This is a genomic window from Burkholderia sp. IMCC1007, from assembly GCF_027257875.1.
Classification (GTDB): Bacteria; Pseudomonadota; Gammaproteobacteria; order Burkholderiales; family Burkholderiaceae; genus Burkholderia.
The window spans coordinates 1-46,108 of the sequence record NZ_JAPVQY010000009.1; the positions used below are offsets into that span (position 1 = coordinate 1).

The window sequence follows — 46,108 nt, forward strand, 5'->3', positions numbered from 1 at the left end:
GGTGCTGGCGCACCGGCGCGAGCGGCCGGTCGCGCACGCGGCATCAGGCCGCCGCCGGGTAGCGGCGCGACCGGCGGAAGCCCGCGGCCACCCGCCCGCGCAACCGTTTCCGCTTGATGCCGGTCAATCGTCAGACGACGCGCGTTGATGCATGAATGCAACACGCCACCATAGGGCATACCCGCGGCAGCGTCAGCGGCCCGATGCGAGCGCCGTCGGCGCGTTCGCACGGCCGCGGCCGGCCGGGGCGTGGTCGTGATCGCCGTACGCGGCGACGAGCGCGTCGACACGCGCGAGATGATGGCGGTTGTCATGGTCCCACGGGTGGAAAGCCGGCCGCAGGAAGCTCAGCCATTCGCCCGCGATGCGCGGAAAGAGCCCGCGCCGCGGCCCGTACAGGAATGCGAGCATGCGCAGCATCCCGCGCACGTGATGCCCGGCGCGACGGTCGCGCCACAACAGCGTCACGTGCATCAGGAATACGGTCGGCCAGAACGTCAGCGTCGTCAGCAGATACACGCCGACGCGGATCAGATAGCGGCCCGCGCCCGGCTTCATCACGGCATTCCACACGTCGTACGACACGGCCTTGTGCTCGGTTTCCTCGAGCGCGTGCCATATCCACATCTGCCGATAGCCGTCGACCGAGCCGTCGAGACGCGTCGGGTCGCGCAGGAGCCAGTCCGCGAGCATCGCCGTGTAGTGTTCGGCCGCGACCGTATGCGCGAGTTGCACCGACCGCGGCAGCACGCGCTTCATGACGCCGAGCACCGCCCACACGCGCTTGTCGAGCTTGCGCGCCGGCAGCCGGTTGGCCTGCATCAGTTCGTTGTATTCGACGTGCTCGCGCGTGTGCATCGCTTCCTGGCCGATGAAGCCGAGCACCTGCCGCTTCAGCACGGGATCGTCGATCCGGTCGCGATAGTTGCGCACCGAATCCATGAAAAAACGTTCGCCGGCCGGAAACAGCAGCGACAGCGCGTTGAAGAAGTGGGTCACGTGCGGGCCGAGCCCATGCCAGTCCTTCGCGCGTTCGACCGGCAGGTCGAAGCGCAGGTCGCGGCGCACCGGCATCACCTCGGCTGCGGTGGCGGAAGCGGCTGACTTCATGTTGGTCGTTCTCCTTGTTTTCGGCGGCCCGGCATCCGTTGCGGCCGTGCCGGCGCGGGCCTCGGCGCCGCATCGCGCGGCGCCGGAATCGTGACATCGATAGATGTAACGATAGGCCGCGGCCGCCAGCGCGCGCAAGCCGCGCGATAGACGCGCGCTTCCAAACAGAACGCTGTCGAACGCGCCCGGAAAACGGCGTTCCGATCTCGGCCGGCGCTGCGGAAATTCGAACGCGTGCGGCGGCTCGCGGGCTGCCGATGAGCGTCGTCACTACGGCTCGCGACGGCTTGGCGAGCCCCGGCCAACGGGCGTTTCACCGGTTTTCACGGCGGTAGGCGGGGCGCCGCCGACCGGGCCGGTTAGCACCGATTCATACGCTCGAGCAGCGCGGGCGATGCAACCGCATTCATTCGGCTCGTGAAAAATTCAAACGCGCGTTCCATTCGCGTTTCGGGCACCGCGCTCCGCCGCGGTCACGACGGGCGTGCAGCCGGGCCTGAGCCACGTGCGGCGGCCCCCTGCGCGCTCGCCTACAATAGCGGTTTTACCCAACCCCTTTTCAGGAGAAGTCATGACTGTCACCACGACCGCATCGGGCCTCAAAATCGAAGACCTGACCGAAGGCACCGGCGCGGAAGCGCAAGCCGGCAAGACCGTCAGCGTTCACTACACGGGCTGGCTGACCGACGGTCAGAAATTCGACTCGAGCAAGGACCGCAACGACCCGTTCGCGTTCGTGCTCGGCGGCGGCATGGTCATCAAGGGCTGGGACGAAGGCGTGCAGGGGATGAAGGTCGGCGGCGTGCGTCGCCTGACGATCCCGCCGCAACTCGGCTACGGCCCGCGCGGCGCAGGCGGCGTGATTCCGCCGAACGCGACGCTCGTGTTCGAAGTCGAACTGCTCGACGTCTGACGACGCCGCCGGCCGACGTCCCGCCGATGCAACGCATCCCGTCTCCCGCCATCGCGCTGCGCCGTTACGACACGTGCGAAGCGTCCGACGTGCACGACTTTCATCAGGTCGTGCTCGGCGTCGACGGCGCGATGGTGATGGCGGTGGACGGCGTCGGCCAGCGCATCGACCGGCACGCGGCCTGGCTGATTCCGGCCGGCTCGCGCCACGATTACGCGGGCCTCGGCGACAATCGCCAGCTCGTGCTGGATCTCCCCGCCGCGTCGCTCGCGGTGCCGCAGCGGTTGTTCGACAGCGCGCGCGCCGTGGCGATCGACCCGGCGCTGACCTCGCTCGTCGCGCAGGTCGCGGCAGTCGCTGCCCAGCTCGACGAGCCGGGCGGCGACGCGCCGCACACGCATCGTTTCCAGTGGCAGGCGGCCGCGCGGCTGTGCGACGCGCTGCTCGGCGAGGCCGGCGTGGCCGCGCCCGCCGCAGGCCTCGATTTCGCGCGAATCGACCGCTGGCTGCGCGCGCGGCTCGCGGAGCCGCTGCGCATTGCCGATCTCGCCGCGCACTGCGGCTACGGGATGCGCCGCTTTCACCAATTGTTCGTCGACGCGTTTGGCGAAACGCCGCATCGCTACCTGCAGCGGCTGCGGCTCGACACGGCCGTGGTGCTGCTCGCCGACGGCCGTCATCCGCTCGTCGACGTCGCCGGCATGGTCGGCTTCGCCGATCAGAGCGCCTTCACGCACGCATTCACGAAGCGCTTCGGCGTCGCGCCCGGGCGCTGGCGCGGCGAACGGCACTGAGCGGATCCCGCGGGCCGGACAGCCTTCTCCACCGTCACGCTTTCAGATCGCGAGACAGACAGTTCGGAGGCCTGCTCATCAAGCGATCGGATTGCGTCGGCACCACGCAGCATCGACGCTTCACGCCTGCCTGAAACATCGCAGCCCATCGCGCCCTACGATGGGTTCATGGACAAGACCACCGTTTCCCCCGCCTTCTCGCCCGCGCTCACGCGCATCGTCGCGACCGTCAGCGTCGGCTTCGTCGTCACGCAGCTCGACGTGACGATCGTCAACATCGCGCTCGCGCACCTGGCCGGCGACCTGCATCTGCCGGTCGCCGGGCTGCAGTGGGTCGTCGATGCGTACACGCTCGCGTTCGCGGTGCTGATGCTGTCGGCCGGTGCGCTCGGCGACCGCTTCGGCGCGCGCCGGCTGTACGTCGGAGGCCTCGTGCTGTTCGCGCTCGCGTCGCTTGCGTGCGGCGCCGCCGTCGCGCCCGCGATGCTGATCGCGGCCCGCGCGCTGCAGGGCGTCGGCGCGGCGGCGATGCTGCCGAATTCGCTCGCGCTGCTCAACGACGCATGCCGGCACGATCCGCGCGTGCGTGCACGCGCCGTCGGCTGGTGGACGGCGGCCGGCTCGATCTCGATCGCGGCCGGCCCGGTCGTCGGCGGCCTGCTGATCGCGGCGTGGGGCTGGCGCGGCATCTTTTTCGTGAACCTGCCGCTGTGCGCGGCCGGGCTCGCGGCCACGTTCGCATGGGTGCCCGAGCGGCGCGCCGCGGCGGCACCGGCGATTCCGGCAATGCCCGCACGCGCCGCAAGCGCGCTCGATCTGCGCGGCCAACTCGTCGCGATCGCGATGCTCACCGCGCTCACCGCCGCCGTGATCGAATGGCGGCCGCTCGGCTTCACGCATCCGGTCGTCGCCGGCGGTTTCGCGGTCGCGGTGCTGACCGCGCTCGCCTTCGTCGCGATCGAGTCGCGTACCGCGACGCCGATGCTGCCGCTGTCGCTGTTCCGCCGCCGCACGTTCAGCGCGGCCGTGCTGTTCGGGATCTGCGTGAACCTCACGTATTACGGCACCGTGTTCGTGCTGGCGCTGTATCTGCAGCGCGTGCGCGGCGAATCGGCGTTGCAGGCCGGCGTCGCGTTCCTGCCGTTGACGGGCGGCTTCCTGCTGTCGAATCTCGCGAGCGGCCGCGCGGTCGCGCGACACGGCCCGCGCGTGCCGATGCTCGTCGGGGCGCTCGTCGCCGCGCTCGGCTACGGCTCGCTGCATTTCGTCGATGGGTCGACGCCGCTGCCGCTGCTGCTCGTGCCGTTCCTGCTGATTCCGGCCGGCATGGGCTTCGCCGTGCCGTCGATGACGACGGCCGTGCTCGCGTCGGTCGAGCAGGAACGTGCCGGTATCGCGTCGGCCGTGCTGAACACCGCACGGCAGGCCGGCGGCGCGATGGGCGTGGCCGCATTCGGCGCGCTCGCGGGCGGCGGCGGCGCGTGGCAGACCGTCGAGGGCCTGCATGCCGAAACCGCCGTGTCGGCCGGACTGCTGGTTGCGGCGGCGTTACTCGCGATGTTGGTCAGGGCCGATGCGCATCGCGACACATCGGGCGCACGCCGGGCGGCATCCGCAGCCGATTGAGCGAAACGATCGATCGCCATCGGCGCGCGTGTTGCCCGACGACACCGTGCGACGGCCCCAGCGCGGCGCTTGCACCGCCCGATGAACGGGCGCTCATCCGCGCGCCGCGCCCTCGTCGTCCCCCACCTTCCGCACCATCGTCTCCGCCGCCTTCACCGGCCGCCCATCGCCGTGCCGCAGCGCGAGCTTGCGGATCGCGCGGCCCGTCTTGCGGTCGACCAGCACCGAATGCGGCTCGCCGCGCGCAAACAAGTTCGCCTCGCCCCACTGGCGCAGCATCACGATGATCGGGAACAGCCCCTCGCCCTTCTTCGTCAGCACGTATTCCTGATACGCGCTGCCATCCGACGCGGGCACCACGTCGAATACGCCGGCATCCACCAGCATCCGCAGCCGGTCCGACAGGATGTTGCTCGCGACGCCGAGGCTCGTGCGGAAATCGCCGAACCGGCGCACGCCGTCGAACGCATCGCGCACGATCAGCAACGCCCACCGATCGCCGACGATATCGGTCGCCCGCGCCACCGGGCACGGCGAATCCGCAAGACTTTTCTGCCTGGCCATGGTTCCTCTCCGCTGTCGCACCCGGTCGCCTTCTCAGGCACCGGCCGGCCATGCGACGGGCCCGTCGCCCGTCGCTTCACAAGTTGCATTTTAAAACTACTTTTCCTACACTCCATTCTAGTTTCAAATTGCAACTACATAGCGCAAGGGAAAAGCCATGGAATCGTCCTGCCATTCAGGCTCCGTCGCGGTGAACGCGGCATCGGGCGCGGATCGTCCGGCCGACGGCGCACGCGCGTCCACCGCGTCGAGCGTGTCCACGGCGCTGGTCGCGCTGCTCGCCGTCTGCTGCGCGGCGAGCGTCGCGAACGTGTACTACGCGCAACCGCTGCTCGATTCGATCGCGCGCGACTTCGGCGTGTCGCAGGCGGCAGTCGGCGGCGTCATCACCGCGACGCAGCTCGGCTGCGCGCTCGCGCTGCTGTTCGTCGTGCCGCTCGGCGATCTGCTGAACCGCAAGCGCCTGATCGCCGTTCAGCTATTGCTGTTGACGGCGGCGTGCATCGGCGTGGCCGCATCGTCGACACGCATCGCACTGCTCGCGGGAATGGTGGCGGTCGGGCTGCTCGGCACCGCGATGACGCAGGGGCTGATCGCCTGCTCGGCCGCACTGGCCGGCGCGGGCGAGCGCGGGCGCGTGGTGGGCGCCGCGCAGGGCGGCGTCGTGATCGGCTTGCTGGCCGCGCGTTCATTGGCGGGTGTCGTCACGGACATCGCCGGATGGCGCGCGGTCTATCTCGTGTCGGGCGCGCTCGCGGTCGCGATGCTCGTCGCGCTGTCGCGGCTGTTGCCCGATACCGATGCGCCGCGCGGACGCATCGGCTACGCGGCGCTGCTCGGTTCGATGATGATGCTGTTGCGCACCGAGCGCGTGCTGCGCGGGCGCGGTTCGATCGCGCTACTGATGTTCGCCGCGTTCAGCATCTTCTGGAGCGCGCTCGTGCTGCCGCTGAGCGCCCCGCCGCATTCGATGTCGCATACGCAAATCGGCGCATTCGGGCTCGTCGGCGCGCTGGGCGCGGCAGCGGCGGCACGCGCGGGCCGGCTCGCCGATCGCGGGCGCGGCGAAGCGACGACCGGCGCCGCGCTCGCGCTGCTCGCGCTCTCGTGGCTGCCGCTGGCGTTCGGCGACACGTCGATCGCGCTGCTGGTGGCCGGCATCGTGCTGCTCGACGTCGGCGGACAGGCCGTCCACGTCGTGAACCAGAGCATGATTCTCGGCGCGCGGCCCGATGCGCATGCGCGGCTGGTCGGCTGCTACATGCTGTTCTATTCGGTCGGCAGCGGGCTCGGCGCGATCGCGTCGACGATGATGTATGCGCGCGCCGGATGGATCGGCGTCTGCGGGCTTGGCGCGGCGGTCAGCGTGATCTCGCTCGTCGTCTGGGCGGCGACGCGAACGCGTGCATGATGCGCGTGCGCACACCCGCGCCGCGTGCGCTCACCCCGCCATCTGGATCGCCTCGTCGTACACGCCGGCGACGCGGCGTGCGATCACCGCATTGTCGAAGTGATCGCGTGCATAACGCTTGCATGCGGCTTCGTCCGGCAGCTTGATCGCGCCCGACAGCGCGGCGCCGAGCCCTTCGGCGATCGCATCGGCGCCGGTGGACGGCAGCACGAGATCGTCGGACAACCCGGCGACCGCCTCGGGCAGCCCGCCGACCGGCGTGACCAGCACGGGCGTGCCGGATGCGAGCGATTCGACCGTGATCAGCCCGAAGCCCTCGAGCGCGACGGTCGGCACGACGCTGACGGTGGCCGCGCGGTACAGCGCGGCGAGATGCTGGTCGGGCACGAAGCCGAGCAGCTTCACGTTGTCCTGCAGCCCGGCCGCATCGATGCGTTGCTGCAGCTCCTCGGCGAGCTTGCCCTTGCCGGCGATCAGCAGCAGCACGTCGGGATGGCGGCGCTTGACCATGCCGATCGCGTCGACCAGATCCTCCAGCCCCATGCGCCGCACGAGCCGGCGCACGGCCAGCACGATCGGCCGGTCCTGCGGCAATTGCAGCTTGTGGCGCGCCTCGACCGGCGTGAGCGGCGTGTCGAACTGCGCGGTATCGACGCAGCCGGGAATCACGCGCACGCGCGACGGATCGATCCCGTAGCGGTTCGTCAGGATCTGGCCGAATGCCTGCGACAGCACGATCAGCCGCGACGAGCGCGTGTAGACGGCCTGTTCGAGATAGCGCTTCGCGCGCTGCCCGAGCGATGCGGCGCCCTCGACCTGGCTTTCGTCCGCCCACGGCCCCTGGAAGTGCGACACCTGCGGAATCCCGCGCGTCACGTCGAGGCCGGGGAACGTGTACAGCGCGAAGTGCGACGAGATCACGTCGGGCCGCGCGCTGCGGATTTCGTCGCGCAGCGCGCGGCGCGCGGCGAGCATCCGGCGCGCGAGCGGCTGCGATGCGGGGCCGAAGCCCTGGATCGCGCCGCCCGTGTCGTCGGCGACCTTCGGCGAGCCGGCGACGAGCCCGCGTACCTCGACGCCCGCACCCGGCAGCGCGCCGACGAGCGAGTAGTACATCCGGTCGAGGCCGCCCGCGCGTTCGGGGAACCAGTGCATGCCGATTTGCAACGATTTGATCGGCCGGGAAGAAAGAGACATTACGACTGCTCCTGCGTGACCGCATGCTCGACCCGCTCGAACGCGGACGGCTGCGAGGGTTGGCCGATGCGCCGGTAAAGCGCGACGTACTGGGCGCCCATGTGGGCCCAGCCGAAACGGGTCATCAATTCGCGGGCGGCGTCGCCCATTGCGCGGCAGGTGTCGCGCGACGCGGCGAGCGAGCCGATCGCCTGCGCGAGCGCGTCGGGATCGTCCGGATCCTCCAGCACGATTCCGCAGTCGCGCGTGATGATTTCCGCGCCGCCCGCGGTGCGCGCGGTGACGACCGGCAGCCCGGCCGCCATCGCCTCCAGCAACGACAGGCTCATCGCTTCGTAGCGCGAAGGAAACACGTACGCGTCGACCGAGCGCATCAGCGTCGGCATGTTTTTCACGAGCCCGAGGAAATGCACGCGCGACGCGATGCCGAGCGCGCGCGCCTCTTCCGGATACGGGCTGCCGGGCAGATAGCCGGCCACTGCCAGATGCACGTTCGCGGGCAGCTTCGTCAGCGCCTTCAGCACGGTGCCGAGGTTCTTGCGCGGCGTGCGCAGATCGCCGACGAACAGCAGCAGGAACGCGTCGTCCGGCAGCGCGAACGCCGCGCGATCGGCCTGCGCGCCCGCGAACGCGCTGCCGTCGACGCCGTTGTAGATCACGCTGATCTTGCGGCTGTCGATGCCGAGCCCGGCGATCTCGTCGGCGACCTTCTGCGACACCGCGGTGATCGCGCGCGAGCGGCGGTATGCCCAGCGCTCCAGCGCGGTGTTCACGCGCGTATAGACGTACTGGTAGGCCGACCACAGCCCCTTCGTCAGCCCGAACGGGTAGTACGGACTCTTGAACCAGCCGCCGTGCACGAAGTGCGCGGTATTCACGTCGGCGCGGATCCACGAGATGAAGCCGTTCACGTGCAGCACGTCGTATTCGCCGCGATGCGCGCGCAGCCACCACGCGCTCTTCAGTGCGAACACCTGCTGCTTGACGAGATTCGACGGCCAGAAGCGCCCGACCTTCATCGGCACCCAGCGTACGCGCGGGTCGGCCAGCAACTCGGGCGCGACGTGCGACGCGACCAGCGTGACTTCGTAGTGTTCGGCCAGCGCCGCGCGCGCGATTTCATAATTGACGCGGCCCTGCCCATCGTTATGACGCACGACGTGCGTGACGATCGCGATCCTCAATGGTCGCCTCCCCGTGAACGCGCGGCGGCCGGCAGGCGCTGCGCCTTCTGCCAGTGCGCCGCGGATAGTATGGAAAAAATGGCCGTGAACATCAGCAGGCCGCCCGTGCCGATCAGCGAGTTCGTGAACACGAGCATCGCGAACGTCGACAGGCACAGGCTCAGGCATGCGCCGACGAACTTGTCCTGGCGCAGCTTGAACGCCGCGCGCAGCGTGCGGCCGAACAGCATCACGACGCCCGCCAGATACAGCAGCGTGCCGGGCCAGCCGAGCACGAACGGCACGTTCATCACGCCGCTGTCGAAGCTGCCGTACTTGCCGAGCTCGCCGCTGTCGCTCGACAGCTTGGTCGACGCACCGGTCGCGCCCATCCCTTCGCCGGCGACGTCGGTGAACGCCGTCTGCGCGAAGGTCGCGTAGAACTTGTTGCGGTCGTCGTAGCTGCGGTCGTCCTTCAGGTTCGTGATGGACTGCAGGCGCGCACCGAGCCGGTCGGCCACCGGCCCGACGGTCAGGAGCGGCACGCACAGCCCGACCAGCACGACGCCGCTGATCAGGATCCGCATCCGCACGCGGTTGCTCGACTGCACGAGCTGGATCGCGAGCGCGATCACCCAGCCGCCCCAGGTCGAGCGCACGAGACACAGCGCGAACGACACGAAGCCGGCGGCGCCGGCGACCCAGCGGACCTTCTGCGGCGCCGCGAACACGAACACCAGCGCGCCCATGATCGCGAACGCGAACGGCCCCGACGAGTTCATCGTGCTGAACACGCGCACGCCGTACGGCACCGGCTCGCCCTGCGAGCCCATGTCCGAGCCGATCATCCACAGCACGTCCCACTGCGGCATCACGAAGTACTGGACGACACCGTACACGCCCATCACGAGCATGCCCCACATGAAGGTGGACAGCAGCACGTCGCGGTACTCGGGATAGTCGCGCGCGTTGACCATGATGTGGAAGCCGATCAGCACCGGGTACACCCAGTTCGCGAGGTCGTAGGTCGCGGCCATCACGCCGCTCGACACGATTCCGACGAGATACGCATACGTGAGCCCGAACAGGATCAGCAGCACCGGAATGCCACGCCGCTGCGCGAGCACGCGGTAGTGCCGCAACAACCCGAGGCCGGCGATCATCGTCACCGCGAGCGGCGCGACCTGGATCAGGCTCGTCGGCGTGAACGCGCCCTTCGACCAGTCGGCCAGGCGCCGCACCTCGGGGCTCAGGAACCACACCCACCACATGAAGCCGACGTAGCGCGCCGGGCTCTTGAAATAGAGCCAGAGGCCGACCACGATGGCCAGCACCGGAAACGCGAGCGTCAGTACCTTGCCCTGGTGAATGGCGATCAGCGCGGCCGTCAGCGTCCACAGCCCGGCCTGTCCGGCCCAGTGCCTCGGCTCGGCGAACCAGCTGCGGGTGCGCGACGGGGCGCGTTCGGCGGCAATCGTGCTCATCGATCCGTACTCACTGCGACGAAGGACGCGAATCCGCGAGCGGCATCGCGACGCCCGCGGCGGCCGGCGTGCGCCGGCGGCGCAGCATGTCGCGCGTGATCCGCACGTGCTGTTCGGCGAACGCCTGCGTGGTCAGGTCGCGCTCGCGCAGGCACGTCGCCGCGGCGCGTGCGCACTGGAGCGCGGCGGCCGGGTCGGCCACGAAGCGGTCGGCAGCCTCGCGCATCGCCTGCGCGTCGAACGGCGGCACGTATGCAGCCGTGTCGTGCGGGAAGTAGTCGCTGAGCCCGCCGACGTCGGACACGATCATCGGCTTGCCGACGGCCGCCGCCTCGAGCATCACGGTGATACCCGATGCGTGGAAGTTCGGCCGCAGCGGCACGACGATCACGTCGGCCCATGCGTACAGCTCGTGCTGCTTCGCGAGCCCCGACGCCGAGCCGATCCGCACGTTCGGCGCATGCCAGTCGCGCGGCACGCGGCGGCGCGTCGCGAGCCGCACGTCGTAGCGTTCGTCGCCGCCGAACGCGGCGAGGAAGGTGCGCCAGTCGCGATCGCGGTCGTTGCCGATCGCCGCGATCCGCAGCGGCCGGTTCGGCTGCCATTGTTGCGGGTCGGTGAGCGGGAAATCCTGCGTGTTCAGTCCGTAATAGACGAACTCGGCCTCGCGCCCGAGGTAGCGGCGGCACAGCTCCGCGTTGTCGCGGGCGAGCGTGGTCAGCGCGTCGGCGCGCGCGAGCAGCTTGCGGTACAGCCAGCGGCGCGGGCCGCCGAAGGTACCCCACTTGTCGAACAGCCACACGCTCTGCGCGAGCAGCAGCGGGCGCTTGCCCTGCGCGCCGGCCAGCTTCAGGATCAGCGCGGCGGCGAGGTGTTCCTGCTCGGTGTGCGTCCAGATCACGTCGGTGTTCAGCAGTGCGGCGCGATTGCGCCATGCATGCACGACGTCGAAGCCGAGCGCCGCCTTCAGGCCGCGGCGCGCGAGGCTCGCGATGCGGCCCTCGCGCCGGTCCTGCGAATAGGTGAGCCGGAATTCGTCGGACTCCGCGTGGTGATAACCGTACAGGCAGCCGATGTTCTCGCCTTGCCGGTAGGTACGCGGATCGGCGCCGTAAAACAGGTGGACGTGAACCTTGGTTGAAGTCATGCAAGCCCTCCGGGTGTGGCCGTGCGCGATGCGCGCGGCCCGTTCAAGACGTCACCGGCGGCATCGCCGCGCGGTGGGGGGCAAGGTTCGCGCGGCGCGCATCGCGGGCGCCGCGGCGCACCGCGCGCCAGTGCTCGCGCACACGCTCGCGCCGGGCGGTCGGCAGCGCCAGCAGCACGTGCGCGAAGCCGGGATAGACGCGCGTACCGACCAGCGTCCACCACCACCACGCGATCTCGCGCCGCAGCGGCGGCAGATGCTCGCGCAGGATCAGATGCAGGTTGTACGCGCCGTTGCTGATCGCGTTCAGCGATGCGGCATCGCGCCGGTCGTCGTCGAAGCGCTCGGCCGGGTAATGATCGACCGCGATCGCCGGGTCGTAGACGAGCTTCCAGCCGTCGCGCTGCACGCGCATGCTGAACGCCATGTCGTTGTGCACCTGCGCGCCGGCGCCGCGCAGCCGCGTGTCGAAGCGCAGCCGCTCGATCGCCGCGCGGCGATAGCTCATGTTCGCGCCTTTCAGCATGTCGACTTCGCGCGCGCCGCCGACGCCGAGGTGATGGTTGCCGACGATCTTGCCGGACAGCGTGAGCTGGCCGACGAGCTCGCGCGATTCGTCGAGCACGCGGCCTTTCTCATGGACCCAGTCGCGTCCGCCGACCGCGCCGACGCGCGGATCGCGATCGAACACGGCTTCGACACGCGCGAGCCAGTCGGCGCGCGGCGCCGCATCGTCGTCGGTGATCGCGATGATGTCGCCGTTCGCCGAGTCGAGCCCCTTGTTCAGCGCGGCGACCTGGCCCGGCACGTCGACCGGCACGATCCGCAGCGGCAGCGCGCCGCCGACGGCCGGATCGGCGAGCCGTTCGTGCGTGGCGTCGTCCTCCGGGCGCGCGACGACGATCACCTCGTCGGGCAGCCGCTGCTGCCGCTGCAGCGCCAGCAGGCAGCGCGCGAGGTCGGCAGGGCGCCGGTAGGTCGGAACGAGCACGGAAATTTTCATCGAAGATTCTCCAGTCGGCCGGGCGGGCGCGCATGGCGCCGGCCCGGTTTCGCGCAACGGGGTCACGCGCTCAGGTATTCATGCACGGCCGCATAGCCGCGGCCGTAGCCGCGCGCCTTTGGCGGCACGCCGTTGAAGATCCCGCCTTCCAGATCGACGCCCGCGGTGCGCAGGCGCTTGATCGCGTCGGCGATCTCGCCTTCGGTGTGCATGCCCGAGCGCAGCACGAGGAACGTCGAGCCGGCCATGCGGCCGATGATGGTCGCGTCGGTCACCGCCAGCACCGGCGGCGAATCGATCAGCACGACGTCGTAGCGCTTGCCGAGCCCTTCGAGGTATTGCGGCAGGCGCGCCGACATCAGCAGCTCCGACGGGTTCGGCGGACGCGTGCCGGCCGCGATGAACGACAGGCCCTGCACCGGCGTCTCGCGCACGGCGTCCTCGAGCGGCGACTGGTCGCTCAGCAGCTCGGACAGGCCCGGCTGCGCGGTGAGGCCGAAATGGCGGTCGAGCATCCCGCGGCGCATGTCGGCGTCGATCAGCAGCACGCGCTTGCCCGAATGCGCGAGCAGCACCGCGAGGTTGACCGTCAGGAAGCTCTTGCCGATACCGGGCGTCGGGCCGGTCAGCACGATCACGCGGTTCTGCGCGTCCATCATCGCGAACTGCATCGCGGTGCGCAGGCTGCGCATGCTTTCGACGCTCATGTCCTTCGGACGCAGGCTCGCGAGGATCGGCCGCGCGCGGCCGCCGCCCTTCTCCGCCGCCGCGTCGAGCTTCACCTGCTCGGCGCTTTGCGGCACGAGCCCGTACAGCGGCAGGTTGAACGTGCGCTCGATGCGGTCGGGATCCTCGATGCCCTGGAACAGGTTGCGGCGCAGGAACACCACGCCGGTGCCGAGGATCAGCCCGAGGAACACCGCGGCCGACAGGATCAGCACCTTCTTCGGCTTGACCGGATCGCCCGGACGCAGCGCCGAATCGACGAGGTGGATGTTGCCGCCCGTGCCGGCCTTCTGCACCGACAGCTCCTGCACGCGGTTCAGCAGCAGCACGTAGATGTCCTCGGCGACCTTTGCGTCACGCTGGAGCTGGACGGCCTTCACTTCGGTCGCCGGCAGGCTGCGGAAGCGGTTGCTGAACTTGTCCTTCTCGCCCTGCAGTTCGGCGAGCTGCTGCTTCGCGGCGATCACCATCGGGTGCGAATCGGTGAAGCGCTGCGCGAGCGACGCAAGCTGCAGGCGCTGCGCGGCGATCTGCTGTTCGTACTGCACGCTGCCTTCGAGGTAGACCTTCGCCTCGTCGCTCGCGTTGATCGAGCCGGACGTGCGCTGGTACTGCGTGAGCGCCGCTTCCGCGCGTTCGAGGTCGGCCTTCAGGCGCGGCTCCTCGCCCTTCAGGAAAGCGAGCATCTTGGTCGCTTCGGCCTGCTTCGCGATCACGTGCTGGTTCAGGTACGACTGCGCGAGCGCGTTCGCGATCGCGGCGGTCTGGTCCGGGTCCTTGCCTTCGAGCGAGATCTGCACGACGCCCGTCTGCTTGCCCTGCTCGCTCACCTGGATGCCGGACTGGAAACCGGTGATCGCGTCGAGATCGTTGTAGCGGACCACCGTGAACTGCGTGCCCGGCCGCGCGACCAGCTTCTGCACCAGCAGCGTCACGCCGCCGCCCTGCTCCGATTCGCCGGTGCGGCCCGACAGCAGCCGGTTGCCGTGTTCGTCGACCAGCGTATAAGTGCCGTCCGGGCCGGCCGTCAGCGTCAGCTTCTTGCCTTCGAGCGCGGGCACGACGTTGATCGTGTCGATGTCGGCCACTTCGCCGCCCCACGCGTACGACTTCAGCCCGAGCCACGGCCGCGCCGGGACGCCCGGCGTCGCCATGCGCGCGGCGAGGCTGCCGATGAGCGGCATCGTCTTCGGCACGACCGAGAAGTTCAGCTTGAACTGCTCGACGACCGGCGCGACGACGCCGCGGCTCTTGATGATCTCGATTTCCGCATCGGTCGGCGCCTGCTGCGGACCGCTGTTGATCATCGCGCCCGTCTGGGTCTGCGTGAGCGCCTGCGTCGTGTTGTCGTTGCCCTCGACCCGCACGTGCACGTCGGCCTGGTACACCGGCTTCGCGACGTAGCAGTAGAGGCCGGCGAGCGCGATGACCGTCACCGCGATGCCGAGCAGCAGCCAGATGTCGTCCATGATCACCTGGAGCAACTGGCCGAGGACGAAATCCTCTTCCTCGGTTTTCGCGGTCAGATCCGCGTAGGAGTGTTTCGCTTGCGTGTTCACCATTCGTTCCCGCTTGAGTGGTGCCGGGGGGCGGGCGCCGCCCCGGCGGGCTATCAGCGCGTGATTTGCCGCATGTAGAAGATCGTCTGGATCGTCGGCAGCACCTGCTGCAGCACGCGGTTGAACTGCACCGAGCTCGCCGTGCTGACGTACACGACGTCGAGCGGCTGCAGCGGGAAGCGGCTCGACAGCATCAGCGCATCCGGCTGCGTCATGTCGAGACGGAAGACTTCCGGCTTCGTCGGGTTGTCACGCATGCCGCGCATCACGTAGATCTTGCGCGGGTTCGCATCGGTGTCGAGGATGCCGCCGCCCGCGGTCAGCGCGTCGGCGATGGTCAGCTTGCCCTTGAGCATCGGCACGGTGACCGGCGTCTTGACCTCGCCCATGATGAACACGCGGCTGTCGCTGCGGTCCGGCACGTTGACGATGTCGCCCGGCTGCAGCATCACGTTCTGCTTCACCTCGCCGCGATCGAGCACGCCGTTCGCGTCGAGCGTGTAGAGCTTGCCGTCGCGCGTCAGGCGCACGCGCTGCAGGTCGGCCTCGTTGGTCGAGCCGCCCGAGCGCGAGATCGCGTCGACCAGCGTCAGCGGCACGTCGCTCACGGCGAGCGGGCCCGGCTGCTTCACCTCGCCCGTCACCTGCACCTTCTGGCTGCGGAACGACAGCACGCGCACGTCGAGCTGCGGATTCTTCACGTAGCGCGCGAGGGTCGATGCCATCTCGTCGCGGATCTGCGCGACCGTCTTGCCCGCCACATGTATGCGGCCGACGAACGGGAAGAAGATCGTGCCGTCGGCGGCGACCGTCTGGCCGTACGGATCGGCCTGCCCCGGCAGCGCGGTCGTATACGGCTGCTGCAGCGCGCCGGCCACCGACTGCGTCGTGTTGCCGCCGCTCGAGAACGACTGGCCCTGCGGCGTCGTCAGCTCGGGGTGATCCCACACCGTGACGCCGAGGATGTCCTGCGGGCCGACGCGGTACACGTACTGCGACGGATCCGTAAAGCGGCCCGGCGGCAGCGGGTGCTCGACCTGCTGCTTCTGCAGCTGATCCATCACCAGCTTCGCGTCGATGTAATGAACCGGATAGGTTTCGGCCTGACCTTGCCGGCCTTCGTCCTTCAGGTTCGACGAGTCGAGATAGTTGCCGGGCGCGCTCGCGCAGGCCGACAGGAAGGTCGTCATTGCGACGGCGAGCGCCAGCGGGCGCAGGGGACGTTTCAGCATAGTTTTTGCAGCCATCCTTGAACCAGGCGTTCGATCAATGAGTAGCTCTCGCGATAGTCGGCCTCGGGGCCGCCATGCGGATCGGCGATTTCGGCGTCCTCCCACTTGCCGAGCAAGTGGACCTTGCCGCGCGCGAACGGATCGACCGATTCGACGGCCTTGATCTGTTCGCGCTCGCTGACGAGAATCAGGTCGGCGTCGCGCACGATGCGGCGCGACAGCCGCCGCGAGCGGTGCGTCGTCGCATCGACGCCGCGCTCGGCGAGCAATTTCCGCATCACCGGATCGATGCCGTCGCCGTCGTTCGCACGGACGCCGGCCGAATGGAACGTCACGCGCGGGCCGCCGCGCGACGCCGCATGCGACTTGAACAGCATTTCCGCTGCCGGGCTGCGGCAGACGTTCGCGTGACAGACGATCAGGATGTTCCGGAACATGGGCGTCTCGATTCGGGTGACGGGTGACGGTGACGCGCCGGTTACGCGTTCGCGCGCACGGCGCCCGGCACGCGGGCGGCGACGGCCTGGCGCGAGCCGGGGCGGCCGATCGGGTGGTATTCGATGCCCTGCTCGGTCATCGTCTCCGGCTCGTACAGGTTGCGGCCGTCGAAGATCACCGGCGACTTCCACTGCCGGCCGAGCGCGACGAAATCGGGGCTCTTGAATGCCTTCCATTCGGTGACGATCACGAGCGCGTCGGCATCGTGCGCGGCCTGCGCCTCGTCGTCGACGAACGAGAGGCGCTCGAGCCAGCCCGGGTGATCGGCGAGATCGAGCGCGAGCACGCGGCGCGCTTCCTGCTGCGCGACCGGGTCGTATGCGGCGATACGCGCGCCGCGCGACAGCAGTTCGGCGATCAGCTCGCGGCTCGGCGCTTCGCGCATGTCGTCGGTGTTCGGCTTGAACGCAAGGCCCCAGATGCCGAACGTGCGGCCCGTCAGGTCGGCGCCGAAGCGCGCGACGATCTTGTCGGCCAGCACGCGCTTCTGGTTCGCATTGACGGCCGACACGGCCTGCAGGATCTGCAGCGCCTGGCCGTGCTCGTCGGCGGTGCGGATCAGCGCCTCGACGTCCTTCGGGAAGCACGAGCCGCCGTAGCCGCAGCCTGCATACAGGAAGTGATAGCCGATCCGCGGATCCGAGCCGATCCCGCGGCGCACGGCCTCGATGTCGGCGCCGAAGCGGTCGGCGAGATTCGCGAGTTCGTTCATGAACGAGATGCGCGTCGCGAGCATCGCGTTGGCCGCGTATTTCGTGAATTCGGCCGAGCGCACGTCCATGTACAGCGTGCGTTCGTGGTTGCGGTTGAACGGCGCGTACAGCTTCTTCATCAGCTCGCGCGCGCGCTCGCCCGGCACGTCGTCGTCGCAGCCGATCACGATGCGGTCCGGCCGCGTGAAATCGTCGACCGCCGCGCCTTCCTTCAGGAATTCCGGGTTCGACACGACGGAGAACATCTGGTCGTCGTCGCCGCGCTTCGCGAGCTCGTCGGCGACCGCCGCGCGCACGCGCTCGGCCGTGCCGACCGGCACCGTGGATTTGTCGACGATCACCTTGAAGCCCTTCATGTGGCGGCCGATGTTGCGCGCCGCCGCGAGCACGTACTGCAGGTCGGCCGAGCCGTCCTCGTCGGGCGGCGTGCCGACCGCGATGAACTGCACGTCGCCGTGCGCGACCGCGGCCTCGACATCGGTCGAGAAGCGCAGGCGGCCCGCCGCGCGATTGCGCGCGATGACTTCCTTGAGGCCCGGCTCATGGATCGGCACGCCGCCGTTGTTCAGGATATCGATCTTTACCTGATCGACGTCGAGACAGAACACGTCGTGCCCGATGTCGGCGAGACAGGCGCCGGTGACGAGACCTACGTAACCGCTGCCGATGATAGTCAGATTCATGATGTGTCGGACCTCTTGACCAATGATTCGAAATTCGTAAATCCGGAATCCCGGGCGAATATCCGTCGCGCGTCCTCGCGGCGCAGCGACGGGCCCAGGCGCTCGACTCAGTAAGCGTTGCTGCCGGTGAAGCCCTTCCACAGCGTCAGCACGACGATCTTGATGTCGAGCCAGAACGACCAGTTCTGCATGTAGTACAGGTCGAGCTTCACGCGGCCCATCATCTTCTCGATCTGGTCGGTCTCGCCGCGAAAGCCGTTGATCTGCGCCCATCCGGTGATGCCCGGCTTGATCCGGTAGCGGAACATGTAGCCCTTGACCAGATCCTTGTAGATGTCGTCGTGCGCGAGCGCATGAGGCCGCGGGCCGACGACCGACATCTCGCCCTTCAGCACGTTGATGAACTGCGGCAGCTCGTCGAGGCTCGTGCGTCGCAGGAACCGGCCGACCGGCGTCACGCGCGAGTCGTTCCGGGTCGCCTGCGTGACTTGCCCGGCCACTTCCTGATGCACCTTCATCGAGCGAAACTTGTAGATCTCGAACTCGTGCCCGTCGATGCCCTTGCGCTTCTGCCGAAAGAACACCGGCCCACGCGACGTCAGCTTGATCAGCGCCGCGATCAGCAGCATCACCGGCGCGAGCGCCGTCAGCGCCGCCAGCGCGAACAGCCGGTCGAACACGAACTTCGGCAGGATCCGCACGTCGGTGATCGGCGACGCCGCCAGGTTGATCGCCGGCACGCCGAGCAGCTCCACCACTTCCTGGTTGAAGAAAGACAGGCTGCGCACGTCCGGAATGAAGCGGATGTTCACGAAGTCGTGGCGGAACACCGTCACGATCTGGTGAATCCGGCGCTCTTCCGTGATCGGCAGCGTGAGCCACAGCTCGCTGATCGCGCGGCTGCGCACCAGCCACACCAGCGATTCGAACTGCCGCTCGATGCGCACGTCGTCGAGCGCGACTTCGCCCGGCGCCTCGCTTTCGTCGTAGACGCATACCGGGTTGAAGCCCGCTTCCGGGCGCGCCCGCATCTGCGCGATCAGCCGCCGCGCCGCCGGCGTACCGCCGACGATCGCCACCGCCTTCAGGTTGTAGCCGCCGCGCCGCAGCTGACGCAGCACGACGTGCACGCACGCCTTGGAGCCGGCGAGCAGCACCATCGTCACGAGCGCCCAGTAGCCGAGCCACAGCCGCGACAGCTCGCCCGACTGGTGAAAACTGAAGCTCATCAGGATGCCCGCGAGCTCGACCATCAGCCACGCGAACGCAACGCGCCCCACCAGCCCGATGAGGCGCTTGCCGCGCCACGACTGATAGATGCCGATCGCCGGAAAGAACACGACCACCAGCAGGCAGTCGAACAGCACCATCGTGCGCTGCAGATCGTTGAACCAGACGCTGCCGTCGTGCAGCGCGGCGGCGATCACCGCCCCCGTCACGACCATCGCGATATCGATGACTCTCGCCAGCACGCTCAACATGTCCGCTTCCTCTTTGAACAGGCGTTTGCCGAACAGCTCCTCGTGCAGCCCGTGCCGCACCTTCGATTCAAACGTTGCATGACGCTATTGAAGCGGTAAGAAAATCCACTCTCAAGCGCACAAGTATTTCGAAAAATAATCGGAAATTCTTGCCGCGATAGTGTTGAATTAATTCGGCAGGTTTTCCCGAATCGCGCGCGCGTGCCGATTTTTTCGAAATCATTACGGATTGCGCGAAGCCTTTGCAGGCAAGCGCTCCCGGGCCCTCGCCCGAATTATTTTTTATTTTTTTATTTGCAGCCGATGTCATCGCGGAAAAGTTTCCCGGATGGATATCCGGCGAATATCGTGCAGCAACCTCGGTTTTATTGTCGATTTACTTCATGCTACAAACAGGCCTGACTTCAAATCGTGGAGAGTGCCATCATGAATGCTCCGGCCGTGGTAGCCGATACGCGCCATTCTTCTTCCGCCGCAAGCGACGCCGGTACGCGCGTCGCGGTGCAGCCGGTGATCCTTGCCGGCGGTTCGGGCACGCGCCTGTGGCCGATGTCGCGCGAACACTATCCGAAACAGCTGATCGGCCTGCTCGGCGATCATTCGCTGCTGCAATCCACCGCGCTGCGCCTCGACGATCTCGAGACCGGCCACCCGCTGAACGACGACGTGCTGATCGTGTGCGGCGAGGATCACCGCTTCACGACCGCGGAACAGCTGCGCGTCGCCGGCAAGCCTGCGTCGATCATGCTCGAGCCGCTCGGCCGCGACACCGCGCCCGCCCTGACGCTCGCCGCGCTGCGGATCGTCGCGACCGGCGGCGACGCCGTGATGACCGTGATGCCGGCCGACCACGCAGTGGCCGACCTGCCGCGCTTTCATGCGGCCGTCGCGGCCGGCGTGCACTGCGCGGCCCAGGGCAGGATCGCGACGATGGGCATCGTGCCGGCCCGCGCGGAAACGGGCTACGGCTACATCCGCGTCGGCGCGCCGCTGCGCGACGCCGCGACCGGCGACCTCGACGTGCGGCGCCTGGATCGCTTCGTCGAAAAACCGCATCTCGAACTCGCTCAGCAGTACGTCGCATCCGGCGAATACTGGTGGAACAGCGGGATCTTCATCGTGCGCGCATCGGTCTGGCTGAACGCGATTCGTCAGCTCGAACCCGACATCTACGCAGCGTGCGAGCGCGCCATCGCGCAGGGCAAGCAGGACGGCGACTTCTTCCGCGTCGATCGCGACGCCTTCGCCGCATCGCCGTCGAACTCGATCGACTACGCGGTGATGGAGCCGCTCGCGAGCCAGCCGCAGCTGTGCGAAAGCGTCGTCGTGCCGCTCGATGCCGGCTGGTCGGACGTCGGTTCGTGGGACGCGATCTGGCAAATCCTGCCGAAGGATGACGCCGAAAACGTCGGCCGCGGCAACGTGCTGTTCGAAAGCGCCGAGTCGACTTTCGCGCACTCGGAAAGCCGGCTCGTCGCGTGCGTCGGCACGCAGAACCTCGTCGTCGTCGAAACGCCGGACGCCGTGCTCGTCGCCGACAAGTCCCGCGTGCAGGACGTGAAGAAGATCGTCGGCCGCATCAAGGCCGTGCACGGCGTGGAAGCCACCGATCACCGCAAGGTGCATCGCCCGTGGGGCCACTACGATTCGGTCGACACGGGCGAACGCTTCCAGGTGAAACGCATCGTCGTGAAGCCGGGCGCGCGCCTGTCGCTGCAGATGCACCACCACCGCGCCGAACACTGGATCGTCGTGCGCGGCACCGCGCGCATCACGCGTGGCGAAGAGACCTTCCTGCTATCGGAGAATGAATCGACGTACATCCCGCTCGGCGTGTCGCACCGTCTCGAGAACCCGGGCAAGATGCCGCTCGAACTGATCGAGGTGCAGTCGGGCGCGTATCTCGGCGAGGACGATATCGTCCGCTTCGACGATACCTACGGCCGCGGATGACGCAGCAACGCATGCCGGGCACGCCGCATCGACGGCGCGCCCGGCATGACGGAGAAACGGGAAGACAAGCAGGGAATCGCGCGGGCATCGCGGCCCGCGCGCTTTCGTTCGGAGGACGATCAACCTACGCGGTACGCATACTCGCCGCGATCCGACTGTACGGGATCGTTGCGGCTCTCGGTCAGCGCACCCCCGCGACGCTCGGCGATGAAGCGCTTGATGTCCGACTCCGCCCGCGCCAGCACGGACAAACCGGCCAGCACCTCGCTTTGCGGCGTGCGCGCCGGCTCGTCGCTCGCACCATGCCGATCGATCCACTGACGGGCCCAGTCGAGCGCGTATTGCTCCGCTTCGTCGGCATCGGTGAAGCGCGGCCCGATCAGGCCCGAGCGTTCGACGCGCCGGTCGTCCTGCATGATCTCGGCCCACGCGCGATACATCAGGTTCTGCACCGGCTGCGCCAGGCCGCAGATCGTATAGCCGCGATATTCGTCGACCTGCGGTTCGGCCGCGCTGAAGCTCGCCGCGCTCGGACGCGCGTGGCGCAGCCCGGCGGGCGCCGCGCCCGGCACCGAGAACGACGCACCGGACGACGCAGCGGTGTCGTCGCTCGACATCGCGGCGACCGACGCGCCTTCGCCGTCCCACGCACCCGCCTGCGCGACCGGCAGTTGCCACGACTCGGGGTTCTGCCAGAACACGCCGCGCAGCCGGTCGTTGTCGGGCGCGGGCTCCGCACGGCACGCCGGCGCGGACGGCACGGGCGGCGGCGGAACGTACGCGAACGTACGCCCGCTGAACTGGGTCAGCACGTCGATCATCTGCAGCAGCGTGCCGTTCGCGAGCCACTCTTCGTAGCGGCGGCGGCACGTCGGCCCGGACGGATAGCGCCCGGGCAGTTTGGACCAGGCTTCGCCCGTCGTCAGGATCCAGAGCACCGCATTCGCGACGACGCGCGGTTCGGCTCGTGGACGGCCTCGACGGTTCAGCCGGATGGGTTCATCGGCGATCAGCGCCGAAAGACGAAACCACTCTTCATCGGTAAGCTCATCGAAGAACATAGTAGATTTCTCCACGCAGCCAGGCCGGGGCTGCGATTGCCGGCGCCGTCGTCACGCATCGCGTCACGGGGCGCCCCGGTTGCACATTATGTTTATCCGATTGTCGTGCTTGCCGGTGCGGCACCGCACTTTCACGGTGCCGCCATTCCCGGCAATGGCGCACGAATCACGGTCTCACTCCAATGTGGGAATTTTTGTGCACGAAGCATACCATCGTCAGGGTTTATCTCAATATGACAATGACTTAATGTTACTCACTGAAACAACCTCGCATGGATGCGCAATCCATTTGCGCATGAATTTTTTTACGCGATGGTTATGCCAGAGGTGGGAAAGCCCCGTCAGACGGGGCTTTGCGGGGGATGGCGCGAGCCCTTGCAGCGGGCTTCAGCGGCTGGTCCGACCCTCTGCAGCAGCCTGCGCCCGAATTGCGTTCCGAAATCGGTAAATCAGGGAAAAAAACGTAACAAGATATTCATGGATCGGTAAATCGTTCAAATACCGCCCAATTTAATTATCTCCGCGCACAATCTTTTTAATGTTTCCCTGCGGGTAATGAAAGCGCTGCGTCAGGCAATAGACATATTTCCGCGAATGTAAATCCGGAAAGGTTTGTTACAACCTGCGCGACCGCGGCGAGCAAGCGCGATCAGGCGGCCCCGAATCAACGCAGATCGCCGACGAGCGATGCGCGCACGTCCGCATCGATACGTTGCGGAGGCAACGTATAGGCCGGATGGTCGCAGCCGATCGACAGCGCCGCGCCGTCCTTGAGCGCCGCGCGCACGGGTTCGCTCAATTCGAAGCGCACGAAGTGAACGGCCGACGTCTTCTCCGCGTTCTCGCGATCGAGATCCTCGTCGGCGATCGCATAGATATCCGGATGACCGTCGACGTGCAGGTACACGCGATCCTCGACGCCGATCAGCCGCGCGAGCGCCGCGCGCCGTTCGGCCTCGTGCTCGTATTCGATCTGCAGCGTCGCCTTCAGGTTGGTGCCATCCGGCACGAGCGGCAGATACGCTTCCAGTTCGCCGTCGATGCCTGCTTCGTCGAAGATCTTCTCGATGTGCAGCATCTCCTGGATCTGATAGCGGATCGTGGTCTCGTCCTCGAACAGCAAGCGCAGATGGTTGCCGAGCGACACCGCGCGGCGGCGCTTGTACGCGACGAGCCGCGCGTGTTCGGCCTTGCGGATCTTCGCGTACGCTTCGAGCGTCAGCAGCGAGTCGCGGGTCAGCGTCATGGGATGTCCTCGAGTGTCGTCGATGTCGTCGATGCCGTTACGGAGCGGTCGATTCAGATGCCGTACGCGCGGCGCAGCAGCGTCAGCGGATGCGCGAGCGGCGCGGCCGGCAGCCCGTGCTCGTCGATGCCCTGCTCGATGTGATGGCCGGCGAGCGCGCAGTCGGACGACACGAAATCCGGTTTCGGCTCGGCCATCGCCTTGAACACGGGCGCGCCGATGCGCAGCGCGTCCGCATGGAATGCCTTCTTCACGCCGAACGTGCCCGCATGGCCCGAACAGCGCTCGACGACGTTCACGCGCGTATCGGGCACGAGCGACAGCGTGTCGGCCGTCTTGCGGCCGATGTTCTGCACGCGCGCGTGACACGGCACGTGGTATGACACGGTGCCGAGGCCGGTCTTGAAATCGGTCTTCAACAGCCCGTCGCGGTGCCGCGCGATCACGTATTCGAACGGATCCCAGAATGCTTCGGCCACCGCGCGCACGGCTTCGTCGCCGGGGAACATCAGCGGCAGCTCGCTCTTGTACATCAGCACGCAGCTCGGGATCGCGCCGATCAGCGCATAGCCTTCGCGCGCATAGCGCTCCAGCACCGGAATATTCACGGCCTTCTTCGCGGCAACGCCCGCGAGGTTGCCCTGCTCGAGCAGCGGCATCCCGCAGCACGCCTCGCGCGTGACGAGCTCGTACGGAATCTCGTTGTGCGCGAGGATCGCGAGCAGATCGTGACCGATGCCCGGCTCGTTGAAGTTCACATAGCACGTCGCATAGATCGCGACCTTGCCGGGCGTGCGCTCGCCGTCGCGCACCGGCGGCCCGTCCGAGCGCTTCGCCGCGCGCCGGAACTTGCGCGGCGCGAACTCGGGCAGCCAGGCGTCGCGATCGACGCCGAGCGTCGCTTCGAGTGCGTGGCGCGCGAGCGGTGTGCGATTCACCGCGTTCACCGTCTGCGTGACGACCGGAATGCCCGCGAGCTGGCCGAGCGCGTCGGTATTCGACAGCACCTTGTCGGCGAGCGTCGCTTCGCCGCGCCGGTAGCGTGCGGCTTTCGCGCGCAGCATCAGGTGCGGGAAGTCGACGTTCCATGCGTGCGGCGGCACGTACGGACACTTCGTCATGTAGCAGAGGTCGCACAGGTAGCATTGGTCGACGACCTTGCCGAATGCGTCCTTCGACACTTCGTCGACGTCGCCCGTCGGCGTGTCGTCGACGAGATCGAACAGCGTCGGAAATGCGCCGCACAGCGACACGCAGCGCCGGCACCCGGCGCAGATGTCGAACACGCGCGTCATTTCCGCATCGATCGCGGCCTGGTCGTAGAACGTGTCGGACTGCCAGTCGAGCGGATGCCGGGTCGGGGCTTCGAGGCTGCCTTCCTTGTGGGGCATGGGGCGCTCCAGCATGGCGCGCATGCGCGCCGACGCGCCGCCCGCGCGCTGCGGACGGCGATCAACGCACGGCCGGCCGCGCGACGTACCGCGGCGGGCCGTGCGGCCTTGCGTGGGCCCGCGTCAGTCGACGAGCGCGTCCAGCGCCTTCGTATAGCGGTTCGCGTGGCTGCGCTCGGCTTTCGCGAGCGTTTCGAACCAGTTCGCGATTTCGTCGAAGCCTTCCTCGCGCGCGGCCTTCGCCATGCCCGGATACATGTCGGTGTATTCGTGCGTCTCGCCGGCGATCGCCGATTCGAGATTCAGCCGCGACGAGCCGAACGGCAGACCGGTGGCCGGATCGCCGACGGCTTCCAGGTATTCGAGGTGGCCATGCGCATGGCCCGTTTCGCCTTCGGCGGTGGAGCGGAACAGCGCGGCGACATCGTTCTGGCCTTCGACGTCGGCCTTCGAAGCGAAATACAGATAGCGCCGGTTCGCCTGCGACTCGCCCGCGAATGCGGCCTTCAGATTCTCTTCGGTCTTGCTGCCCTTGAGTTGAGCCATTTGCGCCTCCGTTCGAGTCGGCGCGGCCGCGTGCGAAGCCGGGCCGATGATGTATGTGGGGAACGATGCGCTTGCGGAGCGCGCACGCATCGTGCTCTTTAATCTAGGCGTTCGCGTTCGCATCCCCCAATAGGCTTTTTCAATGCGGGCGATAGCGGGGGGCCTGGAGGGGATGCGGGGACGATATGGGTGGCGTGGGCTGGAATGGCGCGGTGGGCGGGTTGGCGGGTGGCTGGGCGGTTAGACCCCATCCCGCGTCACGCATCCATCGCGCGCCTGAGCAGTAATTCCCTTTCGCGCTCGTTCCGGGTCAATTCCGCCGCGCGCCGGAATTCGACCTTCGCCTCGTCCGCGCGGCCGAGCTTCGCGAGCAGGTCGCCGCGCACGCTCGGCAACCAGTGATAGCGCGCGAGCGCGGGATCGTCGCGCAGCGCGTCGACGAGTTCGAGCGCCGCGGCCGGCCCGAACGCCATCCCTACCGCCACCGCGCGATTGAGTTCGACGACCGGCGAAGGCGCGACTTCGGCGAGCGCGTCGTACAGCGCGACGATCTGCGCCCAGTCGGTGTCCGACGCGCGCCGCGCACGCGCATGGCAGGCCGCGAGCGCGGCCTGCAGCGCATACGGCCCGCGCACGCCGCCGAGCTTCGTCGCCTGCTCGAGTGCCGCGAGGCCGCGCCGGATCAGCAGCGGATCCCAGCGGCTGCGGTCCTGGTCGAGCAGCAGCACCGGCCGCCCCTGCGCATCGGTGCGCGCATGCATGCGCGACGCCTGCAGTTCCATCAGCGCGACGAGCCCGAGCACTTCGCTTTCGTCCGGCGCAAGCGCGGCCAGCACGCGGCCGAGGCGCAGCGCCTCGTCGCACAGCGCCGGGCGGGTCCAGTCGTCGCCCGCGGTCGCCGCATGGCCTTCGTTGAATATCAGATAGATCACTTCGAGCACCGACGCGAGCCGTGCGGGCCGCGCGTCGACGGACGGCACTTCGAACGGCACGCGCGCCGCCGCGAGCGTGCGCTTCGCGCGCACGATGCGCTGCGCGATCGTCGGCTCGGGCGACAGGAACGCGCGCGCGATCTCGCCCGTGGTCAGCCCGCCGAGCAGCCGCAGCGTCAGCGCGACGCGCGCGTCGGTCGACAGCACCGGATGGCACGACGTGAAGATCAGCCGCAACAGATCGTCGCCGATGTCGTCGTCGCGCGCATCGGCCAGCGCATCCGCGATGTCGGGGACGACGTGCGCTTCGAGCGCGTCCATTTCATGGCCGAGCTGGTCGCGCTTCGCCGCATGCAGCGACTCCTGCCGGACCCGGTCGAGCGCGCGGCGCTTCACGGCCGTCATCAGCCACGCGGCCGGGTTGTCGGGCACGCCGTCGACAGGCCAGTGCTCGAGCGCCGCGACGAGCGTGTCCTGCGCCAGCTCCTCGGCCACGCCGACGTCGCGCACCACGCGCGCGGCGCGCGCGATGATCTTCGGCGCCTCGATTCGCCAGACGGCTTCGATCGCACGATGGGTCGCCTCGCGCGTCACGACGCCGGCCCCTGTGCGGCCGCGCACAGCCCCCACTCGTGGCCGTCCGGATCCGCAAACTCGTGGGTGTACATGCCCGGATCGGTTTGCGGCGCGCGCGGCACGGTGCCGCCGGCCGCGCGCGCCTTCGCAACGACCGCATCGACCTCCGCGCGGCTGTCGCACGACAGGCACGGCAGCACCTGCACGTGCGTCGCCGGATCGACGACCGTCTTGCCGGTGAAGGTCTGGAACAGCGGCCGCTCGAGCAGCATCGCAAAGATCGCGTCGCTGATGCTGACGCAGACGGCCTGCACGGTGGTGTAGGCCGGCACGACGTCGAAGCCGAGCGCGACATAGAATGCTCGCGCGCGCGGCAGGTCGGCCACGGGCAGGCTGACGAAGATCGTTCGGTGCATGACGGTCGCTCCGGCAATGGTGGTGTCAGACGGCGTGGCCGCGCCCGACGTTGAGTTCCCGGAACCGCTCGACCGCATCGCTCGGCGTCAGGTCGTCCAGCTCGAACAGCGGACGCACTTCGATCTCGCAATCCATCTCCGCGCCGAATGGCGCCGGGAAGCGCCGCGTCCATTCGAGCGCCTCGTCTCGCGAACGCACCTGGATCAGCGTATAGCCGGCGATCAGTTCCTTCGTTTCGGCGAATGGTCCGTCGATCACCTTGCCCTTGCCGCCCGTATAACGGACACGCCAGCCCTGCGAACTCGGCCGCAGGCCGTTCGCATCGAGCAGCACGCCGGCGTTGGCGAGCTCCTCGTGATAGACCGTCATGGCCTCGACGAGCCGATCGTCCGGCAATACGTCGGATTCGCTGACGGCGTTCGCCCGGATCATGATCATGAATCGCATCGTGCACTCCTTGTCGTCGGTGGAAGGGGGCAACCGTTCATCGGCGCCTCATCCGGACGACGGACGGCGCATACCCGGATCGACGTGCCGCACGACGAATCAGGGTAAACACCGAGTCGCTGCATTCAAAGGAAACACGGGCCGAGCGCGCGTACCTCGACCGTGCACCATTGCGCGGCCGGGCACTGGCGCGCGATCTCGATCGCCTCGTCGCGCGTATCGACATCGACGAGGAAGAAGCCGCCGACCATCTCCTTCGCTTCGGCAAACGGGCCGTCGACGACGCGCGTCTCGCCGTCGCGGACCTGCACGCGGGTCGCGCGCTCGGAACGCTCCAGCGACTCGACGCCGCGCAGCACGCCGCGTGCCTTCAGCGTCTCGGCAAAATCGACCATCCGCGCATACAGCGCCTGTCCGTCTTCCAGCGTGCGTTCGGCGCGCTGGCCGGTCGGTTCGACAATCAACAGCATGTAGGCCATGAAGCTCTCCTGGTGAGGCCGCGCGCGGAAGCGTTCGGAATGCAGCGAAAACGATGCGCGACGGCAGGTCAGGTGCAGAGCGTAACAGCCTCGACCGGCGCCGCGGGCATCGTTGGCCATCCGGCACTGGCCGAACGGCCATTTCGACCGCAGCACGCAATTTTGCCGTCAACATGCTGTCCCGAACCTTCGAATTTTCTTCTTGTGGACCGCCTCATGTCACGCCTGCTGCCGTCGTTCGCGCTCGCCGCATCACTCGCCTGTTCCGCCTTGCCCGCCACCGCCGCGTTGCCGGTCAGCGCCGGCTGCGGCGGCGCAACGTCGGCGATCGCCGACATCCGGCACCGCAGCGGCCTGTCGCCGGTCGCCGGACGAACCACGTCGATCGAAGCGGTCGTCACCGCCGTATTCGGCGGCCCCGGCGGCTTCGGCGGATTCTTCGTCCAGCAGGCCGACGCACAGCGGCGGCAGCGGCCGGGCGTCCCCGAAGGCCTGTTCGTGTACGCACCGAACGCGCGGGCGCACCCCGGCGATCTCGTGCATCTGACCGGCAGCGTCGAACAGAAATACGGCCGCACGCAGCTCGCGCTGTCGGGCCACGTGGCCGTCTGCGCGCGCGGGCAGACGGTCACCCCGGCAACGCTCGCGCTGCCGGTCGACACGCTCGCGGTGTTTGACGCGCACGAAGGCATGCGGGTGAGGTTCGCGCAAACGCTGACGGTCAGCGACACCTACGAACTCGGCCGCTACGGCAGCATCGTGCTCAGCAACGGCCGTCTGCGGATTCCGACCCACGTGGTCCCGCCGGCCGAAGCCGCGGCGCAGGCGGCGGCGAATGCGCGCAACCGCATCGTGCTCGACGACGGTTCGAGTCGCGTGACACCGGCTACCGTGCGCTATCCGCCGCCCGCGCTGAGCGCCGCCAATACGCTGCGCGCGGGCTATACGGTGCGCGGAGTCGAAGGCGTGCTCGAGAAGCGCTACGGGTCGTGGCGGCTGCAACCGGTGCCGGCGTCGGCTCCGGTCTTCGATGCCGCGTCGAATCCGCGGGCCGATGCGCCGGCGCGGCATGCGCGGGCCGACGTGCGCGTCGCGTCGTTCAACGTTTTTAACTATTTCAACGGCGACGGCAGCGGCGGCGGGTTCGGCGATCGGGCCAATCGCGGCGCGAAGACGCCCGCCGCATTCGCGCGCCAGGAAGCGAAGATCGTCGCCGCATTGCGCGCGTTGCGCGCCGACGTGATCGGCCTGATGGAAATCGCGAACAACGGATACGGCCCCACGAGCGCCGTGCAGCGGCTCGCGGCCCGGCTCGGCGACGGCTGGCGCGCGGTCGACCCCGGCACCGCGCGGCTCGGTCGCGACGCGATCGCGGTCGCGTTGCTGTACGACAGCCGGACGATCGAACCCGTCGGGCGCGCCGCCACCGTCGCGATCGATGGCCGCGGCCGGCCGCCGCTCGCGCAGACGTTCCGGCGCATCGGCGGAACCCGTGCGTTCACCGTGGCGGTCAACCACCTGAAGTCGAAGAATTGTCCGCACGCGACCGGCGCGGATCGCGACCAGCAGGACGGCCAGGGCTGCTGGAACGCGACACGCACACGCGCCGCCGCACGCGTCGCCGACTGGCTCGCCACCTCGCCGACCGGCGTCGCAACCGACGGCGTCCTGCTGATCGGCGACCTGAACAGCTACGCGAAGGAAGATCCGCTGCGCGCGCTCGAGTCGCGCGGCTACGCGAACCTCGTCGCCCGCTTTGTCGGCAATGCGGGGTACACCTACGTATTCCGCGGCGAAGCCGGCAGCCTCGACCACGCGCTCGCGACCGCGCCGCTCGCCGCGCGCGTGAAGGCCGTGCATGCCTGGCACATCAATGCCGATGAACCGATTGCACTGCAATCCGTGCCCGATTACAAAACGCCGGCGCAACGGGCCGCGTATTACGCGGCCGATCCATATCGCTCGTCGGACCACGATCCGATCGTCATCGACCTCGCACTGGCGGAAGGCGGCGCGCGAACCGCTGCGGGCACGAACCCTGCTCCTCGGGAAAACGGCCATTAGTGCAATTGCATCAAGGCGACGCGTGCAATGGCACTATTTACCTGAGCACCCAGGCGACGCCATATTTACCGTACTTTCACTTCGTGCAAATGCAACGCAATGCCGCTTCGCCGGAATCGCGAATTTTTTTCAACCGCTGCGCGGCCCCGTGCGGCGGGGCTTTCGCGGCATCCCGCCGAAGAATTGAAAATTTATCTCGAAACTCATTTGGGCGATTTGAATCACAACGGTTGCTGGGAGTTGTCTTATCTTCAAATTGGCCTGTAAATCAAATCGAAGGAGGATAAACATCATGGCGCTCACCGACTCGATCGAACACAAGCTGGACCGCGGCCTGACCGAGATCCGTCGCACCGGCCGGCGCGTGGGACGCAGGACGCGCTCGGCGGCCCAGGACTTGCAAGCGGACGTGTCCGACGAACTGCGCGGACTGGTCGATGAACTCGAAGACCTGCTGAAGAACGATGGCGACGGCGATATCGCCGCACTGCGCAAGCGCGTGCAAGCGCGCCTCGACGAAGCGCGCGGCGCGCTCGACTACGCGTCCGGCACCGCGGCCGCCCGGCTGCGTGATTCGGCCGAACGCGTGTCGCAAGCGGTGCATGACAACCCGTGGCAGACCGCGGGCGTCGTCGCGGGCCTCGCGTTCGTCGCCGGCCTGCTCCTTTCCCGCCGTTGAACAGGGCCGCGCACTCGCCGCACGCCCCATCCGTCGTCAACCCGACAACGAAGGAGAATCGCCATGCAGAAGTCCCTCGCCCTGAAAGCCGCCGCCGCCGTCATGCTCGCCAGTCTCGCACTTGCCGGCTGCACCACCACGCCCAACAAACCCGACAATGCATCCGCCAGCGCGTCGAAACGCGAGTCGATCGATGCCAGCGTGAACGCGACGCTATCGCGCCTCTATTCGACGGTGCCGGGCTCGCGTGAGCTCGTCGCGAAATCGCGCGGCGTGCTCGTGTTCCCGAACGTGCTGCAGGCCGGCTTCATCATCGGCGGCCAGTCGGGCAACGGCGCACTGCGCGTCGGCGGCAGCACCGTCGGCTACTACAACACGTCGTCGCTATCGGTCGGCCTGCAGGCAGGCGCGCAGTCGAAGGCCGTCGTGTTCCTGTTCATGACGCAGGATGCGCTCGACTCGTTCCGCAAGTCCGACGGCTGGTCGGCCGGCGCCGACGCTTCGGTCGCGGTCGTGAAGATGGGCGCGAACGGCGCAGTCGACTCCAACACGGTCACCGCACCGGTCCAGGTGCTGGTGCTGACCAACGCGGGCCTGATGGGCGACCTGTCCGTGAGCGGCACCAAGGTCACCCGGCTTCATATCTGACGATCCGGCGCGGCGCCGCCGCACCGGCTGTCCCTTCAACAACGCCGCGGCTTCGGCCGCGGCGTTTTCATGTGTGCCGCGCGCGCCGGGTATGATGGCGACACCTTTGCGGGCATACTTCGATCGGGCCGCCCCGCGCGCTTCGCCGCGAACGCCGTGATTCGCGACGCGATCGCGCCCGGGGCAACGACATTCAATCAAATCAGGCATCAATCTGCGCGAACCATCCATGGATAGCGGACACGACCACCAAAAATTCTTCTATTTCCTGCTGTTCGCGGTCACCGTCGGACTGTGCTGGATCCTCGCACCGTTCTCCGGCGCCGTCTTCTGGGGCACCATTCTCGCGATCCTGTTCCAGCCGGTGCAGCGCTGGCTCGCCGCGCGCTTGGGCAAGCGGCGCAATCTCGCCGCGCTCGTCACGCTGTCGCTGATCATCCTGATCGTGATCCTGCCGCTCGTATTCGTCGCGGCCACGCTCGTGCAGGAAATCGCGTACGTGTATCAGGAGCTCAAGGACGCCCCGCCGAACTATTCGCAGTACGTCCACGACATCATCCATGCGCTGCCGACGTCGATCCAGCACCTGCTGCAGAAATACGGGCTGACCAACATCGCCGGCATCCAGAAAAAGCTGACCGACGGCGCCGCGCAGATCAGCCAGTTCGCGGCCGCGCAGGCGCTCAGCATCGGACAGAACACGTTCCAGTTCGTCGTCAGCTTCGGCGTGATGCTGTACATGGTGTTCTTCCTGGTGCGCGACGGCGGCGAGATCGGCCGGCGCGTGCGCCGCGCGATCCCGCTCGACGAAGAGCACAAGATCCTGCTGCTCGCGAAATTCACGACGGTTGTGCGCGCAACCGTCAAGGGCAACATCGCGGTCGCGCTCGTGCAAGGCGCGCTCGGCGGGCTGATCTTCTGGATCCTCGGGATCGAGGGCGTCGTGCTGTGGGGCGCGCTGATGGCGTTCCTGTCGCTGCTGCCGGCGATCGGCGCGAGCATCGTGTGGGTGCCCGCCGCGCTCTACTTCCTCGCGATCGGCGCGATCTGGAAGTGCGTGATCCTCGTCGCGTTCTGCGTCGGCGTGATCGGCCTCGTCGACAACCTGCTGCGCCCGATCCTCGTCGGCAAGGACACGAAGATGCCCGACTGGGTCGTGCTGATCTCGACGCTCGGCGGGATGGCGCTGTTCGGGATCAACGGCTTCGTGATCGGGCCGCTCGTCGCCGCGCTGTTCATGGCGAGCTGGGACATCTACGCGCGCTCCGAACAGGCCGAATGACGCGCGTGCGACCGCGCGCGATTCGCACACCTCTCGGAAATCGGCGGTCACGGAGAACGAATGCGGATCACGACGGGCGCCACGGCGCCCGTTGCTTCATCCGCCGCCGCCGTCGCCATCTTCATCGCGCCGCCATACGGGCCGGCGCGATGAACGCGTCACCGGAAAAACAGGCGGCGCGACGCGTCGGTGACACCGCCTGTTTGCCGGCGCCGGCAATCACGCAGCGAGAGCGGCCCCGGCCATATATGGATTAAGTCCTGAACTGCTGCGGAGCCGATCAAACCCAGCGTTCGTCGACACGGCCTCGCGGCCCGATGCGACCGCAGTTGCACGGCCGTTACGCGTCCGGATCGACACGCAGCACGAGCTTGCCGCGATGGTCGCCGTCGAACAGGCGGTTCAGCACGTCGGGCGCGTTTTCGAGCCCGTCGGCAACCGTTTCCTCGGCCTTGAGCCGGCCGTCGCGCAGCCAGCCCGCGAGCGTCTGCACCGCTTCGCGGCTCTTGCGATAGTCGAGGATCAGGAAGCCGCGCATCGTGATCCGCTTCGAGATCAGCACGCCGACGTCGTCCGCCGCGCGGCCGCTGTTGTAGTTCGAGATCACCCCGCACAGCGCGACGCGGCCGCCGATCACCATTCGCGACAGCACCGCGCGCATCACTTCGCCGCCGACGTTCTCGAAGTTCACGTGCACGCCGTCCGGCGTCGCCGCCTTGAGTTGCTGACGGAAATCGTCGGCCTTGTAGTCGACGGCCGCGTCGAAGCCGAGCGTCTCGGTCAGGTAGCGGCACTTGTCCGCTCCGCCCGCGATACCGACCACGCGCGCGCCGTGGATCTTGCCGATCTGGCCGGCGATCGAGCCGACCGAGCCGGCCGCCGCCGACACCACGAGCGTCTCGCCCGGCTGCACCGGCGCGATGTCGGTGAGCCCGTAGTACGCGGTCAGGCCGCTCATCCCGCATGCGCCGAGCAGCGTCGGCAGCGGCAGCCCCGACTGCGCGGGCAACTTCACGAGCTGCGCGGCCTGGTCGGCCGGTACGACCGCGTAGTCCTGCCAGCCGACGAGCCCCTGCACGAGATCGCCTTCCGCGAAACCCGCATTGCGCGACGCGACCACGCGCCCGATGCCGAGCGCGCGCATCACCTCGCCGATCGCGACGGGCGGCAGGTATTGCGGCACGTCGCTCATCCACACGCGGTTGGTCGGGTCCATCGACAGATACAGCACGCGCACGAGCACGTCGCCGTCGGCGAGCGCCGGCACCGGCGTCTCGACCAGCGAAAAATGTTCGCGGCCGACGCGCCCTTCCGGGCGCGTCTTCAGCAGCAGTTGGCGGTTCACGAGTGTCGACACGATGTTCTCCTCCGGTTGTTGTTGTCGCCGCGCGTCAGACCGCGCACATGCCGCCGTCGATCACCAGTTCGGCGGCCGTCACGAAACGGCTCTCGTCGGACGCGAGATACACGGCCGCATGCGCGACGTCGTCCGGCTCGCCGAGCCGGCGCAGCGGAATGCCGCGTGCGAGCTTGCGCGTCGCATCGCGTTCGCCGAGCGACTGGAACAGCGGCTCGACGATCCCCGTGCGGATGAACGCCGGGTGAATCGAGTTGCAGCGCACGTCGATCTCGCGGCGCGCGCAATCGATCGCGACCGACTTCGTCAGCGACGCGACTGCCGCCTTCGACGCGTTGTAGGCGGTGAAATCCGGTTCGACCTTGAACGCGGCCACCGACGAGATGTTGACGATCGAAGCGGGACTGCTCTCGGCCAGATACGACAGCGCATGCTTGCAGCCGAGCACGATGCTCTCGACGTTGATCGCCATCACGCGCCGCCACTCGTCGAGCTCGATCTGCGCGGGCGAGCCGATCGACCCGACGCCGGCGTTGTTGACGAGCACCGACAGCCCGCCCATCGCGTCGACCGCCTGCATGAGCAGCGCCTGCCAGCGCGCTTCGTCGCGCACGTCCTGCGTCGCCGCGAATGCGACCGGCACCGCGCGCCCGGCGTTGAGCTCCTGCGCGAACGCATCGAGCACCGCGGCTTCGGCAATGTCGGTCAGGAACACGCGCGCGCCCTGCTCGACCATCCGGCGCGCGATCGCGCGGCCGAGGCCGCCGGCGGCGCCCGTGATGTACGCACACTTGCCTGCGAGGCGCGAAGAAACGACTGTCATGTGACCTGCTCCTATCGTGAATCGTCGTTGCGGACCGCTGCCGCGACGGCGGTTGCCGTACACCGGCCAACGTCCGCCGGCCGCGCGGTTTGCGCGAGTATAGCGAGCCGGCGGCGACACGCCGTGCCGGACGGGTCCGCCAGCGCGTCGCAACGCGCCCCGATCGAACGGACGTCAGCGTACGCGAATGCCGCCAATCGATGAAATGAATATTCGTAATGCCCGGTCATAGGCACGACTCATGACCTGCGCGCGCGCGTGCCGTTTCAATGGTACGGCGCGATCGGGATATTGGCTCGCCGAAAACGGGCGCCTGCGTCAGCCGGCACCCCGACGAAACGAATGGACTGACGTATCGGAACAAAGCCGCCGGCGAGAACCGCATGCGGCACCGGGACATGTGCGCCCCCGCCAGCACCACCGTCAGAATCCGTCGCCTGACGCGCGCACGAATGCGCAGAGTTGCGGAGAATGGGTATCGATCATCTGCTGGAACGGCGCGCGATGTCCGTACGCGATGCCGGACACGAGCAGCAGGCACGCGGCCGCGATGCGCGGCGAGAACGCGCGTTTGTACGCGCGGTCGTACGCGTGCAGGAACACCAGTGCGACCAGCGCGCCGAGCAGCCAGCCGGCAATGACCTCGGGAATCGTGTGCGAATGATCGAACACGCGCGCAACCGCCGTCGCCGCGCCGACCGCGAGGCCCGCCGCCACGCCCGGCAGCCTCCCAGGACGAAACGCCTGCCACAGCGTCGAGAGCGCGACGGTCCACACGGACGTCGACAGCATCGTATGCCCGCTGATCACGCGGAAATCGAGCTGCGCAAGCGCGATTCCGCACCCGGCGTAGAGAATCTTGGTGGCGCCGACGACGCTCATCCCGAGCGCGAGCAGCGCGACCCAGCGCACCGCGAGCCGCCAGTTGCACAGCGCGAGCCAGACGGCGCAGGTCAGCGCGACCGGCAAGGTCAGCGCGGCATCGCCGATGTTGCTGATTTCACCCCACATGACGGACGTCGAACGACTAGCGAAAGGCCGCAGTTTAACGCACGCGCGCCCGGCGCCTGTATCAGCCTGTGACAGGCTGTATCAGCCCGCGACACCCGTAATCAGCAGCAGGTTCGTGCCGGTGATGACGGCGAACAGCGCCCACGCGGCCACCTGCATCTTGCGGCCGATCGCATGCTCGCCCATCGTGTCGCGATCGCTGACCGAGCGGATCAGCGGCCACATCGCGAACGGCAGCTGCAGGCTCAGCAGCACCTGGCTCCACACCAGCAACCGCCCGACCGAGCCGTCGCCGAGCCACAGCACGCCGATCAGCGCCGGCGCGAGCGCGAGGCCGCGCGTGATCAGCCGGCGCTGGTAGCACGGAATCTTCGTATGCAGGAAGCCGTCCATGATCACCTGGCCGGCGATCGTGCCGGTCAGCGTCGAGCTTTGCCCCGACGCCAGCAGCGCGATGCCGAACAGCAGCGCGGCCGCGCCGCCCGCGATCGGCGTGATGAGCCGGTACGCCTGTTCGATGTCGGTCACGTTGTGCTGGCCGGTCGCATGGAACGCCGCGCCCGCGACGATCAGGATCGCCGCATTGACGAGCATCGCGACGAACAACGACACGAAGGTATCGATCCGCACCAGCGCGAGCGTATCGCGCACCAGGCCGCGCGCGCCGCCGACCACGTGCCGCGTCTGCACGACCGACGAATGCAGATACAGGTTGTGCGGCATGATCGTCGCACCGACGATGCCGAGCGCGAGCACGATCGCATCCTTGCGGTCGTGGCCCGGATTGCCCGGCACGAGCCCCTTCGCGACCGCATGCCAGTCGGGCGGCGTGATCGCGACCTGCGCGACGAAGCAGAACGCCATCGTCGCGATCAGCCCGAGCACGATCGCCTCGATCTGCCGGACGCCCTTGCCTTGCAGCCCGAGGACGATCACCGTGTCGAGCGCGGTCAGCACGATGCCCCACGCGAGCGGCACGCCCAGCAGCAGCTTGAACGCCAGCGCGCAGCCGAGCACTTCGGCGATGTCGCACGCGATGATCGACACCTCGGCCGTCACCCATTGCACGATGCGGCCGAAGCGGCCGTAACGGTCGTAGCTCGCCTGCGCGAGGTCCTTGCCGGCGACGAGGCCGAGCCGCGCCGCCAGCATCTGCAGGAAGATCGCGGCGAGACTGGAAAACGCGACGACCCACAGCAGCGAGTAACCGAATTGCGAGCCGGCCTGGATGTCGGTCGCCCAGTTGCCGGGGTCCATGTAGCCGATCGCGACCAGCAGGCCCGGGCCGAAGAATCGCCTGAGCTTCATCCAGCGCGACGCGCCGGCGTCGATCGTGATGCTGCCCTTTACTTCTGACGGGCAGAAGGGGGCTGTGGCGGTAGTGGGAAGCAAGGGCATGGAAACCGGGGATCGTGATCGCGACACGGTGATTTTACGGTCATCCGCCCCGTCTTCTCGCGCACATCGGCGCGCGGGCCCCGGCTCGGCCGCTCGCCGTCGGCGCGGCCAGGCTGCGGCGGCGTGGCCTGCGCGTCGGGCGTCCCGTCGCGCGTCCCCTCGGGTGCGCCGGCGCCGAACGCCTGCAGCCGCTCGCGTTCGGCGACGCGAAACTCGGTCGGCGAGATCAGCAGCCGCTGGCGAAACAGCTTCGCCAGACGCTCGCCGCTGCCGAAGCCCGTGCGCCGCGCGACCTTGTCGGCCGGCAGCGTCGTGTGGATCAGCATGTGACATGCGCGCTCGAGCCGCACGTGCTGCACGAACTCGGTCGGCGTCACGCCGATTTCCTTCTTGAAGCGCCGCAGGAAATTGCGCTCGCTCATCGCGACCGTCTGCGCGATGTCGGCAATCGAGATGCGGTTCGCGCTCTGCGCACGCAGCTGCTGCACCGACATCCGGATCGACGGGCTCGCGCTCAACTCGCGAAACGCCCACATCGACTGCGGACAGCGCTGCTCGACCGGGCGCAGCAGGATGCTGGCGATCTCCTGCGCGGCGCTGTCGCCGAGATCGGCGCGGAACATGTCGAGCACGGTGTCGAGCACGTCGGCTTCGGCCGCCTGCAGTTCGATGGTTGCCGCGGCGCGACGGGCGCGCGCCGTCGTCGCGGCGCCGGCATCCTGCGGCGGCTGCGCTGCCGCGAGCGTGCACAGATCCATCCCGTCGACGATCCAGCGCGCATGCCGGCGAATGTCGGTCAGCCGGCGCCGCAGCGCATCGTCCCAGTTGACCGCCGCGCGATCGCCGTGAAGATGAAAGAACGCGAATGCGCGGCGGCCGTGCTCATCGCCGAGCGCCTCGGCGGCGATCTTCACGCCGGACGACGACTGCAACAATCCACCGCTTTCGGATACGTACTTCAGCTGGTAATCGGCACTGAACGCATGCAGGCGATTCGCCAGATTGAAAACCTCGCCGAGACGCGCGGCCTGGGCCAAGGAAAACCCCGTACTCAAATAGACAACGACCCACCTCTGATCTGCTGCTTCCACTGGCCAAGCCCCCGGACTGTTTCGACTTCTTGTAATACCGTCGAACTGTCTGGCTTATATTTGCTTTGACCTCGTGCGACAGGACGGCTATCTCGAAATATGAAGCGACGGCATCTTAGCCGAACGCGTGATGTCTTTGGCGCGAAATGGCCAACAGGGACAGCATGATGGCGGAATACAACAGGCTGTCGCCGGCGCACGGCACGGCCGCGCCGAAGCATGCATGCCGCAGCGGCGCGCCGGCACCGGAATGCGGCCCATGCCGCGTACCGCGGCGAACGTCGTCCACGTGCATCGAAACGCATCGATCGTCGTGAACGAACGCAGTACGAAACGGCAGGTCGGGCGATGCCGATTCACGCGAATGCGCGCATGCGAGTCCGTTGTTCGCGCATCCTTTAGAATCGGCGCACTACCCTCCTCGACTGCATCCGTGCCCGCCGATCATCGTCTCGACCTGAACCTGTTTCGCGTGCTCGACGCCGTCTACGTGCACGGCGGCATCGGCGCGGCCGCCCGCGCGCTGCATCTGACGCAGCCGGCCGTCACCCACGCGCTCAACCGGCTGCGCGCGCATTTCGACGATCCGCTGTTCGTGCGTCAAGGCAACCGCGTCGTGCCGACCGAACGCACGCGCGCGATCATCGCGGACGTCCAGCTTCATCTTGCCGGCCTGCAACGCACCGCGCGCGACCCGTCGGCGTTCGAGCCGGCCACCCTCGACCTGAGCGTCGCGGTCGGCATTCGCGACGTGCTCGAATCGATCGCGCTGCCGCAGATCGTCGCCGCGTTCGCCGACGAAGCGCCGGGCCTGCGGTTCGTGAGTCGCCGCGTCGCGGCGCACGACATCGAACGCGAACTCGCATCGGGCAATCTCGACCTCGTCGTCGAGCGCCGCGTGCAGACCGGCCCGCGCATCGCGACCGAGCACCTGCTCGACGATTCGCTCGTCGTCGCGATGCGCGACGATCATCGGCTGATGCGCGGCCCGCTTCGCCGCGGCGACTATTTCGCCGCGCAGCATATCGCGGTGTCGTCGCTCGGCGTGCCGCAGTCGCTCGACGTGCTGCTCGGCAACGACGGGCGCTTCCGTCAGATCAAGCTGGTCTGCCAGCACTATTTCGCCGCATGCCAGATCGCCGCGTCGGGCGACCTGCTGCTCACGCTGCCGAGCACGTATGCGACGCGCATGACGGCGATGCTGCCGATCGCCGTGCAGCCGTTGCCGCTTCGGCTCAAGCCGTTTCCGCTGCTCGCTTACTGGCACGAATCGCGCGACACCGATCGCGCGCACCAGTGGGTGCGAGAACGCGTCGCGACGCTGGTGCGGCGCAGCGCCGGCGTCGCGGACCAGCCGCTCTCCTCACGCCCATGACGCGGCTCGCGCGAGCGCGCCGTCGCGCCCGAGATCCCGCCCGAACCGGTATGCTGGCGGCTCGTACGCCGCGCGCCGTCGCGGCCCTCTCTTTCCCGCTCACCGGAGACTTGCCATGTCGCTCATCCACGCTGCCGCCACCCTCGCCGCCGACGCGCCGAACTACGTCGTCCAGCTCCAGGCCGGCACGCACGCGCTGACCGGCGACGAAGCGCCGCGCGAAGGCGGACAGGGTCTCGGCCCGGCGCCGTACGAGTTCGTGCTCGCCGGCCTCGCGCAATGCACGGCCGCGACGCTGCGCATGTACATGCAGCGCAAGTCGTGGCCGGCCGTGCCCATCGACGTGCGCACCGAGCTGCATGCCGATCGCGACGGGCTGCAATACGTGCGCCGCGTCGTGACGCTCGACGGCCCGCTCGACGACGCGCAACGCCAGCGTCTCGCGGAAATCTGCGAGAAGACGCCCGTCACGCAATTCATCAAGCGCGGCACGCGCATCGAAACGACGTTGAATTGACGATCGTCGCACGCAGCGCCGGCGTGCGAAGGAACCAACCCGCGCCGCACTCGACCGAACGCTGAAAGAAACGACGTTGAATTGACGATCGCCATACGCCGCATCGGCAGGCTGCGCGGGACGCAACCCGCACTGCACGCGACCGATACCTGAATGCAAAACGGGCGGCCCGTGCGCCAAGCGCGGGCCGCCCGTTCGTGAATGCCGTCCGGCGCTTACAGTCCGAGCGCGGACAGATCCAGCGTGCCGTCCTTCACCGGCGGGCACCAGAAATACGCACCCGTCAGCGGCCGCGTGAAGCGGAACAGGCCGTCGACGATACCGTCTTCCGCGCCGCTCATCCGGCGCATCTGCACGTCGAACGCGCGGAACGAATTGCCGAACGCGACGAAGTAGAGGCCGGCGCGGCGCGCATCGGACCACGGCGACGAGCGGCGCAGCATGAACGCCTCCGGCTCGAAGCTTTCCTGCGCGGTGCGCTTCACGTGCGCGAACTCGGGTGCGTCGTCGAGTTCCTCGTTGTCCGAGCGGCGGCGGCCGATGATGTGATCCATGTCGCCGGACGCGATGCGTTCCATCTGGTCGAAGTCGTGCAGCCATTGCTGGACCGCGACGAAGCTCGAACCGTCGAGCCCGGCGCCCTGCCCGGCGACGATGGCCGCGGCCACCGCGTCGTCGCCTTCCGGGTTCTCCGTGCCGTCCTCGTAACCGGACAGGTCGCGATCGTTCGAATAGCGGAATCCGTCGACCGCGTCCTGCAGCGCGAATGCCGGCGCCAGCGCGCGCTCGATCGCGCGGGCGCGCAGCACGAGGTCGCCGCGATCGTCGCCGCGCAGCCACACCCACACGTCGGCCGGCGTGATCGGCAGCGTGCGGTCGTTCACCGCGAACGCCGGGTATTCGGTCAGGCCCGGCACCGGGCGCCCGATGTGCGCGGCCAGCGAATGCCCGAAGCCGACGACCGTGTCGCGCCCGTCGACGAGCGCGCGCAGCGCCTTCAGCGCCGCCGCCACATTGCCGTTGTCCGAAATCGTGAAAGTCAGGTATCGGGCCGCCGTGTCGATCGGAGCCAGGATGCCTTGCTGAACGTCGCTCATCGTTTCCTCAGGAATGTATCGTGGTGAGTCTGCGGGCCGTACCGGCCGGCGCGACGCGCGTGAACACGCGCCGCGCCGCACGCCGCGCAACGCGAAAGTGTAATCGATGCGGGCGGCCGGCCCGTGCGCCACTGCACCACTGCGCCGCGGCACGTGCCACGCACCAGGGCCGCAACCGCCGAATACCAGCCGCGTCGATGCTGCATCGCCGCATTCGTCAGACGTTGCAGCGAGTCCGGCACTGCTGATAAAATCCCTTCACGTCTTTTCGGCGTCCTTTCAAACCGTTCACTTCAGGGAGGTGCAGATGTTCCGAATGCCAGCAACCTTCCCGAACGTGGTCCCACGACGCGGCTGATCCAGCCCGTCGTCCGCGCCGGCTCCCGGATGCTTCGCTAACCCGCCAGCCCGCGCGCTTTTCCCGACAGCCCGTTTCGTTTCGCCCGCGTCGTCCGTGCGGCCGGCTGTTGCGTTTTCGACGTTCTCCGAACCGGAAAGCCCCGTCGCGCGATGCGCCGGGCAACGACTTATGACCAGAAAAACCACCCATCTGGGCGGCCAGGCGTTCCAGGCCGTCTTCGGCTTCACTTTCCGCTACTGGCGCAAACAGCCGGTACGCACCGCGGCGGTCGCGGCACTCGCGCTGCTGGGCGCACTCGCCGACGTGCTCACGCCGCTGTTCGCCGGCCGTCTCGTCGATGCGCTGTCGACCGGCCTGACCGACCGCGCGGCCGCGTGGCATTCGGCCCTCGTCGCGTTCGGCACGCTCGCCGCGCTCGGCATCGGCGCGACGCTGCTGCGCCAGGGCGTCTACCTGAACATCATCACGCTCACGCTGAAGATGATGAGCGAGATCGCCGCCGCGTCGTTCCATCGCGTGCAGCGCTTCTCGACCGACTGGCACGCGAACAGCTTCGCGGGCTCGACCGTGCGCAAGATCACGCGCGGGATCTGGGCGCTCGACCTGCTCAACGACACCGTGCTGATCGCGCTGCTGCCGTCGGTGACGATGCTCGTCGGCGCGACCGTGCTGCTCGGCACGCACTGGCCGGTGATGGGGCTCGTCGTCGGCGCGGGTTCGCTGCTGTACATCTCGGTGACGGTCGCCGTGTCGCTCGGCATCGTCGCGCCCGCCGCGCGGCTCGGCAACCTGTGGGACACGCGCATGGGCGGCGCGCTTGCGGACGCCGTGAGCTGCAACGCCGTCGTCAAGGCGTTCGGCGCGGAAACGCGCGAGGAAGCGCGGCTCGCGCGCGTGATCGGCAAGTGGCGTCAGCGCACGCGCCGCACCTGGGTGCGCGGCACGCTCAACGGCGGGCTGCAGGGTGGGATGCTCGTCGCGATGCAGGCCGCGATGATCGGCGTCGCGCTGCGGCTGTGGGCGAACGACGAAGCGAGCGTCGGCGACATCGCGTTCTCGCTGACCATGTTCTTCATGCTGCAGGGCTATCTGCGCGACGTCGGCATGCACATCCGCAACCTGCAGCGCTCGGTGAACGACATGGAAGAACTCGTCGCGCTCGAGCGTCAGCCGCTCGGCATCGACGATCGTCCCGACGCGCCGGCGATCCGGATCGGCCGCGGCGAGATCCGCTTCGAGCACGTGACGTTCCGCTACGGCAATCATCCGGTGCCGCTGTACGACGATTTCTCGATGCGCATCGCGCCCGGTGAGCGCGTGGGGCTCGTCGGCCATTCCGGGTCGGGCAAGACGACGTTCATCAAGCTGATCCAGCGTCTGTACGACGTGTCGGACGGGCGCATCACGATCGACGGCCAGGACATCGCGCAGGTGCGGCAGGATTCGCTGCGCAGCCAGATCGCGATCGTCCAGCAGGAGCCCGTGCTGTTCCACCGCACGCTCGCGGAGAACGTCGCGTATGCGCGCCCCGGCGCGAGCCGTGCCGACATCGAGCGTGCCGCGCGTCTGGCCAGCGCGCACGACTTCATCGCCGCGCTGCCGGACGGCTATGACACGCTCGTCGGCGAGCGCGGGATCAAGCTGTCGGGCGGCGAACGCCAACGCGTCGCGATCGCGCGCGCGTTCCTCGCCGATGCGCCGATCCTGATCCTCGACGAAGCGACGTCGAGCCTCGACAGCGAAAGCGAGGTGCTGATCCAGCAGGCGATGGAGCGGCTGATGGTCGGCCGCACGACGCTGGTGGTCGCGCACCGGCTGTCGACGGTGCGCTCGCTCGACCGCCTGCTCGTGCTGGATCGCGGCAAGGTGATCGAGGAAGGCAATCACGACGAGTTGATCCGCATCGACGGCGGGATCTATCGGCGGTTGTTCGAACGGCAGGCGCTGGAACTGGCGAAGGGCTTGATCGATTCGCCGCGGCGCATGGTCGATGACGATGCGGGGCCGGTGGGCAAGCGGGCGGCGGTTTGATGGTCGTCCGTCGCTGGTCGACGCATCGGTGCCTGCTCGCAAACGGCGCAGGACACGCGCTCGCCCGGCTAGTTCAGGCCGGTGTGGTGCCGCTCGACACCGCTGCGGTCGTTTTCGAACTGCAGCAGACCTGGCATCGCCCCGACGCACAACCATGGGCGGAAGTCTACGGGATGATTTTCGCGCCGTACCGCCTGCTCATCGAGCGCTCCCTGAAGGACCAGGCGGTCGTGAAGCATAACGACCCACTCGATTCCGAACGGGCATGGCCCGCTCGGCCGAGCCGGTCCTTCCCGATTCACGGGCCGCCCCCGAATGCAGCGGCCTCGCCCGCTACTCACTCCGGCCGAATCAACAGGTCGTTCCTGACTGCGGCGACGCCGCTCACCGAGCTCGCTACCGCGGTTGCGATTAAAGACTGGGCGCTATCCGTCACCGAGCCGCGCAAGACGATCGCACCGTCGCGCGCAATGACGACGATGTTGGTCGCATTCAGCCCCTTGGCGCTCCCGAGCGCGCGAACGACGGCCTTCTGAAGCCGGCGATTGGCGGCCCTGATCTCCTTCTTGCTGGACGTGACCGCCGGCGGCACGATACCGGAACCGGCCGGCTCCGACTGAGCATGGACATTCGCCGCAACGGACAGCGCGATCGCCACGTAGAGCGACAACAGGGCGTGACTGGTCTTCATGTTGATGTTCCTGTTTTCGTGACCCGGTGCCGGGCCACGATCGAATTGATTAGAAGAATTTCCGGATGCCGACCGTCCCGCCGAACGTCGTGCCTGCCGTGCCATACAGCGCCCCGATCATCGACAGGCCGGTATTCATTGCTCCGTGATTGTTGACCGCCCCGCATTGCGCATAGAGCGTCGTGCTCTTCGACAGGAAATAATCGGCGCCCACGGCCGCCATGATCGAATGATTGGTCGTATGGTTGCGATCGCTTGTCAGCCATACCCCTGCGTTGATCCCCAGCGTCGGCGATGCGAACCAGTTGATGCCGCCGCCGAACACGTCGCTGTCGAACGAGCCGGCGACCTTGAAGTTGACGAACGATGCCTTCGCGGTGAGCGAGCCGAATTGATAGCCGACGCCGATCATGCGGCCATCGAACTCGACGTTGGTCGGCACCGGCGTGCTCTGCGCGCCGCCTGCATTGCCGCTGTATAGCGCGGCGTTGACCGTCAGTCCGCCGTGCTGGTATCGGACACGCGCCGCATATTGCTTGCCGGCGCTAAAATCGCCCGGCTTTCCGCCAAACGCGAACATGGTACTGACAGTCAAGCCGGCAAAGGTCGGGCTCGTATACGTCACCGCGTTCGGATTGAAAATGCTGGTTCCCAGTACGGTACCAACGTAAATGGTTGCTTCGCTGCCGAACAGCGACAGATCGCGAGGATCCGAATCGTAAACTGCCTGGAAGAACGGGGAAAATTGCAATCCCATTTTCAACTCGCCGGCAGCGCCCGACAGCGCAATCCACGATTCGCAGCCGAACAGGTTTCCATTGCAGTGAAACAAGCTGCCGTCCGTCGCACTGATGCCGCTCTGCAGACGAAACTTCGCCTTCACTCCGCCTCCGAGATCTTCGACTCCCTGCAGGCCGAACTGCGAATAGTAGCGACCGCCGTCGATCATCGATACCTGGCCTCCATCGTTCAGACCCGTGACGGGGTTACGCGTCTTGTTCGTATAGAGCATCGCCACGTCGACCACACCGAATAGCGTGACACTGCTTTGAGCGTACGCAGGCGCGCATGCGGCAGTCGCCATCAGACAGCCGGCAAGCCCCAGCGAAACGTGCTTTCTCGCTGACATCATCATCTCCATGCCTTGTCGCGAATCTCGCGACAATGATTTGTCATCCTGATCTTTTTGAAAACTCATGCGCCGAATCTGACGATGAGCACGCTACATATCCTTGTGCCGTGAGGATCGGCACCAGCGGCTCGGGGGGGGGGGGGGGGGGGGGGGGGCCCCCCCCCCCCCAGGGGGGGGCCGGGGGGTGGCCCGGCCCCGG

General features: G+C 67.9%; 40 protein-coding genes and 2 pseudogenes. 13 read left to right on the forward strand and 29 right to left on the reverse strand.

Annotated features, from left to right (window positions below; all coding sequences use genetic code 11):
* Positions 1–192: 192 nt before the first annotated feature.
* Positions 193–1,110: a metal-dependent hydrolase gene (locus O1Q03_RS11175; protein WP_269503436.1), complete on the reverse strand. Its 918-nt coding sequence runs from the start codon at positions 1,108–1,110 to the stop codon at positions 193–195.
* 571 nt (positions 1,111–1,681) lie between these two features.
* Between O1Q03_RS11175 and O1Q03_RS11180 the strand changes: the two genes are divergently transcribed.
* The 3 genes from O1Q03_RS11180 to O1Q03_RS11190 all read left to right on the forward strand — a co-directional run bounded on the left by O1Q03_RS11180 (position 1,682) and on the right by O1Q03_RS11190 (position 4,443).
* On the forward strand, positions 1,682–2,023 hold the full coding sequence (locus O1Q03_RS11180; protein ID WP_059450863.1) for an FKBP-type peptidyl-prolyl cis-trans isomerase: 342 nt from the start codon (positions 1,682–1,684) through the stop codon (positions 2,021–2,023).
* 26 nt (positions 2,024–2,049) lie between these two features.
* On the forward strand, positions 2,050–2,817 hold the full coding sequence (locus O1Q03_RS11185) for a helix-turn-helix transcriptional regulator (RefSeq protein ID WP_269503441.1): 768 nt from the start codon (positions 2,050–2,052) through the stop codon (positions 2,815–2,817).
* 168 nt (positions 2,818–2,985) lie between these two features.
* A complete protein-coding gene (locus tag O1Q03_RS11190; RefSeq protein ID WP_269503443.1) occupies positions 2,986–4,443 on the forward strand; it encodes an MFS transporter in 1,458 nt (485 codons plus the stop codon).
* 93 nt (positions 4,444–4,536) lie between these two features.
* Here O1Q03_RS11190 and O1Q03_RS11195 read toward each other — a convergent pair whose 3' ends face one another.
* A complete protein-coding gene (locus O1Q03_RS11195) occupies positions 4,537–5,007 on the reverse strand; it encodes a winged helix-turn-helix transcriptional regulator (RefSeq protein WP_269503450.1) in 471 nt (156 codons plus the stop codon).
* A 157-nt stretch (positions 5,008–5,164) separates the two neighbouring features.
* Here O1Q03_RS11195 and O1Q03_RS11200 point away from each other — a divergent pair, with 157 nt between their 5' ends.
* Positions 5,165–6,418 (forward strand): MFS transporter, encoded by a 1,254-nt coding sequence (locus O1Q03_RS11200; protein ID WP_269503451.1) that lies wholly within the window; start codon positions 5,165–5,167, stop codon positions 6,416–6,418.
* Positions 6,419–6,448: 30 nt separating this feature from the next.
* Here O1Q03_RS11200 and O1Q03_RS11205 read toward each other — a convergent pair whose 3' ends face one another.
* From O1Q03_RS11205 to O1Q03_RS11250, 10 genes are all read right to left on the reverse strand, one after another.
* The gene (locus tag O1Q03_RS11205) at positions 6,449–7,615 is read right to left on the reverse strand and encodes a glycosyltransferase family 4 protein (protein WP_269503452.1); all 1,167 of its coding nucleotides are present in this window, start codon (positions 7,613–7,615) and stop codon (positions 6,449–6,451) included.
* Positions 7,615–8,799 (reverse strand): glycosyltransferase family 4 protein, encoded by a 1,185-nt coding sequence (locus tag O1Q03_RS11210; RefSeq protein ID WP_269503453.1) that lies wholly within the window; start codon positions 8,797–8,799, stop codon positions 7,615–7,617. Before O1Q03_RS11210 ends, O1Q03_RS11205 begins: the two co-directional genes overlap by 1 nt.
* Positions 8,796–10,262 carry an O-antigen ligase family protein gene (locus tag O1Q03_RS11215; protein ID WP_269503454.1) on the reverse strand — a complete coding sequence of 489 codons (1,467 nt, stop codon included), beginning with the start codon at positions 10,260–10,262 and terminating at the stop codon, positions 8,796–8,798. Before O1Q03_RS11215 ends, O1Q03_RS11210 begins: the two co-directional genes overlap by 4 nt.
* A 10-nt stretch (positions 10,263–10,272) precedes the next feature.
* Positions 10,273–11,409 (reverse strand): glycosyltransferase family 4 protein, encoded by a 1,137-nt coding sequence (locus O1Q03_RS11220; protein WP_269503455.1) that lies wholly within the window; start codon positions 11,407–11,409, stop codon positions 10,273–10,275.
* A 43-nt stretch (positions 11,410–11,452) separates the two neighbouring features.
* Positions 11,453–12,412, reverse strand: a complete 960-nt coding sequence (locus O1Q03_RS11225) for a glycosyltransferase family 2 protein (RefSeq protein ID WP_269503457.1) — start codon at positions 12,410–12,412, stop codon at positions 11,453–11,455.
* A 62-nt stretch (positions 12,413–12,474) separates the two neighbouring features.
* Complete coding sequence (locus tag O1Q03_RS11230) at positions 12,475–14,700, reverse strand: polysaccharide biosynthesis tyrosine autokinase (RefSeq protein ID WP_269503458.1); 2,226 nt, start codon at positions 14,698–14,700, stop codon at positions 12,475–12,477.
* A gap of 50 nt (positions 14,701–14,750) precedes the next feature.
* Complete coding sequence (locus tag O1Q03_RS11235) at positions 14,751–15,929, reverse strand: polysaccharide biosynthesis/export family protein (RefSeq protein WP_269503459.1); 1,179 nt, start codon at positions 15,927–15,929, stop codon at positions 14,751–14,753.
* A complete protein-coding gene (locus O1Q03_RS11240; protein WP_269503460.1) occupies positions 15,923–16,366 on the reverse strand; it encodes a low molecular weight protein-tyrosine-phosphatase in 444 nt (147 codons plus the stop codon). Before O1Q03_RS11240 ends, O1Q03_RS11235 begins: the two co-directional genes overlap by 7 nt.
* A 41-nt stretch (positions 16,367–16,407) precedes the next feature.
* Entirely contained in the window at positions 16,408–17,823 is a 1,416-nt protein-coding gene (locus tag O1Q03_RS11245) for a UDP-glucose dehydrogenase family protein (RefSeq protein WP_269503461.1), read from the reverse strand.
* Between the two features lie 107 nt (positions 17,824–17,930).
* A complete protein-coding gene (locus tag O1Q03_RS11250) occupies positions 17,931–19,304 on the reverse strand; it encodes an undecaprenyl-phosphate glucose phosphotransferase (RefSeq protein ID WP_269503462.1) in 1,374 nt (457 codons plus the stop codon).
* A gap of 426 nt (positions 19,305–19,730) precedes the next feature.
* On the opposite strand from O1Q03_RS11250, the gene O1Q03_RS11255 reads away from it, so the two are divergent.
* On the forward strand, positions 19,731–21,257 hold the full coding sequence (locus tag O1Q03_RS11255) for a mannose-1-phosphate guanylyltransferase/mannose-6-phosphate isomerase (protein ID WP_269503463.1): 1,527 nt from the start codon (positions 19,731–19,733) through the stop codon (positions 21,255–21,257).
* A gap of 119 nt (positions 21,258–21,376) precedes the next feature.
* On the opposite strand, the gene O1Q03_RS11260 is transcribed toward O1Q03_RS11255, so the two are convergent.
* The 8 genes from O1Q03_RS11260 to O1Q03_RS11295 form a co-directional block, all read right to left on the reverse strand.
* On the reverse strand, positions 21,377–22,318 hold the full coding sequence (locus O1Q03_RS11260) for a transposase (protein WP_269503464.1): 942 nt from the start codon (positions 22,316–22,318) through the stop codon (positions 21,377–21,379).
* Between the two features lie 664 nt (positions 22,319–22,982).
* On the reverse strand, positions 22,983–23,564 hold the full coding sequence (locus O1Q03_RS11265; protein WP_269503465.1) for a DUF3501 family protein: 582 nt from the start codon (positions 23,562–23,564) through the stop codon (positions 22,983–22,985).
* 53 nt (positions 23,565–23,617) lie between these two features.
* On the reverse strand, positions 23,618–24,955 hold the full coding sequence (locus tag O1Q03_RS11270) for a heterodisulfide reductase-related iron-sulfur binding cluster (RefSeq protein WP_269503466.1): 1,338 nt from the start codon (positions 24,953–24,955) through the stop codon (positions 23,618–23,620).
* A 123-nt stretch (positions 24,956–25,078) separates the two neighbouring features.
* A complete protein-coding gene (locus tag O1Q03_RS11275; protein WP_006757948.1) occupies positions 25,079–25,501 on the reverse strand; it encodes a rubrerythrin family protein in 423 nt (140 codons plus the stop codon).
* Between the two features lie 257 nt (positions 25,502–25,758).
* A complete protein-coding gene (locus tag O1Q03_RS11280) occupies positions 25,759–27,027 on the reverse strand; it encodes an RNA polymerase sigma factor (RefSeq protein WP_269503677.1) in 1,269 nt (422 codons plus the stop codon).
* The gene (locus O1Q03_RS11285; RefSeq protein ID WP_269503468.1) at positions 27,024–27,425 is read right to left on the reverse strand and encodes a VOC family protein; all 402 of its coding nucleotides are present in this window, start codon (positions 27,423–27,425) and stop codon (positions 27,024–27,026) included. Before O1Q03_RS11285 ends, O1Q03_RS11280 begins: the two co-directional genes overlap by 4 nt.
* 25 nt (positions 27,426–27,450) lie before the next feature.
* Positions 27,451–27,873 carry a YciI family protein gene (locus O1Q03_RS11290; RefSeq protein ID WP_269503469.1) on the reverse strand — a complete coding sequence of 141 codons (423 nt, stop codon included), beginning with the start codon at positions 27,871–27,873 and terminating at the stop codon, positions 27,451–27,453.
* Positions 27,874–27,998: 125 nt separating this feature from the next.
* Entirely contained in the window at positions 27,999–28,352 is a 354-nt protein-coding gene (locus tag O1Q03_RS11295) for a YciI family protein (protein WP_269503471.1), read from the reverse strand.
* A 216-nt stretch (positions 28,353–28,568) separates the two neighbouring features.
* Here O1Q03_RS11295 and O1Q03_RS11300 point away from each other — a divergent pair, with 216 nt between their 5' ends.
* The 4 genes from O1Q03_RS11300 (at position 28,569) to O1Q03_RS11315 (ending at position 33,025) form a co-directional block, all read left to right on the forward strand.
* Positions 28,569–30,416 (forward strand): ExeM/NucH family extracellular endonuclease, encoded by a 1,848-nt coding sequence (locus O1Q03_RS11300; protein WP_269503474.1) that lies wholly within the window; start codon positions 28,569–28,571, stop codon positions 30,414–30,416.
* Positions 30,417–30,708: 292 nt separating this feature from the next.
* Entirely contained in the window at positions 30,709–31,095 is a 387-nt protein-coding gene (locus O1Q03_RS11305) for a DUF883 family protein (protein WP_269503476.1), read from the forward strand.
* 63 nt (positions 31,096–31,158) lie between these two features.
* Positions 31,159–31,743: a BPSL1445 family SYLF domain-containing lipoprotein gene (locus O1Q03_RS11310; RefSeq protein ID WP_269503477.1), complete on the forward strand. Its 585-nt coding sequence runs from the start codon at positions 31,159–31,161 to the stop codon at positions 31,741–31,743.
* A 229-nt stretch (positions 31,744–31,972) separates the two neighbouring features.
* Complete coding sequence (locus tag O1Q03_RS11315) at positions 31,973–33,025, forward strand: AI-2E family transporter (RefSeq protein WP_269503478.1); 1,053 nt, start codon at positions 31,973–31,975, stop codon at positions 33,023–33,025.
* Positions 33,026–33,072: 47 nt separating this feature from the next.
* Here O1Q03_RS11315 and O1Q03_RS11320 read toward each other — a convergent pair.
* From O1Q03_RS11320 to O1Q03_RS11345, 6 genes and pseudogenes are all read right to left on the reverse strand, one after another.
* A pseudogene (locus O1Q03_RS11320) lies at positions 33,073–33,183 on the reverse strand (thioesterase); the annotation flags it as partial.
* A gap of 182 nt (positions 33,184–33,365) precedes the next feature.
* Positions 33,366–34,382, reverse strand: coding sequence for an NADP-dependent oxidoreductase (locus tag O1Q03_RS11325; protein WP_269503479.1), 1,017 nt, complete (start codon positions 34,380–34,382; stop codon positions 33,366–33,368).
* 34 nt (positions 34,383–34,416) lie between these two features.
* Positions 34,417–35,205 (reverse strand): SDR family oxidoreductase, encoded by a 789-nt coding sequence (locus tag O1Q03_RS11330; RefSeq protein ID WP_269503480.1) that lies wholly within the window; start codon positions 35,203–35,205, stop codon positions 34,417–34,419.
* Between the two features lie 423 nt (positions 35,206–35,628).
* Positions 35,629–36,216 carry a phosphatase PAP2 family protein gene (locus tag O1Q03_RS11335; RefSeq protein ID WP_269503481.1) on the reverse strand — a complete coding sequence of 196 codons (588 nt, stop codon included), beginning with the start codon at positions 36,214–36,216 and terminating at the stop codon, positions 35,629–35,631.
* Between the two features lie 81 nt (positions 36,217–36,297).
* On the reverse strand, positions 36,298–37,614 hold the full coding sequence (locus O1Q03_RS11340; protein WP_269503482.1) for an Nramp family divalent metal transporter: 1,317 nt from the start codon (positions 37,612–37,614) through the stop codon (positions 36,298–36,300).
* Positions 37,563–38,651, reverse strand: coding sequence for a helix-turn-helix domain-containing protein (locus tag O1Q03_RS11345; RefSeq protein WP_269503483.1), 1,089 nt, complete (start codon positions 38,649–38,651; stop codon positions 37,563–37,565). The genes O1Q03_RS11340 and O1Q03_RS11345 overlap by 52 nt, the downstream gene beginning before the upstream one ends.
* A gap of 487 nt (positions 38,652–39,138) precedes the next feature.
* Here O1Q03_RS11345 and O1Q03_RS11350 point away from each other — a divergent pair, with 487 nt between their 5' ends.
* Positions 39,139–40,080, forward strand: coding sequence for a LysR family transcriptional regulator (locus O1Q03_RS11350; RefSeq protein ID WP_269503484.1), 942 nt, complete (start codon positions 39,139–39,141; stop codon positions 40,078–40,080).
* 115 nt (positions 40,081–40,195) lie between these two features.
* Positions 40,196–40,597, forward strand: a complete 402-nt coding sequence (locus tag O1Q03_RS11355; RefSeq protein ID WP_269503485.1) for an OsmC family protein — start codon at positions 40,196–40,198, stop codon at positions 40,595–40,597.
* A gap of 215 nt (positions 40,598–40,812) precedes the next feature.
* Here O1Q03_RS11355 and O1Q03_RS11360 read toward each other — a convergent pair whose 3' ends face one another.
* Positions 40,813–41,694: a Dyp-type peroxidase gene (locus O1Q03_RS11360; RefSeq protein WP_269503486.1), complete on the reverse strand. Its 882-nt coding sequence runs from the start codon at positions 41,692–41,694 to the stop codon at positions 40,813–40,815.
* Positions 41,695–42,223: 529 nt separating this feature from the next.
* Between O1Q03_RS11360 and O1Q03_RS11365 the strand changes: the two genes are divergently transcribed.
* Together O1Q03_RS11365 and O1Q03_RS11370 are read left to right on the forward strand one after the other, a co-directional pair.
* A complete protein-coding gene (locus O1Q03_RS11365; protein ID WP_269503487.1) occupies positions 42,224–44,086 on the forward strand; it encodes an ABC transporter ATP-binding protein in 1,863 nt (620 codons plus the stop codon).
* 59 nt (positions 44,087–44,145) lie between these two features.
* Positions 44,146–44,349: pseudogene (locus tag O1Q03_RS11370) on the forward strand (hydrolase); the annotation flags it as partial.
* Positions 44,350–44,423: 74 nt separating this feature from the next.
* On the opposite strand, the gene O1Q03_RS11375 reads toward O1Q03_RS11370, so the two are convergent.
* Together O1Q03_RS11375 and O1Q03_RS11380 are read right to left on the reverse strand one after the other, a co-directional pair.
* Positions 44,424–44,777, reverse strand: a complete 354-nt coding sequence (locus O1Q03_RS11375) for a BON domain-containing protein (RefSeq protein WP_269503488.1) — start codon at positions 44,775–44,777, stop codon at positions 44,424–44,426.
* 49 nt (positions 44,778–44,826) lie between these two features.
* The gene (locus O1Q03_RS11380) at positions 44,827–45,861 is read right to left on the reverse strand and encodes a porin (protein WP_269503679.1); all 1,035 of its coding nucleotides are present in this window, start codon (positions 45,859–45,861) and stop codon (positions 44,827–44,829) included.
* Positions 45,862–46,108 lie beyond the last annotated feature (247 nt).

What these genes read in the sequence shown, in the direction of transcription:
- O1Q03_RS11380 (WP_269503679.1), bottom strand. Translation starts at nt 45,861, where the DNA reads ATGGCGACTGCCGCATGCGCGCCTGCGTACGCTCAAAGCAGTGTCACG.
- O1Q03_RS11185 (WP_269503441.1), top strand. Translation starts at nt 2,050, where the DNA reads ATGCAACGCATCCCGTCTCCCGCCATCGCGCTGCGCCGTTACGACACG.
- O1Q03_RS11300 (WP_269503474.1), top strand. Translation starts at nt 28,569, where the DNA reads ATGTCACGCCTGCTGCCGTCGTTCGCGCTCGCCGCATCACTCGCCTGT.
- O1Q03_RS11290 (WP_269503469.1), bottom strand. Translation starts at nt 27,873, where the DNA reads ATGCGATTCATGATCATGATCCGGGCGAACGCCGTCAGCGAATCCGAC.
- O1Q03_RS11240 (WP_269503460.1), bottom strand. Translation starts at nt 16,366, where the DNA reads ATGTTCCGGAACATCCTGATCGTCTGTCACGCGAACGTCTGCCGCAGC.
- O1Q03_RS11340 (WP_269503482.1), bottom strand. Translation starts at nt 37,614, where the DNA reads ATGCCCTTGCTTCCCACTACCGCCACAGCCCCCTTCTGCCCGTCAGAA.
- O1Q03_RS11310 (WP_269503477.1), top strand. Translation starts at nt 31,159, where the DNA reads ATGCAGAAGTCCCTCGCCCTGAAAGCCGCCGCCGCCGTCATGCTCGCC.
- O1Q03_RS11275 (WP_006757948.1), bottom strand. Translation starts at nt 25,501, where the DNA reads ATGGCTCAACTCAAGGGCAGCAAGACCGAAGAGAATCTGAAGGCCGCA.
- O1Q03_RS11195 (WP_269503450.1), bottom strand. Translation starts at nt 5,007, where the DNA reads ATGGCCAGGCAGAAAAGTCTTGCGGATTCGCCGTGCCCGGTGGCGCGG.
- O1Q03_RS11265 (WP_269503465.1), bottom strand. Translation starts at nt 23,564, where the DNA reads ATGACGCTGACCCGCGACTCGCTGCTGACGCTCGAAGCGTACGCGAAG.
- O1Q03_RS11305 (WP_269503476.1), top strand. Translation starts at nt 30,709, where the DNA reads ATGGCGCTCACCGACTCGATCGAACACAAGCTGGACCGCGGCCTGACC.
- O1Q03_RS11285 (WP_269503468.1), bottom strand. Translation starts at nt 27,425, where the DNA reads ATGCACCGAACGATCTTCGTCAGCCTGCCCGTGGCCGACCTGCCGCGC.
- O1Q03_RS11235 (WP_269503459.1), bottom strand. Translation starts at nt 15,929, where the DNA reads ATGCTGAAACGTCCCCTGCGCCCGCTGGCGCTCGCCGTCGCAATGACG.
- O1Q03_RS11255 (WP_269503463.1), top strand. Translation starts at nt 19,731, where the DNA reads ATGAATGCTCCGGCCGTGGTAGCCGATACGCGCCATTCTTCTTCCGCC.
- O1Q03_RS11365 (WP_269503487.1), top strand. Translation starts at nt 42,224, where the DNA reads ATGACCAGAAAAACCACCCATCTGGGCGGCCAGGCGTTCCAGGCCGTC.
- O1Q03_RS11355 (WP_269503485.1), top strand. Translation starts at nt 40,196, where the DNA reads ATGTCGCTCATCCACGCTGCCGCCACCCTCGCCGCCGACGCGCCGAAC.
- O1Q03_RS11215 (WP_269503454.1), bottom strand. Translation starts at nt 10,262, where the DNA reads ATGAGCACGATTGCCGCCGAACGCGCCCCGTCGCGCACCCGCAGCTGG.
- O1Q03_RS11270 (WP_269503466.1), bottom strand. Translation starts at nt 24,955, where the DNA reads ATGCCCCACAAGGAAGGCAGCCTCGAAGCCCCGACCCGGCATCCGCTC.
- O1Q03_RS11260 (WP_269503464.1), bottom strand. Translation starts at nt 22,318, where the DNA reads ATGTTCTTCGATGAGCTTACCGATGAAGAGTGGTTTCGTCTTTCGGCG.
- O1Q03_RS11315 (WP_269503478.1), top strand. Translation starts at nt 31,973, where the DNA reads ATGGATAGCGGACACGACCACCAAAAATTCTTCTATTTCCTGCTGTTC.
- O1Q03_RS11360 (WP_269503486.1), bottom strand. Translation starts at nt 41,694, where the DNA reads ATGAGCGACGTTCAGCAAGGCATCCTGGCTCCGATCGACACGGCGGCC.
- O1Q03_RS11230 (WP_269503458.1), bottom strand. Translation starts at nt 14,700, where the DNA reads ATGGTGAACACGCAAGCGAAACACTCCTACGCGGATCTGACCGCGAAA.
- O1Q03_RS11225 (WP_269503457.1), bottom strand. Translation starts at nt 12,412, where the DNA reads ATGAAAATTTCCGTGCTCGTTCCGACCTACCGGCGCCCTGCCGACCTC.
- O1Q03_RS11180 (WP_059450863.1), top strand. Translation starts at nt 1,682, where the DNA reads ATGACTGTCACCACGACCGCATCGGGCCTCAAAATCGAAGACCTGACC.
- O1Q03_RS11175 (WP_269503436.1), bottom strand. Translation starts at nt 1,110, where the DNA reads ATGAAGTCAGCCGCTTCCGCCACCGCAGCCGAGGTGATGCCGGTGCGC.
- O1Q03_RS11295 (WP_269503471.1), bottom strand. Translation starts at nt 28,352, where the DNA reads ATGGCCTACATGCTGTTGATTGTCGAACCGACCGGCCAGCGCGCCGAA.
- O1Q03_RS11335 (WP_269503481.1), bottom strand. Translation starts at nt 36,216, where the DNA reads ATGTGGGGTGAAATCAGCAACATCGGCGATGCCGCGCTGACCTTGCCG.
- O1Q03_RS11375 (WP_269503488.1), bottom strand. Translation starts at nt 44,777, where the DNA reads ATGAAGACCAGTCACGCCCTGTTGTCGCTCTACGTGGCGATCGCGCTG.
- O1Q03_RS11190 (WP_269503443.1), top strand. Translation starts at nt 2,986, where the DNA reads ATGGACAAGACCACCGTTTCCCCCGCCTTCTCGCCCGCGCTCACGCGC.
- O1Q03_RS11220 (WP_269503455.1), bottom strand. Translation starts at nt 11,409, where the DNA reads ATGACTTCAACCAAGGTTCACGTCCACCTGTTTTACGGCGCCGATCCG.
- O1Q03_RS11205 (WP_269503452.1), bottom strand. Translation starts at nt 7,615, where the DNA reads ATGTCTCTTTCTTCCCGGCCGATCAAATCGTTGCAAATCGGCATGCAC.
- O1Q03_RS11200 (WP_269503451.1), top strand. Translation starts at nt 5,165, where the DNA reads ATGGAATCGTCCTGCCATTCAGGCTCCGTCGCGGTGAACGCGGCATCG.
- O1Q03_RS11330 (WP_269503480.1), bottom strand. Translation starts at nt 35,205, where the DNA reads ATGACAGTCGTTTCTTCGCGCCTCGCAGGCAAGTGTGCGTACATCACG.
- O1Q03_RS11245 (WP_269503461.1), bottom strand. Translation starts at nt 17,823, where the DNA reads ATGAATCTGACTATCATCGGCAGCGGTTACGTAGGTCTCGTCACCGGC.
- O1Q03_RS11250 (WP_269503462.1), bottom strand. Translation starts at nt 19,304, where the DNA reads ATGTTGAGCGTGCTGGCGAGAGTCATCGATATCGCGATGGTCGTGACG.